This window comes from Bifidobacterium thermacidophilum subsp. thermacidophilum DSM 15837, assembly GCF_000426425.1.
Classification (GTDB): Bacteria; Actinomycetota; Actinomycetes; order Actinomycetales; family Bifidobacteriaceae; genus Bifidobacterium; species Bifidobacterium thermacidophilum.
Genome location: NZ_AUFI01000012.1, coordinates 57,672 through 110,752, shown reverse-complemented (window position 1 = coordinate 110,752; position 53,081 = coordinate 57,672). Strand labels below are relative to the sequence as shown.

Genomic DNA, 53,081 nt, shown 5'->3' with positions numbered 1-53,081 from the left:
CTGTTCGCATTCCTCGATCCCGCACTCGCATCCGCCGGCCCCGTTCCGTGCACCACCAACCGCCTCGAGGGCGGAATCAACGCGCCGATCAAACGCATGCTCGTCAATCACCGCGGCCTTCCCGGACGACACCGCGTCCTCGCGTGCGAATGGGCATGCTACATGAAGAGCGCCAAGCCGGACCCCTACCGCTTCGCCATACCGGATGACACGACACCACCCGCCCACGCCGAAACAGACGAAACCCCCGGCGGAGACGCCCCGGAACCCGGCACCTCAATCGAATGGACAGACCTGCACATGCCCGTCTTCAACACCTGAACGAGAAGTCTAAAGCAATAACTTTGGTTCCTATATGCCAAACTTCCGCGTCTTCGCAAGCCAGTGCAAGAAAGTTGGGATCCGTGACAAAATCCTGGCCACAATCTGCAAGCATCATCAGGGTTAAATGACAAAATGTGTGTTTTATTCTGCCACTTATCCTTACTGCCGTAAGGCGTGTCGCGGGGTGATTTTGTGTCCGGGGCATTATCGGCGTCCCGACTTGACTTTTCCGGAAAACGTGTTCCTGCTGTGCTTGACGGATGGGCAGAAGAAAATCATCCAAGGCGAGACTATGCACGATATGCGGCAAGCCGATGCGCAAGAACGGGACGACATCGTCGGGCAGGCAGCGGTGGCGGTGCCTGCGATGCCGCGCGAGCAGCACGGGCGACGGCGGCAACGCGCGGGGAAAAGCCGAATTCCAAGCGTTCCTTGCCTGGGCTACCGGCCGGACGACGCTCGCCCAGGCCGCCACGATGCTCGGGGTGTCGCCGCGCACGTTCATCCGCCGCATCCAATGGTGCTGGCATGTCAGGCCCGAGATACCGCGACCGGCATCGCCCTGCCACGCCGTCGAGGCAGACGGCACGTACGTGCCGTACGGGTGGTGCCTGCTCGTCGCGATCGACGCCGCGGACGGGACGCCCGCCGCGTTCCAATGGTGCGACACGGAAAGCCGCGCGGCATACACCCGGCTGTTCTCCGGGCTGCCCGCCCCGCGCATGCTCGTCACCGACGGGGGCGCCGGATGCGCCGCGGCCGCCGCCGACACGTGGAAAGACACGAGGATCCAACGGTGCCTCGTGCACGTGCTGCGCAACACCCGCACGGACCTCACCTGCAGGCCACGTACCGACGCGGGCAAGGACCTGCTCAGGCTCGCGCGGAAACTCGTGAAGGTCCGCGACGCCGACGCCGCCGCGGCCTGGCTCAGCCTGCCCGACGACTGGCATACCCGCTACGCGGACGTCATCGGCCAACGCACCACCGCACGCGACGACCCCGGCAACCCCAAAGCCCGGGCCGGATGCACATGGTGGTGGACCCACGCCCGGTTGAGACGCGCTTACTACCGGTTCATCCGCCTGCAACGCGACGGTACGCTGTTCGCGTTCTGCGAGCCCGCCGCCGCGGGCGTCGTCCCGTCCACCACCAACCGTCTCGAGGGCGGCGTCAACGCCGATATCAAACGCGTCCTCGACGCCCACCGCGGTCTGACGGAGGAACACATGAAACGCGTATGCGAATGGGTCCTGTACATGAAGACGCACGACCCCGACCCCGGGACGTTCATCACCACGACACCCGGCGAAACCGGCAAGCCGCCCACCGCGAGCACCGGCCTGCCCGCCGGCAGCATTCAAGAGGCCACACCCGGCGTCGACGCCTACGAGTCAGGATTCGGCATCAGGAAAGGCTGGGCAGGCAGAACCCGATGACACCACCACGACACGCCGGAATAAAACACACATTTTGTCATTTAACCCTGGCATCAGCCTACCATGCGCGCCAGCATCACATAGATTGGGAGCGAGAAACAAAAAACCGCAGCTTTGGCTGCGGTTGAAAGTGCCCCCTCGGGGATTCGAACCCCGGACACGCTGATTAAGAGTCAGCTGCTCTAACCAACTGAGCTAAAGGGGCAAGTTGGTTAATCGATTTCTCGAACCAAGTGATTACTATACTCGTCTCTGTTCCGAACGCAACTCATGCGCCGCTCCGGCGTGTCGTTTTCTGACCGGTCTGCGAAAAATCTCGCATCAGGCAGCCAAGACCATGGTTCCCGCTACACTGGCACTCGCGCCGACGTCCGGCGCATCCATCCGCGAACCCCGCCACGGGCCAATCATGCCCGAAGCCGGCAGCGCGATGACCACCAGCTCCACGCGTTGAGGGCCGTGCGGCCAATGGAGGCACAGGCGCCTTGGCACGCGAATCCATTCGTTTCGTCGCGCAAGCGCAAAAACCAGAGAACACAAGACACAAAAACGAGAGAGAAGCAGAGCAGTGACTTACTCACTTTTCGTCAAACTGGCCGCCGAATTCGTCGGCACCGCCATCCTTATGGTGTTCGGCAACGGCTCCGTCGCCAATGTCGAACTCAAGAACACCAAGGGCCATCATGCCGGCTGGCTGAACATCGCCATGGGCTACGGCTTCGGCGTCATGTTCCCGGTACTCATGTTCGGCGCTGTCTCCGGCGCCCACATCAACCCGGCCATGACCCTCGCCCAGGCCGTCAACGGCATGTTCCCATGGAACGAGGTGCTGCCGTACATCATCGCCCAGCTGCTGGGTGCGATCGTCGGCCAGCTCATCGTCTACGTCACCTACTACCCGCACTACCGCGACACCGAGGACGCTGACGCGATCCTCGGCACCTTCTGCACCACCGACGCCGAGAACGACCGCGTGAACTACTTCCTCAACGAGTTCTTCGGCACCTTCATGCTGGTGATTGGCGCGCTGTGCTGCCTGTCCATGCCGTGGGGCCAGAAGGATCCGGCGGCAGCGTCCATCGTGGTCGGTTTCATCGTGTGGGGTCTGGTCACCTCGATGGGCGGCCCGACCGGCCCCGGCCTCAACCCTGCCCGCGATCTGATGCCGCGCCTGCTGCATCAGCTGCTGCCGATTCCGCACAAGGGCGGCTCCCGTTGGGGTGAAGCCTGGATTCCGGTGGTTGCGCCGATTCTGGGCGCGATTCTGGGCGCGTTCCTGTTCAAGACGATTTTCGCCTGATTCGACTGCCTAGCGCACAGCCCGGCGGCACGGCATCTCAATCCGTTCCGCCGCCGGGCTTTCCTGTATTCGGTATACGATCCGGATTCGGTGAAAACCTCGAAAACCGTTCCGCGAGAATCCGGCGATAGGCATACATGGGACTAGACTGAATCCCAATGGTTCCCGCGCGGGGACGGGAAGCCGCAGATGGCGTCATCTGGGCGCTGGCAGCGGTTCCGAAGAACAGAAAGGTAAATATGGACGCGGATCTGGTAATCGTCGGCGCAGGCTTGTTCGGCCTGACCGTGGCGCAGCAGGCGGTCGAGAAGCACGGCGCGAAAGTGGAAATCATCGACGTGCGCGACCATATCGGCGGAAACGCCTACTCATACATGGACAAGGAGACGGGCGCCGAAATCCACAAATACGGCGCCCACCTGTTCCACACCTCCAACCCGCACGTCTGGGAATACGTGAACCGTTTCACCGAGTTCACCAACTACGTCCACCGCGTGTACACCACGCATAACGGCGAGGTGTTCCCGCTGCCGATCAACCTCGGCACCATCAACCAGTTCTTCCACGCGCACTACACGCCGGCCGAAGCCAAGGCGCTGATCGCCGAGCAGGCGGGCGAACTCGCCGGCACCGACCCGGCCAACCTCAACGACAAGGGCATCTCGCTCATCGGCCGCCCGCTGTATGAGGCGTTCATCAAGAACTACACGGCCAAGCAGTGGCAGACCGATCCGAGCGAGCTGCCGGCAGGCATCATCAAGCGTCTGCCCGTGCGTTTCAACTATGACAACCGCTACTTCCACGACACTTGGGAGGGCCTGCCCAAGGACGGTTACACGGCGTGGATGGAGCGCATGATTGACGATCCGCGTATCCACGTGACCCTGAACACCGATTTCTTCGACGAATCCCAGCCGCTGAACAAGAAGGCGCTCGTCGGCAAAGTGCCGGTCGTCTACACCGGCCCGGTCGACCGGTACTTCGATTACGAGCTCGGCGATCTCAAGTGGCGTACCGTCGACTTCAAGGAAGTCCGCTACGATGAGGGCGACCATTTCGGCTGCCCGGTCATGAACTTCGCGGATTCCGACGTGCCGTACACCCGCGCCATCGAGTTCAAGAACTTCAACCCCGAACGCAAGGATTCCCAGAACCCCGACAAGACGGTGGTTTGGGAGGAGTACAGCCGCTTCGCCACCCGCGAGGATGAGCCGTACTACCCGGTCAACACCGCGGAAGACAAGGCGCTGTACGAGCAGTATGCTGCCAAGGCCGCGCAGGAGCCGAAGGTCGTGTTCGGCGGCCGTCTGGGTACGTACAAGTACTACGACATGCACAACGTGATCGACACCGCGCTCACCGCATACGAGGAACAGGTGGCACCGCTGCTCGGCTGAGACCGAGGCGATGGCGATCGCATCGGATCGCACTGGAACGCCGAAACGCCGGCATGGGATTGCTGATTCCATGCCGGCGTTCGCGTATCATGCCATGCGTCCTCAGCGGACACGTATCGCGTCCCGATGTGACAGGCTGGGCGCATCACAGGTCGATAGGCGGGCGATATGGCCCATACCACACCATCAAACCAACCCAACCGCCCCGCGGTGCGACATGGCAGTCGCACCGCGGGCAGATACCTTGATGGTTGCCCCTTTCGCACCCGCAACCCCCCAGCCATGCAACCAGACAATCACACCACAGCCAGATACCGCCCCGGCCAACCACCACCGCAATGAAAAACCGTCTGCCTGCGCCGAAAAATCTCTCAGCGTCGGCAGACGGTTATCAATAACGGGTAATCACGGCATCTGGCGGCAAATATCAACAATCATCTGTCGCCAGACACGCAACGCCCCAATCAGGCGTGCCACACGTCCTTGCCAGCGGCCTTCGCAGCCGCGACATCGGCGTCAAGCTGGGCCTCATTGGCCTCGGATTCGCCGGTGATGAACTTCTCGACGAGGGCCTTCGCCTCGCTGTCCTCATGCTGAACGGCCGGGGACTTCATGAAATACGCGGAAGCGGACAGCACCGGGCCGGCCAGATGGCGGTCGAGCGCAATCTTGGCGGCGCGCAGCGCGTCGATGACCACACCAGCGGAGTTCGGGGAATCCCACACCTCGAGCTTGTACTCGAGATTCAGCGGAACATCGCCGAAGGTGGTGCCCTCAAGGCGCACGAACGCGAACTTGCGGTCCTCAAGCCACGCGACATAGTCGGACGGGCCGATGTGCACGTTGTGCGGATCCATCTCGTGAGGAACGATGGAGGTGACTGCGCGGGTCTTGGAAATCTTCTTGGATTCCAGACGCTTGCGCTCAAGCATGTTCATGAAGTCCATGTCGCCGCCGACATTGAGCTGGTACGTGCGGTCGAGGCGCACGCCACGGTCCTCGAACAGGCGGGCGAGCACACGGTGCGTAATGGTCGCGCCAACCTGGCTCTTGATATCGTCGCCGACGATCGGCAGACCGGCCTTGCGGAACTTGTCAGCCCACTCCGGGTCGGAGGCGATGAACACCGGCAGGCAGTTCACGAACGCGCAGCCGGCATCGATGGCGGCCTGGGCGTAAGCCTTGTCAGCCTGCTCGGAACCGACCGGCAGGTAGCTGATGAGGATGTCGGCCTTGGTGTCGCGCAGCACCTGGGCAACGTCCACGGGCTCGGCGTCGGATTCGGTGATGACCTGACGGTAGTACTCACCGAGGCCGTCACCGGTCGGGCCGCGCTGCACGGTGACACCGGAGACCGGCATGTCCTTGCAGAACTGGTACGTGTTGTTCATGCTGGCGAAGATTGCCTCGTTGAGGTCTTTGCCGACCTTGGCAGCATCAACGTCGAACGCCGCGACAAACTCGATGTCCTTGATGCGATAGCCACCGAACACATTGTGCATGATGCCGGGGATCTTCTCATCGTCCTTGGCATCCTTGTAATATTCGACGCCTTGAACGAGAGACGAGGCGCAGTTGCCCACGCCAGCGATTGCCACGCGAATGCTCATTTGGACTCCTCTTAACTAAGCGTTGCGTTATTCCAAACTTCAAGCATACCGTTTCGTTTGGAGAATCACACACGAAATCAGGAAGAAACATCGCCAATCGGGGTGGACATGCTCCACCTGCCCACCTTGTACAGACAAATCTGTGCTCATTGATGGTTTTTAGAAGGCCTAGGCGGCATGGACGCGGGCGCGGGTAGCGGCGGCTTGCACACAGCTTTGGTTCCGTCCCGGTTCATCCGTCCGCGCCCCGGCCTGAACCAATAATCGTCGGCAAGACACCAACGCAAGCGATACGCGCTCTTCCCCAACCGGCAAACATCGCCGGCGAGTCTCAAGTTTGTAAGAATTCCGGTCACAAGGAGCGGTTTTTCAGGTGCTCCGGCTACGGTTGCAACCATGGCTTCACAGAAACGTAGTGCTTCATCACGCCCACGCAGCGCGCGCAGCGCATCATCCACGCGCAGCGCCGGGAGCGACGCATACGATTCCAGCAGCTCACAACGGGCGTCAACCTCGGCATCATACAGCTCAAGCGGCACACGCGCCTCCCAACACGGCTCCCATCGCGCACACGGCTCGCACAGCCAGCGCAACAGCCGTTCCTCATCATCGCGCCGAGTCGCGGCAACACGCCACAGCGGGCCGGGAACCCACCGCGCCGAGGGCAAAGGCCCGAAAACACGCGTCAAAGGCCGTCATCTGATACTCAAATGGACGCTTGGCTTGATTCTCACATTCATCGCGGTCGCCGTGGGCGCGTTCGCGTACCTGTATGTGACCACGGAGATCCCGCAGCCAGAAAAAGTCGCCATGGCCGCGAAAACCACCGTCTACTATTCCGACGGCACCACGCCGATCGGCAGCTACGCCGCTCAGAACCGCGAAATCATCGACTGCTCGACGCTGCCGAAATACGTTGGGCAAGCCATCGTCGCCTCGGAGAACCGCACCTTCTATCAAGACAAAGGCATTGATTTGCACGGTATCACCCGAGCTCTGATCACCAATCTGCGCACCGGGTCGCGGCAGGGCGGGTCGACCATCACCCAACAGTACGCGGAACGGTATTATCTGGGCGAAACGACCACATACAAAGGCAAGTTGCGCGAGGCGATCCTCGCCATCAAAATCGCACAGACCCAGTCCAAGGACACCGTGCTGTGCAACTATATGAACACGATTTACCTCGGACGCGGCGCGTACGGCATCCAGGCCGCAGCGAAAGCGTACTTCAACAAGGACGCGAAAGATCTGACCGTGTCTGAAGCCGCGATGCTCGCCGGCATCATCCCCGCGCCGAGCACTTGGGACCCGGCGATCAGCCCCAAACAAGCGACTTCGCGATTCAACCGCGTGATCCGCATCATGAAGGAGGACGGATACATCACCTCGGCGCAGGCCGCGGAGGCCGCTATGCCGCAAACCGTCGCCCAAACCACGGAAAACACCTATCAAGGGTTCAAAGGCTACCTACTGACCATGGTCGAACAGGAGCTGGTCAATTCCAGGGCATTCACCAAGGATGAGCTGGAAACCGGCGGATACAAGATTGTGACAACTTTCGATCAAACTTTGCAGAACGAGATGCAATCCGTAGGAAACAACCGGGCGTCCGGCATGCCCGATGGGATGCAGATCGGCGCACTGGCGGCGGACCCGCGCGACGGCAGCATCAAATCGATTTACGGCGGCGCCGATTATCTGACCCACCAACTCAATAACGCCACGCAGGCCACCTATGAGCCGGGCTCGACGATGAAACCCTTCGCTCTGCTCGGAGCCGCACAGGCCGGCGTCAGTCTCGACACAATGTTCAACGGCAACTCGCCGCAAACCTTCAAAGGTCTGGTCAGTTCGGTGGCCAACTCCGGCAACGTCAGCTACGGATATGTGAACCTGTACAAGGCGACCGCCTACTCCATCAACACGGCGTTCATGAACCTCAATGAGAAACTCACACCGCAGAAAACCGCGGAAATCGCGCATTCCGCGGGTATCACGAGCGATATCGACGAAACATCGCCGTACAACGTGCTCGGCATCAACTCGGTGACCGTCAAGGAACTCACGCAAGCCCACGCGACCATCGCCACCGGCGGGGTCAAGCACACATTGCATTGCGTGTCCAAAGTCCTCAGCTCCGACAACAAGGAGCTGTACTCCACGAAAACCGGCGACGAGCGCGTATTCGAAGAGAACGACTGCGCCCTGGTTATCAAAGCGATGGAAGGCACCGTACAGTACGGCACCGGCAAGGAGGCACGGTCCATCGGACACACCATCGCCGGCAAGACCGGTACCGCAAACGATGCGTACGCGGCCTCCTTCGTCGGGTACACGCCGCAATTGATCAGCACCTGGGCCATGTGGTATCCGGACGCGAACGGAAATCCGCAGGAAATCCCCGATTTCAACGGGTACACGCATTCGGAGTATCCGGTGCATCTGTTCACCGAATTCATGAAGCAGGCGCTTGCCGACACTCCGAACGAAACGTTCCCCGACGCCACCGATAACGGCAAGGTCGGCGGACCGGACGGTACGTGGGGCACCGGCGCGCAGAAGACCTGGACTAGAAAGCAGCAGACCACCGTGACTCCGCGCACCGAGGAGAACACCCAACAGACCACGCCGAATCAGACCGAGGAAACGCAGAATACCGGTCAGGGCGGTGGCGACGGCGGTAATAGTGGCGATAATCCCGCTAACGGCGACGGTAACGACACCAACGGTGGCAATGGCGGAGGAACCAGTGGCGATAATCCCGGTAATAACGTCGCCAATGGCGATACATCGCAGCAATAGCAGTCGCTGACTGCGATTGCCGTCGCGGTCAGCGAACACGCAAAGGGGGCTTCCCGGTTATTCCGGGAAGCCCCCTTGGTTTTGCCGCGTGCACACGCGGGCGCACGGTCGTCAGCGTCGTTCGTCAGAACACATGCACATACCGGGCGAGACGGTCGTATTCGGCGCGCGTCAGCGAGGCGACGCCACCGTGCTTCGTATGCGCGGTGAGGAAGTAATCGTCCGCCTGCAACGGCATCCAGCCCTGATCGAGATCGCGGCTGACCATCGGACGGTATCCGATCGACGGAATCACGTCCACGAACAAGTACCATTCGTCGTCCGGTCCACCGTTGTTGTGGTGGTTGGCGAACACCGCAGGACCTTCCACGCCGCCGGGGTTGCCGTCCGGCACGTAGCCTGCGCCAATCCGGTCCTGCACCTTGGTCCAGACCGTCCCCGGCTCCCACCAGCGCTTCGCGTCGGTGCGGTCCATCCAGATGCCGGTGCCATGCGCATTGTCTTTGGTGATGCGGTACGTGCGTACACTGCCGTCCGGCAACGGACGTTGGATCATCGTGGTGTCGATGGCGTCACCGTGGTTGTCGATGAACACGCCACCATATTCGAATGTGTCCTGCGTGAAATCGGTGGTGGCGCCCCACAGCACGGTGCAGTAGACGTTCTTGTCGTCGTGAGCCTTGTCCGCATCATTGAACACGGTGCTGGACCAGTACATGACGAATGCGCCGCGACCACCGTGATGGCCTTGCGGATAGTAGTCCGGCACCCAGAGGCATTCGCATGCCCAAGCCATACCAAGCTCCAGATGGGAGCCGTCCGGCTTGCGGGACACGTCGAGCATGCGCGGCTCACTCCAATGGAGCAGATCGTCGGATTCCCAGATGATGAGATTCGTGCTGGCGTGGTGGCTCCACTCGTACCAACCGCCGCCGTCGCCTCCGAACACACGCAGATCGGTGGCGATGATATACCACGTGCCGGTGTCGGGATTGCGGATGATATGCGGATCGCGCACGCCTGTGGTACCGAGCGGCGAAGCCAGCACAGGCTTTCCATCGTTGAGCGGCACCCAACAGTGCGGATTGTCACCGTCGGATATATCCATGTAAATCTTCTCGGCGTAGCCGTCCGGATCCTCGATGAAGTGGACGAGCAGGTAACCGTAGTCGTCGGTTGTGTCGGTCATGGTCCCACCTTGTGGTTGTGAATGAATGAATTGGATAAGTGAATTGCGTGTTCGATAACGTACCGCGTCAACATGCGCGGATACGAAGAAAGCCGCCGCCACGAGAGCGACAGCTTTCTTCGGGAAGGAGGATTAGCCCTGATGCGTGCGGGCCCATGTGCGGATCGCATCCTGCTGCGCCGCGATGGCCTTGTTGCGGGCCAGATAGATGACCAAGGTGATGGAATACAGTGCAAGGCCGATGAGGTCCATCGTGCCCAGGGAGAAGACCACCACGATTGCCAGCCAGATGATCACCCACCGGCTGGTGGTGCCGGGAGCGAGACACCGCATGGACATGATGAAGCTGACGATGCCGATAATCAGCACCAGCAGCGCGTAGATGCCCACCACCGTCGAGGCGTTGTCCACCGCGGAATAGTCCGTTTTCAGCAAACCGTTATGTTCCAGCAGATCGTAGGCTTGGCCTTTGAACCAGCTGGTGAACATGAACAGTGTGATGGACGCCATGATCACGTTGTAGGCGGCGGCGATGGTCATCAGCACTCGTTCCGCCTTGCGAGCCAATGGTGCCGGCGGCTGCATGGTGTTGCCTTGCGGATTCATATCGGTCCTTTCCGTGGTGTGGCCTCATCCGATGTGCGATGCGCAGCTCGGGAAAGATAAAATCACAGGCCCGTCCGTTTGGGGACGGACCTGTGCATTATCTCACTCGGCCGGTATCAGCCCTTGAGGCCGGAGGTGATGTTCAGGGACTGCAGGAAGTACTTCTGCGCGAGCAGGAACAGCAGCAGGGTCGGGATGATGGCCATGCAGGTGGCCGCCATCAGGGAGCCCATCTGGTTGTACTGGCCCATCTGGTTGCTCAGCAGCTGCAGACCAGCGGTGACCGGCATCTTGTTGATGTCGTTGAACACCAAGGTCGGCCACAGGAAGTCGTTCCAAGCGCCGGTGAAGCTGAACAGGAAGATGACGATCAGAATCGGGCGGATGGCCGGCAGCATGATGCGGGTGAAGATCTGGAAATCAGTGGCGCCGTCGATTTCGGCCGCCTCGTCCAGTTCCTTCGGGATGCCCTTCATGAAGTTGCGCACCAGGAAGATGTTCGCCACGTTGCCCAGGCCAGGGATGATGCAGGCCCAGTAGGTGTTGACCCAGCCGAGGGAGGCGATGATGCGGTACTGCGGGATCATGTTGACCACGGCAGGGAACATCGAGATGAGCAGCAGGACGAAGAACAGCGTATCGCGGTACTTGAAGTTCAGACGGGAATAGCCGAAGCCTGCGAGCGCGACGATGCACACGGACAGCACTGCGAACACGGTCGAGATAATCAGCGAGTTGCCCAGCCAGTTCAGGACCGGGTAGCTGGCGGATGCCTCGATCAGCGTCATGTAGTTGTCAAGCACCCACTTCGCGGGCAGGAAGTTGAACGCGTTGGAGGTGAATTCGGCCACCGACTTGAACGAAGTCGTCACGGTGTAGATCACCGGAAGCAGCCAGACGACTGCCAGCACGACGAGCACCACATAGACGGCGATCAGCGACGGGGAGACCTTTTTGGTTTTGTTTTCAGGAATTGCCGCGCTTGCGACATTGACTGTGGTTGCAGCGGACATCTTCAGTCCTCCTTATTCATGAAGATCAGCTGGATCGCGGCGATGGCCATCAGGATGATGCCCAGTAGCAATGCCATTGCGGAAGCCATGCCGGCGGCCGCAGGGCCGGCGGGGAACGCGAGGTTCCTGATATCCATCAGCAGCACCTGGGTCTGGTAGTTCGGTCCGCCGTTGGTCAGCATGACCGGCTGGCCCCACACGTTGAAGGCGCCCGTGGTGGTCATGATGGTGGTGTAGAACAACGGCAGCTTGATTTCCGGCAGGGTGATGGAGAAGAAGATCCTGACCGGACCGGCTCCGTCGACCTTCGCGGCTTCGTAGAGGCTCTCGTCCACGCCGGAGAGCGCGGAACGGTAGATGACGAGGTTGCCGCCGATACCGGCCCACAGCACGAGTACGAAGATGGTGATCCATGCGTACGGGTTCTTGCCGAGCCAGTTGATGTCGGTGTGGAAGGTGGTGTTCAGCAAACCGAACTGGGAGTTGAAGACCATACGCCAGACCAGTGCACCGGCGGCGATGGAGATCAGACCTGGGATGTAGAAGATCGCCTGGAACAGACCAGCGCCCTTGAGTCCCTTCTTGCTGAGCGCCACGGCGAGCAGCAGCGGCACGATGATGGTCAGCGGCACGCTGACCATCACGAAGAGCAGAGTGTGGCCGAGATCACGCCAGAAGATCGAGTAGAAATAGGTGCTGGGGTCGAAGATCTTCGCGAAGTTCTGCAGGCCGACGAACTTCGGCGCACCGACCATGTTCCAGCGGGTGAACGCCAGTCCAATGCCGAAGATAATCGGGATGATGCCGAAGACGGCGAAGATGATGAAGTGCGGAGCGATGTACGGCAGCGCGTGCCAGATGGAGTTCTTGCGCTTCATGGATGATTTTGCGGATCCGATCGTAGATGTCTTGCTCATCACGATTCCTCCTGAATCTCGATTTGGCCCTGGGCCATGAGGTCGAGGGTCTTCAGACCTTCTTCAAGACCAACATTGCCGTAGACGATGTCGTTGTATGTGCCCCAACCAGCGGTCGCATAGCCTCCGTAGAGGTAGTTGGAGGTCTTGATGTAGTCGCGTTCCTTCTTGCTGTTGGTGAAGGACGCCTGGATCAGCTTCTGGTACTTCGGGTTGTTCAGATCGCGGTATGCCGGCGAGATGGAACCGACCTCAGACCAATCCATCCAGTGCTCGTACACGTACTTGACGAAGTCGGCGGCGGCTGCGGATTTCGCCGCGGAGCGGTGCGGATCCTTCAACTGCATCCAGTTGCACTGGTAGAAGAAGTTCACCGGATTGTCGGCGCTGTACTGCAGGGTGTTGGCTTCCGCGATCTTGTCGGCGCCCAAGGTGTTGGACATATTGCCCTGCGCCCACGTGCCAAGCTGCGCGAACACGGCCTTGCCGGAACCGAACGCCTGCTCGCCGTCGACGTCCATCGGAGCGATCACACCGGCGTCGTACGCTTCCTTGAGCTTCTCCATGGGCTTGCGCCACACGTCCTTGGTCAGGTCGTCCATATCGTTCTCAAGCGTGCCGCCCGCGCCGTACAGCAGGGACATGAAGGCCCACGGCAGATTGCCGTAAGTCAGCGCATAGGTGCCCTTGGGTAGCTTGCCCTTGAGGTCCTTGATCTCGTCGATGGTGACGAACCCGTCGTCGAGGATGTACTGCAGGTTGTACTTCTTGACCAGGTCCTTGTTGTAGTAGATGGCCATCTGGTACAGATACAGCGGAATGCCGTAGGCCTTGCCATTGACGGTGACGCCCTTCCAAGTGGCGGGCAGGAAGCTGCTCTCCTTGAGGTCCGGGGCGACCTTCTGCCAATCGTCCATGGTGTCGAGCAGACCTTGGGACTGCAGAACGGCGGTCTGGAACTGGTCGCCGATGATGATGTCGGGGATGTTCTTGCCGGTCTGCATCACGGAATAGATCTTCGTGGTCAGATCGCCGCCGTTCATCGGCTGGAAAACGACCTTGTAATCGCTCTGGGCGTTGTATTCCTTGACGATGCGCTGCATTGCAGGACCGTCATCGCCCACCAGATTGTTCCAGAAGTAAATGGTCTTGCTTTCACCCGAAGAGGCACCACAGCCTCCGGCGGCAAGCACAAGTCCAAGTGACGCACACACGGCTACGGCAGCCTTGGCAAAGCGCCGCAACCCGGTAAGATGCCTGGATGTAGACATTGTTTCCTTCCTTTTCCTCAACGGACCATCGCTGGACTGCTCCTCGTTGCAATCCGAATGGGAAGAATCCTTTTCGATTGAGCCTCCCTGCTCATTTGCAACGTTGTAATTTTGATTATACAGCTATTTTCATCGTTGTACAAACGGTAACACGCCGACGACAACAGCCAGCTTTATGGATGGGGTTATAGACGGGGTAACCCCTCCGGCCACGCCCCTCAGTGGCCTACGGCCGGAGTTCCCGCAAGCGGGCCACCATCAGCGGGCAACACGTCCGTGGTAGTGGGGGTCCACAGATTATCAGGTTCCGGCACGCCGAAATCCGGACCGTCGGCGGTCCACTTGACCACACCGACGCGCGCGTGGCGGTTCGGGTCGAACAGCGGATCGCCCTTGATTTCCGTGTAGTTGCGGCAGTGGTAGATCATCAGGTCCTCGGTGCCGTCCTCGGACTTGGTGAACGAATTGTGGCCCGGGCCATACTGGCCGTTCTCGGCGCAGGTCTTGAACACCGGCACCGGGCTCTTGGCCCAGGAGGCCTTGTCCAGCAGATCGCTGCCGCGCTCGGCGGTCAACAACCCCACGGCGTACGGAACTCCGGTGCCGGAGGCGGAATACGTGATGTAGATCTTGTTCTCATGGAACAGGAAGGCCGGTCCTTCGTTGACCAGGAAGTCGATGCATTCCCAGTCGTACTCCGGCTTGGTCAGCATGACGGGCTCGCTGCCCAGCGTCCACGGATTGGCCATCTTGGCGATATACAGATTGGAGTTGCCTTCGATGGCGGGATCCTTCTGCGCCCATACCAAGTACTGCACGCCATCGATCACCTCGGTGGTGGCGTCAAGTGCGAAGGAGTCGATCGGGGTGATGATCTGGCCCTTCTCCACCCAGTTGTCGGAAGTTGGATCGTCGTCGGTGTTCTCCAGCACGAACATGCGGTGCGTCGGCAGGCCGGATGCTTCGAAATCCGTTGCGGCGCCTGCGAAGTAGATATACCACGCGCCATTGATGCGGTGTAGTTCGGGGGCCCAGATGTAGATGCTTGCCGGGCCGGATTCGTGCTTGCGCCACACCACCGTCTCCGGAGCCTTCTGCAGATCGTTGATGCTCGACGCGTGCCGGATGGCGATGCAGTTGTATTCCGGATCGGAGGCGGTGAAATAATACTCGCCGTCAACCTTGAGCACCCAGGGGTCTGCGCGCTGAAGCACGATCGGATTGTTGTAAACAACCATGTTTAGTCCTTCTCAATCCGTTGTTCCAGTATTTACAACGTTGAATATATCATTCTTACATCGTTGTAACAACTTGGGCGCGTCATTGTCGGAAGATGCTTGGATGCGGTGCTGCCGCTGGGCATGGGCGTCCATCGTTTGCGCCATTCATGCCAATGTCGGTGCCGCCGTCGGTCATGGGTGCTCGACACACTCAAGGCCGTTCGGCCAAGCTTACGGCCGAGCGCCCATGCCCGGCGGCGGCACCTTGGGGGAAGAGCCGACTCAATGGGTACGCACGCTGGGAGAAACTTGCCGGAAGGCAAGCGAAAGCTCAGAGGACGAGGGAATCGATGGGGAGTTTGGTGGATTGGCGCACGACCAGCGATGATGCGACCTTGCGGAAGACCTTCTCCCCCGGTTTGTCGGCATTCGGGTCACGGCCGTCGATACGCTCCTTGAGCACCTTAAGCGACAGACGGGCTACCGCCTCAAGTCCCGGCGCGATCGACGTCAGCGCCGGCGACAGGTACTGTGAATCGTCGGAATTGTCGAAACCAACCACGGAGATGTCGTCGGGAATGTGCAAGCCGTGCATCTGAATCGCGTGCATCACGCCGGAAGCCAGCATGTCGTTCAGCGCGACGACGCCATCGACTTCGACGCCGGAATCCAACAACGCGTTCATGGCCCTCACGCCGTCACTACGATGCCACATGCCCGATTCGACGACCAGCCGATCGTCGAATTCGACGCCGGCCTCCTCCAGTGCCTCAAGATACCCTTGGTAGCGCAGCGCGGCGGAACCGACTTTCTCCCCCGGGTGCACACCGACCACGGCCACGCGGCGGCAACCGGTCGTCAGCAGATACTGCGTGGCCCGCTTCGCGCCTTCCACGTTCTCGGTGGCGATGTGATCCACCTGGTCGGTGAAGATGCGTTCGCCAACCAGCACAAGCGGATAATCGACCTTCAGCTGCTCGACGTCATCCTGCCCAAGCTCCAATGGGCTGTAGATCAGGCCGTCGATCATCGTCTGCTGGGACCCGTGCAGCGCTTCCAACTCGCCATCGCGCGAATATTGCGTCGGCTCCACGATCACGCGCAGACCGACTTTCTTCGCTTCTTCGATGACCAGCGATGACAGCTGCGCGAAATACGGCATCTGCAGATCGGGAATGGCCAAGCCGATGATGCCGGTCTGCCCTCGGCGCAGGTTGCGTGCCGACACGTTCACCGTGTATCCCAGTTCCGCGATGGCTTTGTTGACCTTGTCGCGCGTGGCCTGCGAGACGAATTCGTAGTCGTTGATCACGTTGGAGACGGTTTTGATCGACACTCCGGCCGCCTTGGCCACCTCACGCATGGTCACGACATGCTCGCCGTTTCCCCCTGTTCGCTTCGGCATATACACCCCTTTTGTCATTCAGCGGACTCAGTCGGCATCGAAGAAACCAACCTCCATCGTTACACCAGCATAGTCGGGGTCGAGCTCCTCCGCCGTTTGCATATCCAGAATGGGCATGCCCTCCTTGGACCAATGCACGCGGCGCACCTGGGCGTCGCGGCCACCATAGCGGCCGTGCTCGTATTCGGCGTTGTGGAACACGTAGATGAGGTTGCCGTCCTCGTCATGCGACCACATGCCGTGACCGGTGCCAAGCTGCCACCGCCCGTTGTATACGCCGGACTTCTGCAGCGGGTAATCGAGCTTCGTCCATACGCTGGCGTCGGTGAGATCGGCTCCCTGTCCGGCCGGGGCGGTGACCAGGCCGGTCGTGTAGTCGATGCCGACCAGCGAGCCCGAGTAGATCAGGAAAATCGTTCCGTCATGCACGATGGCGTTCGGTCCTTCGGCGATCATGTTGTCCCATGCGAATTCCGGCACGACGATCTGCTTCGGCTTGCTGGTGAGCCTCGCCGGACGAGCCGGGTCAAAGCTGGCGATCCAGATGCTGCCGACCTGCTGCCATGCGTAGTACCAGCGGCCCGAATCGCACAGCACGGTCATGTCAAGCGAAATGCGCTGGATCGGATTGAGCGTCTCGCCATCCGGGTCGAGGATGGGCTCGGGCACCGTCCAGTTCTCCGGCTCGCGCGGATCAAAATCCGTGCCGTCGGAATGCTGCTTGAGCTGCATGATGTGGCAGCTGCCGGTCCACATGTCCGGTTTGCCGGCACGATCGTTGGGGGTGCCGTCGGGATTGACGCGCGGCCCATCGAAGCAGGGCATGAACAGGACCGACAGCTTGCCGCCGATCACATGCAGTTCCGGAGCCCAGAAGCAGCCGGTCATCGGACGATCTTCGCTATTGAGATCGCCGCATGCGAGCAGATCGATCTCCTTGGCCCGTCCACCCGCGGCGTCGGAAAGCGCTTCGATGGAGTCGGCGATGCGCAGCGGCATATGGGTTCTGCCGTCGTTCGGGTCCACGCAATTGCCGTCGGTGTCATCGGTGGCGATGAACATGAACATCGGCTTGCCATTGAGCTTCCACGCGAACACCGACGGGTCGGCGCGCTCCACCGCGAACGGCACCGGATAGACGCTCTGGCGGATCACACCTTCGACGGTACGGGTCTGGCCGGCCTTGAGCGTTCCCTCGGAGGCCTCCTGGGCGATGGCCTCAAGCTGGGCCATGTTCCAATCCACCGCGCGTGCGGCCTGCGAGCCGTCGCTGTAGGCCAGCTCCGCACGGGTCGCGGCCAAGGCCATGACTGCATTCCGGGCATCCTCACCATGCAGGCCCGCATCGATTCGCTGGGCAGGCACGGACGTTCCGGTATTGCGGATGCGGCCGAAGCGCTCCATCAGACGCTCGGCCTCCGGCTCACTGATGGCGATGCTGTTGCCGACGACGGCGTTCGGAATGCCGCAATCCCCGGTCTGACGCAACGGCTGCGACGACGCCGATTCCACGCCACCAAGTGACCTGCCCGAACCGGCGGCGGCTACGATATCGGCCGTCCGCGCGGTGCGTGCCTTGCCATCGTCACCGGTCCAGGAGACGACGTAGCACGCGTCCGCGGCGTCGAAAGAGACGGACGGGCGATTGACCCCGCCGGTGGTGCGCAACAGCACCAGCCCCCGCTGGTCGAACGCCGTCAGATCATCGCTGATGGCGAGCAGGAATGCCGACCGTTCGGAACCGTCCGGTTCACCGCCGCGGGCGGTACGGGTCGCGGCGATGGCGAATCGTCCGTCCGCGAGACGGAACAGGAACGGATTCTTCAGCGATTTCAGCGTGATATCCATACCGGGCATGACCACGCCATGGGCGACGGCGTCGGTGGCGGGGCGAGGCGCGTCGAACGGGTCGGCGGCGAAGCGCGCCGCGGCCGTGCACGCACGGCGGGACTCCGCGGTCGCGGCGGCGATCGGCACCCCGGCCGCGAAGAAGATGCCATAGTTTTCGTTCAGCGGCCGCCACTCGGCGTCATCGCCGGAACGTAGCGCCAAATGCATGCTGTAGGCGATGTCCTCGTTGTTCGCCTCTTCGCGTCCGGTGGCTTCGCGTGTATAGCACAGCAGGGAATAATTGGCCGACATGGAAGATCCTTCAGTAAGCAGATACAGGTTTTACAACGATGTACTATACCGTGTTTTACATCGTTGTACAACTTGGTGTGGCGGCATTGCGACACCCTTCATCCGCGGAGAGGAAGCATCATGGAACGCGCTTGTCGCACTTGTGAGCGGGCGCATCGCATGGCACATGACAACGACGAGGGGCTTCCCGGTTACCCAGGAAGCCCCTCGAATCATATGCGGCACCGTTTGCTCAACGCGTCCGTGCAATCAGTGCAATCAGCGCTCGGAACGGTTGATGGCCGAGATGATGGCCTTCAGCGAGCTGGTGACGATGGAGGTATCGATGCCGACGCCCCACACGATGCTCGTGTTGTCTTCCTCGCCGATCTGGCATTCCACATAGGAAGCGGCCATGGCATCGGTGCCGACGGACATGGTGTGCTCCACGTAATCCATCACCGAAGCCTCGATGCCAAAGTTGCTCACGGCGTTGAGGAAGGCGGCGATCGGACCGTTGCCGATGCCGGAGACCTCACGCTCCACCGGCTCGTCGACACCAACGTTCACGCCGCGGTCGAGAATCCTGGCCTTGAGCACGGTGTCGGAACCATCCTCGCCGGAGGAGACGGACACCTTCAGCAGTTTCAGACGGCCCCACTGCTCGAGGGTCTCGTCCTTGCTGTCGCCGACCACGACCCCAGCCGCGGTGGCGCCGGATTCCTCGACCGGCAGGTACTCGTCCTTGAACAGGCGCCAGATGTCCTCGTCCTTGACTTCGCGCTTGGTTGCGTCCGCGTAGGCCTGCACGACCTTCTCGAACTCGATCTGCAGGCGCTTGGGCAGGTCGAGATTGTGGTTCGTCTTGAGCAGGTAGGCCATGCCGCCCTTGCCGGACTGGGAGTTGACGCGGATAATCGCCTCGTAGCTGCGGCCGATGTCCTTCGGGTCGATCGGCAGGTACGGCACGAGCCACACGAACTTGTCGAGGTCGGCACCGGCACGCTCGGCCGCCACCTGACGAGCTTCCAGGCCCTTCTTGATGGCGTCCTGATGAGATCCGGAGAATGCGGTGAACACAAAGTTGCCCGCGTACGGGTGACGCTCGGAAATCTTCAGCTGGTTGCAGTATTCAACGGTCTTGCGGATTTCCGGCACGTTGGAGTAATCAATCTGCGGATCAATGCCCTGGGTGAGCATGTTGAGCCCGAGCGTGACCAGATCCACATTGCCGGTACGTTCGCCGTTGCCCAGCAGGCAGCCTTCCACGCGGTCGGCGCCGGCCAGCACGGCCAGCTCGGTGGCGGCAACGCCCATGCCCTCGTCGTTGTGCGGGTGCAGGGACAGCACGATGGATTCGCGGTCCTTGAGGTGGTTCGATACGTACTCAACCTCGTCCGCGAACACGTTCGGCGTGGTCATCTCGACCGTCGCCGGCAGGTTGATGATCATGCGATGGTCTGGTGTCGGCTTAATCACGTCGATCACCGCGTTGCACACCTCGACCGCGTAATCCGGTTCGGTGCCGGTGAAGGACTCCGGGGAATACTCATAGTAGAGGTCCGTGCCCTTGGCTTCGCCTTCGAGCTGCTTGCACAGCGTGGCGGCGTCCGTGGCGAGCTTCTTGATGCCTTCCTTGTCTTTGCGGAAGACGACCTCGCGCTGCAGCACGGAGACGGAATTGTAGAAGTGCACGGCCGCGCGCTTGGCGCCGCGCAGGCATTCGTACGTCTTGCGGATCAGGTGCTCGCGCGCCTGGGTGAGCACGATGATGGTCACGTCGTCGGGGATGAGCTCGCGTTCGATCAGCATGCGGATGAAATCGTAGTCGGTTTCCGAAGCGCTCGGGAAGCCGACCTCGATCTCCTTGAAGCCCATGGAAATCAACAGATTCCAGAAGCGCAACTTGCGCTCGGAATCCATCGGGTTGACCAGTGCCTGGTTGCCGTCGCGCAAATCGACGGAGCACCAGCGCGGGGCGCGGCGCAGCTTCTTGTTCGGCCACGTGCGTTCAGGGAACTCGAACGGCACCTGCTTGTCGTAGGCGACGTACTTGTTGTAGGGCATATTGCTCGGCTTCTGCGGACCGCCGATGAATCGCGCCGGAGGCAGCAGCGGGTCGTTGTTCCCTCCGTTGGACGCTGCGGCGACTGCCGCGAGATCAAATACTGATGATTGATCCTGACCCATCACTCCTCCTTATCTTGGTTGTGCCGCAAACCACGGCATCGTTTCGTGCGCGGTGTACCGTGTCGATGGGTGCCGTGCTGCGCGTTTACCTCCGCGTAACACGGATTGGTTTCATCCTACCGGGAGGCATTCATATTCTGCCGCCGGATTTCGGGATATGACCATGGGACCAGTGGAACGGCAACGTTTTGGCGGCGGGTTGACGCGCATCCGACCATTTCATGGCCCAGCCGTGGGAACACCACGTGTATTGCAGGTGAATAATCGGATGCCGCGCGTTGAACCGGCGCCAGCACCGGCGCATACCGCCGTAGAGTGGGATGCATGACGCTTCGATTCCGCGACGACGGCACGTTCCGTATCCTGCAAATCTCCGACATCCAGGACGGTCCGCAAGTCAGCGAAGACACCTTGCAATTGATCGGCGACGCCGTGCGACAGGCCGACCCGGACCTGGTCGTGCTCACCGGCGACCAGATCCGCGGGTACGACCCCGCATACATCGACACCTTCATTTCCCGCCGCGGCGACAGACCCGGCGACAACGTGCGCATCGTCAGCCGTCTGGAAGCCGCGCTCGAACATGTGCCATCACAGCGGGAACAATGCCGGCGCAACAACCTGCCTGCACCGGACGAAACCGAACTCATGAACCGCACACGGCAGAATGTCAGATCGACATTCTCGCAGTTCCTCGGGCCGATCGCCGCCCACGGCGTACCGTTCGCCGCCACCTACGGCAACCATGATTTCCAATGCGGCATCGACGTGGACGAACAGGACGACCTGTACCGCGAGATCGACGGATGCCTCAACCCGGTCGCCGGCAGCGGCCCGCTTGCGTTGGAGCCCGGTACGTTCGCGCTTCCGGTGCTTTCGAGCGCCGGCGAGCGCATCGCCATGGGTGTGATGATGGTCAATTCCGGCGATTATGCGCTTGATGGGGACGCCTCGCGGGCGGTGCCGTCCACTGGCCCGGTCAGTTCCGGGGCGCATCCGGTTGCGCAGGGGCGCGGACTCGATCTTGTGGATTGTGACGGGTATGGCGTACCGTCCGCCGCCGCGATTGACTGGCTGGCCGATGCTGAACACGAATTGAGCGCCCGCAACGGTGATGGTGCGCCCGTTCCCGCCATCGCCTTCCAGCACATTCCGACGCAGGAGTTCTACGATTGCCTGCGCGAAGTGCCGTGGTGGACGATGAACGCCGTCGAGGGAACGCGGGCGTTCTCCGGGCGGTGCTTCCTGCTCGATGAGACGGTGTGCCAACCAGGTTCCGTGCTCGGCGAATCCGTGAACTGCGCGGATATCAATGTCGGCGAAGTCACCGCGATGAGACACGCGGGCGGGTATTTCGCGCTGTTCGCCGGGCACGACCACAAGAACGCGTACGTCGGGCACGCAGGCGGGCTTGACTTGGGTTACGCACCGACCTGCGGATTCGCCAGCTACGGTCCCGATGCTGATTTGCGCGGGGTGCGGCTGCTGACTTTCCGCGAAGATAATCCCTCCGCCTACCACACACGCATGATTACATGGGGTGAACTTGGTGGCGGTGCCGTGCACGACAAGCTGCGGGTGTTCCTTGGTGATTACGGCGCCGCCGATGCCGCGACCGTGCGCAATCAGCTGCGCCGGCCGAAAGTCGCGGGGGCGATTGGGGTTGCAGCAGCGGGCTTGTTGAGTGCCATCGCCGCACACCGGCGGAGGCAGTAGGAGCGACACGCAATCGGGCGGCGGCCAGGGCGACGGGTGCTTGCTGCCTCGGTATCTGTCTGCAATGTACGTGAGCAGTCGCGCCGCAGACGGATACCCAGCAGACGCCCACGCTCAACCACCCAACCCACCTGCCGTGAGACCTGACAGTCACACGGCGGGCAGATACCCGGCAGCGCCGGACAAGCGACGGGCCTGTACGCGACGGCCCTGCTGACGTCGCTGCCATTCCGCGTTCGCTCGCAGCCGCCGCTCCCAGATTCTGCGCTCCCACGTCACCGTCGTTCCCGCTTCTTGGCTGCTTGTCTGATATTCCATAATTGTCACCTCCTGTTGGATATAGCGTCAGTTGCCCTGTTGCTTCACACGAATTCGGGCACATCGAATCACTGCATCTGCCACAAACCGGAGAATCAATAACGACCCGGCCGGTATTATTGCGTGATTTCGCCCGCCGCGATATTTACCGGATGACGAACCCTTCGACCGTCATGGCAATCCGGGGGCCGGCAACATGACACATGCAGCAGATTCCTTCGATGGAACGCATCATCATACGAGACATGTCAAGGCTCCTTTCTTGCTCACCGGTACGTTGGCCAGGTCCAACCGCCCCGCCAAACCGCTTACCGCCGCGGCTTACTCCATGGTAACAACCCACCCACGGCGCATGCAAGACCTGAGATACAACAACGGCTGATACCTGGCCATAACCCGGACGCATCGCCCACGACTCCCCCAAACGCAATGATGGGGGCGGAGGCTCGAAACCTCCGTCCCCATCATCAGGTCTAGGCTATGTGTCGCCACCCGCTATCAGTCAGCGTAGGCAACGTAGCAGCGGGCGACGTGAACACTTGCCATCGCGCACAATCACCATTGACTCACGCGACCGGCGAACGCGTACCGCACATAGCATCAACCGACGTGCACTGGCCGTCAGCCCTCAATCGCGATGCGATGAGCCTGCTCGACCTGCGCCTTGGCCTCCTGCTTCGGCATCTGCAGATGCAGCGTGCCATCCTTGTACGAGGCGTGGATATCGGATTCCTTCATGTCGTCGCCGACATAGAAGGTGCGGCTGCAAGTGCCGGCGTAGCGTTCGCGACGCAACCACTTGCCTTCCTTGTCCTTGTCTTCCTTGGAATCATTGCGATGCGCGGAGACGGTCAGATACCCGTCCTTGAGCTCGACGTTGATGTCGTCCTTGTTGAAGCCCGGCATATCCATCGCGACCTCATAGCCGTGATCGGTCTCGCGCACATCCGTGTTCATCAGGCTGCCCGACTGTGCGGCGGCAAGCTGACGGCCTTCATCAGCCGCGTCACGCCAACCCGCGAAGAACGGGTCGTCGAACAGATTAGAGAACATCGTGTCATTCATCAAAGCCGGAAACATAGCCATAATCGGTACTCCTTCATGTTTAGAGACAGCGCGGCTTGGCAGCCGGTCGCGTCGGCACCCAGATGCCGCCGGCCGGTTTCGTGGACCCGCGCCTGGAACCCTCCCGGGCTCCTGACCTTGACCTTTCACTTCATCCAACTTCCCGCGGCGAGGTTCATTCCGGATTTTCACCGTGGGGAAACATGCGGATTCGGGAGGATTCAAGAGGGATTCAAGTGGGATTTGGAGGCTTGATATGACGTCATATTCAGTCGCTTGCGGGAGAACATCCCCGATTCGTCTCAAGCGCAATAACCTCCCGGGAGAATTCGGCGAGAACGGCGATTCCGGGATATTCTCCCAACGACATCGTTGATATTGCGCGACCCATGAAATCAGCCCGATGGGAGTTTACCGGCGAATTCGCAATAATACGATAAACTCCCACGCGGCACCGGGACGTTTGCAAATCACCGCCGCCGACGGTATAAACTCCCGCCCGGCTCAGTCCACCCAGTCCTCGGCCTTCGCAGCCTTGACCGGGTCATACGTGTCCGGCTCCACTACAATGTCCAGCGTGTAATACGGAATCGCCGCCCGCAGCTGCTCCTCGAGCCGGTTGATTGCGGCGGCATCATCCAGTTCGGTCTCGTTGCGGAACTGCACCTTGAGCAGCACGAGGATGCGCTTCTCGGACAAGTGCATGGCCGCGGGATCGGCAAGCACCCGTTCGACATCGGGATTCTCCGCCAGCACCTGGGTGATCACACGGTACGTGTGGTCGCTCGCGCCTTCGCCAATCAGCAGCGACGACACCTGCGCACCCAACAGCAACGCGCCCACGATCAGCAGGACGCCAATGCTTGTGCCGCCGATGGCATCCCAGATCTCGTCGCCGGTAAGAATCGCGAGCAGCGACCCGAGGAACGCGAAGGCGAGACCGACCACGGCAAGCGTGTCTTCGGCAAGCACAACCGCCAAATCACTGGATTTCGTACCCTTCCAGAACTTGATGAGGCTGAACGGACCCGGGTCATGCGTCTCCTCGAAGCGCTCCTTCGCCTCCTTGATGCCGTTGTGCAGACTCCACCCTTCAATCGCCGCGCAAATCAATGTCACGACCAGCACAATGGCCATATTATGTGCATCCACGGCATGGGCTTGCGGTCCGCCGGAGACGACTTCGCGGATTTTCGCGATGGATTCGCTCGCCGAATACACGCCACCGATGGCGAACAGGGAAACTGCAACGATGAACGAGGCGAGATACCGCGCCCGCGACCAGCCCAGCGGATGCTTGCGGCTCGGCGGCCGGTGCGACAGCTTATTGCCGATGATCAGCGTGAGCTCGTTGCCGGAATCGGCAAGGCTGTGGACGCTTTCGGAGAGCATCGAAGCCGAATGCGTGACCATGAACACCACGAATTTCACGACCGCGACCATTACATTCGCCAATAGCGCCGCGATGACGGCGATGCCGATTTTCGCACTGTGTTTTTCGGTGCCGTCCGGGGCCAAATCGTGGTTCATTGCGGCGTTGCCGTTGGGCTGCGGCCGGTTGCGCGGCACATCATGCGCGATGCCGGCAGCCAAAGCCCGCCGTGTATCGTCCGGGTGGTCTTGTGTGGTCATCTTCGTCCTCCTTGGCCCGGTATCGCAGCACTCCGAAACCGGTTCCTGTTCCAGCATAGCCCGGGAACGGCTGTGGACGCCCGTAGTCTTCATGCGTGTCCGATAAGATGGTGTTGGTATGCCGTCCCGCGACATTCCGGGCGAATTACCGGCAGCGACGGCGCAAAAGGCAAAAGGAGGCAGTTTCGTGAGCGACGTGGGGGCGCAACTGGAACGGCTGCGGCCAGTCTATGAAACGGGCGTGCTTCGGCTGCTGCTGCGCAACCATGCGATGACGTATGTCGCCCTACTGCGCACCTGTTTCAAACCGTTGACCGCCGAACTGCCCAAAGAGACGCTTGAGGTGCGGCTCGCCGGCGCACTTGAGGAACTTGCGCACGACGGCGAATGGCAGTTCAAAGATGGCGAAACCGCGCAGGACAGCGCCCATCAGACGCTTGTCGAACTCACTCGAGAAGGCGAAGGCGATTACGCGTGGCTCGCGAACTCGTATGACCCCGCTTCTCACCATTATCTGTACCGTTTGACTGCTCGCGCCCACCGCGCAATCGACGCGCTGTCCCAGCTTGAGGACACGACCCGCGCACTGTCCGGCGCCCAGGCGAATTCCATCATTATGGAGGTCGAGAACGCCCGCAAACGTCTGACCGTCGACCCAAGCGAGCGCATCGCCCTGCTTGAGTCTGAGGTCAAGGAACGCGAGCAGGAAATCAGCCGGCTCCGCAACGGTGGATCCGTGGAGTCTCTGAGCGACAAGGATGTCGAGGATATCATCGCCGTGGTGCACAACACTTTGCGCGGCGTACCGGTCGACCTGCATGAGCTCGCGCTTGAGGAACGCGACAACGGCGACACGCTGCGCCGACGTATGCAGGAGAACTCAATGAGCGTTGACGAGATTCTTTCTGCATACCATGAGCGCTACCGCCGCTCGATGCGCGAGTCGGACAGCGGGCGGCGTTTTGAGGACGCGTTCCAGGTGATTGTGACCGACGAGGGCCGGCGGCAAATCGATGACGCGGTGCAGGATATCGCAAAAAGCCCGTACCTGCACGGTGAGCCGAATCAGCTGCTCAATCAGGTGCGGGCGGAATTGAAGCGGATTTACGAAGGCATCGAGGACGTCCGCCATCAGGTGCGCGTCTCGGACGAAGCGGTGAGCCGTCTGGTCCGGCAGCGCAGCAACACCCGGTATCGCACAGCGTTGGACACGTTCAACCGGCTGTTCGCAACAATCAGCCAAGAGATCAAGGCCGGCACGTCTTCTCCCAGCCCGTATTCGTTTGATGTGGGCGACGCCACGATGCTTGCACTACCTACACGGCCGGCACGCCCGATGGCTTTCGCAGCGCCGCCGAGCCTGGATGCCGTGTCGTCGGTTCAGGATGATGACAATCCCGGCTTCGCCGACGTGGATTTGCGCGCGATGGTCGAGGCGGGCGGACCGCGGTTGCGGCATATGCTGTCGCTGATCATGCAAGACCCGATCATGCGCGACGGGCGGGTTGACGTCGCAGCGAGTTTCAACCAGTTGAGCGATTCGGAACGCCGCGAAAGCGAACTGGTCGGTTTCCTGGGGGCTTTGCGCGTGGACGATAACGGGCAGTTCTCGACATGGCGATGCGTGTCCGCGGACGGTACGACACGCGCATGGCGTACACGGCCGGTACTTGCAGACGTTGGCGTGTTGCATGAGATTATCGAAGAGGACGCATGACGGACGCCGGCCGGTGACGGGCGGTGACCGCGAGACGGACGAGGAGCATAGGCCGAATCAGCGCGAACGGCATGTACGCGAATCCGGCGACACGGAACTTGTGGAAAGGGCGGGACGATGACCGACGAACTTGATGACATGATGGCCGCCATGGGCACTGCTCACATGGACGGCGACGCCGATGCCATGGTGGATGCCCATGAAGACGGCTCCGGCGAGACCGACGGTGTGTCGAATGCCGGCGGGGACACTGACACCATAGGGGATATCGACCCTGCGGACAATCCACATGCGCTGTTCCCTGGGGACACGAGCACGATGGACGCCGACGCGCGCGCGGTCGCCATCGCGCTGAAACGTGACCGGTTCATCACCGGTGACGCGTATGAGACGGCGTTGGACCATGTGGACGAGGTACGCCGCTCACTCAACGACGACCTGCTTGAACTGGTTGATGTTCCGCGATACCAAGTGATGTACGCCAGACCGGTCACAGCGGACGGATTGGGGCTGCGATCCTTGAAAACCCGGGCATCGCTGACACGCGAGGAGGCGGCGATGCTGGCTCTGCTGCGCATTCGCGTGCTCGGCCATGAGAGCTCGCGCGAATCGTCCAAAGACTGGATCATCAGCACGGACGACATCCGCGCCGCGCTGACCACAGGCGCCGGCTGGCTTGCCGCACGCAATGACGAAGAAGGCGTGATGAAACGCATCGGCATCGCGATTTCACGGTGCGTGACCTACGGATATCTCGCCCCCGTTGAAGACACCGATGACATGTACTGCATCACGCCGCTGGTCCCTGCCGTGCTCACCACCGAGCTTGCCGAACAGTGGCTGGGCGAAAGCGAGAACAGCGCCGCTGGCAGTGCGGATGACCCCGAAGAAGACGTCCAGATAACCGCGAATACCGATACGTCTGATATTGCCGACACGACATACACGAATACCGCTGACGGTTTGAATGCCGGCGCTACTGCCGACCAAACCGTCGAAGAAACGAGGTTGTGATGACCGACGAAGCACTGATGGCCGATCACTGGATGCTTGCCAGCCGCCAACTGGTCAATTGGGGGTCCTACGAGGGCTACCACGTGTTCCGCCCGTCCATGGACCCGGACATGCCGATCACCTTGCTCGCGGGTGCCAGCGAATCCGGCAAATCCACGCTGGTGGACGCGCAGAATTCCCTGCTCTACCCTGCTGGCACGGCGTTCAACAAGGCCTCGAATTCCGGGCGTTCCGAACGCAGCGACTACACGTATCTGCGTGGCATGACCGCCGTGGCGGATGACGCGGAGGGCGGGACGGCTGTCTATCTGCGCGGTTCTGCCGAGGATGGCACGCCGAGTGCGGTGTGGGGCGCGATTGTGGACACCTATGTCAACCGTATGGGCGGCGAGATGCTTTCATGTGCAAAGTTCCTGTACCTGTCCCCCGGCGACGAGCGCGGCAGCGTACGGCGCCAATACGTGTCCTGGAACCATGAAATCGACCCGCGAAAGATGGACGGCTACCGGTCCTCACCGTTCACCGCCGACCAATTGCGCAAGGTGTATCCGGGGTGCGCGGTGTATTCGAACGCGGAAAACTTCCATGAATCCGTGTGGACACGCATGGGATTGAAAGCCGCCGCATGCCGGTTGCTGTACAAAATCCAGTCGGCGGATGCGCCTTCGCGGCTTGACGATATTTTCAAGCAGGGTGTGCTCGATGTCCCGAACGCCCTGACCAAGGCGCGCGAGGCGGTTGAGGATTACGACCGGTATGCCGAGAACTTCCGCAGTATGGAAGAAAACACCCGACAGATGGACGCCTTGCGTGAAATCCGCGACGAACACGCCGAATACGATAAAGCGGCCAGGCAGGCGCGTGATCTGCGGGTCACCGATCCGCAAGATGACACCGGATTGACCACCTTGCGCTCGTGGGTGTTCTCCCGGTTGGCGTCCGCGGTACGCGACCAGCTGCCGCAGGATCGCCGCGAGCTGGAGAGGCAGCAGGAGCAATGTCACAAAGCCGATACGACAGTCGAAAACATGCAACGCGAACTCGGTGAAGTCACCGAGATGATGCACGGCGCCGGCGGCGACACCCTGACCCATCTGGAAAACGAGCATGAGCAGATGTTGCAGGAGCTGGAACGGATGCGTCATACCGTCGGGCGCATCCGACAGGCGTTCGCTCGGGCGGACGAGCCGATGCCCCAATCCGAGGCATCGTGGGAACAGCGCCGGCAGGAAGCCCAGGATTTCATTGAGGACGCGTACGTGCAACGCGATGAGTTCCAGCGACAGCGGGACGCTTGCGTGGTCCGCCGCAAAGGCATCACCGACCGTCTTGACCCGATCAAGCGCGATTTCGAACGGCAAAGCCGCAAGCGCACCCGTATCACGCAAGACATGGAAGACGACCGCGCGGCGATTGCGCAGGCGACCGGGCTGAGCGAGCGCGATCTTCCCTATGTCGCCGAGCTGATGGACGTGCGCAAAGACGAAGAGCGGTGGCGTACCGCGATGAACGTGGCTTATGGTCCTATTGCGCAGATCATTTTGGTCGACCGCCGTTACGAGCGGGGATTCGCCCGAAAAGTCAGCACCATCGACCCGTCAACCATGTTCCGCCGCACTTGGCAGTTCATTGATATCGACGATATCGACTATCAAAGCGGCGCCAAAGAACACGGGGAGGACAGCGAGCGCGACAATCGGCTGTCCGGAAAACTGCGGTTCCGCGAGGATTCTCCATTCTTGGGATGGCTGCGCGAGCAAACCACATCCCGGCGGCTAGACGCGCTGTGTGTAGAACATATCGACGACGCCGACACCGCCCGGCAAATCCAACCGGATGGGCAGATTAAAGCCGGTCAGCGTGGTTCGTATGGCACCAAAGGCATCAACCAAGTCATCGGTTTCGCCGACGAAACGTACCTGCGCGGGCTCAAACAGCAAATCGACCGCCTGTCCGAACAGCTCAGGCAGTGCGAGTTGGATGGGGAGGACATCAAGCGCCAGCAAAGCCATCTGGACGAACTGCGTACCTTGTCATCGCAAATCGCCGATCTTTCTTGGACGGAGGTCGACGAAGCCGGCACCGAAGCGAATGTGGAACGCCTTGAGCGCGACATCGACACGCTACGCAACGACCCGAAACTCGCCCAGCTCGCCGAGCGACGCGACCAACTCCAGCACGCGCTGCGGGACGCGCTGGACTCGCAGGCGAACGCCCGGTTCGCCGCCGCCAACACGCAGCAGGCCGTCGACGCCGCCGAAGCGTGGCTGACTGAACGCGCGGGGCAGATCGCCGACACCGCGGAACAGCCGACGCTACCGGATACCGTCACCGAACTGCTGTCCACCGCGTACAGCGCGGCGACCGGTTCTGTGGCCGGCGAACTGGCCCATATGACTGTTCTGCCAGGGCAACCCGGAATCCGGCGATTCGACGAGCGGGTGCTCGGCATGGTAGGCAATGCGATCACCAAGCGCATCAGCGAGGCGTCCACTCAAGCCAACAAGGCACGGGCATCCGTCGAACGGCGCATGTCCGACTATCTTGCCCGCTGGGCCGCCGACGACACGACCGTCACTCCCACGGTGGACGACTACCGGTATTACGAGGACGAGTTGGAAGACCTGTCCAAAATCGTGGCGAAGGCGGCTACCCCTGAGGAAATCGCCAACAGCGTGGACAAGATGCAACGCGACTTCAATGAGCTGAGTATGAGCCTCGAGAATGACCAGCGCGAGGTGCGTGAACAGCTCGACCGTATCAACTCCATGCTGCGCGACCAGCAGTTCGGGCCACGCCACGGCAGTCTCACCCTCGACGTCACCATCAGGCCACGCAGCGCAGCCTTCAACGGCACGTTACGCCGGACCATCGGGCGACTCAACAGCTGGCAGGCAGAGCAGCCATCCGGCGGCGCTTCCGACAGCCGCACCGAGAAACGGGCGTTCGACAGCTGCAAACCAATGGTCGAGCTGCTGCGTAGCGAGCTGGGCAAAGTGCGTGATACCGCGGGAATTCGCCAGTATGGCGCCCGCGATCTCGATTCTCGCGCCCGCAGCTCCTTCTACGCGGTCGTCCACCATGATGACGGCCCCGATGAACGCATTTCCTCGACCGGCGGCAAATCCGGTGGGGCGTTGCAGGAACTCACGTCCTTCGTGTACGGGGCTGCGCTCATCTACCTGTTGGGCGGCGATATCAGCGGACACCCCACCTACACCACGCTGTTCCTCGACGAAGCGCTCATCAAGGCGGACGGCCGGTACACGCAGCGCGCACTTGCGGTGCTGCCACGGCTGGGATTCCAAGTCATCGTATCCGCACCGGAAAGCAAAACCGGCGAAATCCTTGAGATGGCGACGCGCGGCTATGTGGTGCTGAAAGACGAGCGGCTCCATTCGCATCTGCAGGAACTCGATCTGGTCGGCGGGCATGCGGACGGCGGACCATTCGAGCAGCGCAATCCGTCAGCTGGCAAATCGTCGACATGCACGGTGGCTTCCAGCATTCCGGCTGATGCCGGAAACGCCGACGATACCGTGGAAGCCAGCGATGTCACAAACAGCGGCGATTCCACAGCCTCAAGCAGCGGAAAGCCACAGTCATGACCGGCATACGCGCACGCGGCGTGAACGCCCGAACAGCGCCCATGGAAATCCGCGATGCCGTCACGAGATATCTACAGCGGCGTCGATATGATGCCGAACCGCGATGGCCGTTGGTTTTCTCTGTGAGGTGGCCGGACCAGCGCACGCTGACCGCCCAAGCGCCCGACTGGCATAGGGCCAACAACGCGTTGCGCGAATGGGCGCAACGTCAAGGTTGCCCGGTTACGAACAAGCACCGGCTGATGGTCACGCCGGTGGAGTTGATCGACACGGTTTCGGTTGCGGATGAGCAGACCGCGTTGCGCATCGCGGACCGGGCGAGCGCCCGGCACTACCACAAGGCGCGCCAGCGCATCAACCTGTTGGCCGACGAGTGCTCGATTCCTCGCGACACCGCGGCATCTGTGGCGAAAATGCTGGACGACGAATCGGATGTGGATATCACACTGGTGATTCGCGCCGCGCAGTTCTTCGGCGCACACGATGCAACCGGGTTGACTCCACGGCAAGTCCCGCTCGCCGGGTTCAGCGCGAAATGGCTTGATCAGACGCATCGCCGCAACGTCATCTGCACCTTGTGCGGCAAGGATTCGCTGGGATTGTCTGACCGCCCGCCGGAGCTTCGTATGCGCTGGCTTGACCCGGCCTACTCGGACGAACCAGAAATGATGATCACCAGGCCGTGGCGGCCCGGTGGCGAGCGCGATATCCGATATGTCATCATCGTGGAGAATAAGGATACCTACCAATCCATGCCCGACATTGCGCACGGATTGTGCGTTTGGGGAGCCGGTAAGGCGATTTTGGCATCAATCGCGCTGCTACTGCCGTGGCTTACCACCGCAAGACCGGACGACGGGGATGATTCCAGTCCGCAGGTCGTCTATTGGGGTGATATGGACGCCGACGGCCTGGAAATCCTCGACGCCGTACGACACACCGGGGTACGCTGCAAATCGCTGTTCATGGATTTAGAAGCCTACCAGCGCTACTCATGGTTCGGTACCAATCTCACCTCAACCAGCACACCGCTCACTTCGCGCGAGCCCAAGGCGACGCCTACACTTGACTTTGGCGAGCGTGAGCTCTATCTGCTCACATGCGGCGAGGCCGTCGGGCAATCCGACGAATCCGGTTTGTCCGACGGCCCAACCCATCTGCGCGTCGAGCAGGAGCGAATCCCGCTCATTGACGCGGCCGATGCGCTCCGCTCGCTTGGATGGCCGATCGCCGCCAATAATGACAAGGAGACACAATGACAGACAACGCACACCAGGAGCCCGTACGGCTCGAAGCCGGGCAGACGGCCCCGGATTTCACGCTTCCCGGCGACACGGGCGATACCGTTACCCTGTCCGCACTGCGGGGCAAGAACATCGTCCTGTATTTCTACCCTGCGGCGATGACCCCAGGATGCACGACGGAAGCCTGCGATTTTCGCGACAATCTTGCGCGCCTGTCGGCACTCGGTTTTACCGTGCTCGGCGTGTCGAAGGATCCGCTCGACAAGCTTGCGCGATTCCGGGAGCGCGACCATCTGACGTTCCCGTTGCTGTCAGATCCTGATCTGACTGTGCATCGTCTCTACGGCGCATATGGCGAGAAGAATCTATATGGCAAAGTGCGTCTGGGCGTAATCCGTTCGACCTTCGTGATTGACGGCGATGGCATCATCCGCGTTGCGAAATACAATGTGCGGGCGAAGGGACATGTCGATGCGTTGTTACGGACGCTCGACAAACTCGATGATCAGGAGTGGATGCGACAGTAGAGCGGGCTGGTCGTGAACCAGTCGCGGGCTGATTACGGGCGCGCAATGCCCGGTAATCACGTCCAATGACTACGCCCAGTAGCCATGACTAGTGAGCACGCCCAATAATCACGCCCAGTGGAAGGGCGAAACCCCGCAGCGCGAACGGCAGTAGGCGTTTCCCAACCATGTGTGCCGCGAATTCGGCCACACGGCTCCCAGCCTTGGAGCGTTCTGGCTCATCCAGATGCTGGGCGCGCGGCCGTCGGCACTGCGCGAACCGAGCAGGTTGAACCCGTTTTTCTCCACCAGCCAGTCCGGATGCTGGGTGGCAATGGCGAGCCCCTCCTCAAGTGTGAGCGGCAGGCGCTCATCGGAGTCGATAAGTTTGCGCGCGACATCTGGTTCACGGTTGATATACGCGGTGCCCGTGTGTGGGTCGATGACCAGGTAGAACGGGCCTTCCGGCGGTTCGCAACCGTCTTGTGGCAGAAAACTGGCGATATCGCGCGGCGGCATCGTTGTGAAACCGGCCATGCGGTTGATGCTGGTTCGTGCGATCAGGGATTCCGGCGACACTAACTCGCGCGTAGGCACGAGCAGGATATTCGCGCCGAGGTCGCTGTCTTCGAGCGCGCTGATGAGCGGGCGGGCAAGCGCGCGGAATGCCTCCGCGCTCATATCGGCCACATCAGGGTAGCCGAGCGCGACAATACGGTCGAGCTGCTTAAGTGCTTCCTGTGATGCGATGGACATACCTCCAAGTGTAGGACATCCGCGTGAAGGGCGGTGCATCGCGCGCGACACACCCACGCGGGTTTGCATGTCCGATAGTTCGTGGTACTCTATTCGAGTTGCCCGGTTACGCGCGCAGGCGCGTTTCCACAAGCAATGGAGGATTCGCCTAGTGGTCTATGGCGCACGCTTGGAAAGCGTGTTGGTGTAACAGCCTCACGAGTTCGAATCTCGTATCCTCCGCCAACAGGGTTTTCAGTGAAAGCTGAAAGCCCTTTTTTCATGCCGAAAAACGGCGGAATTTCAACGATTTCCCTTGATTTTCCGCCGTTGTCGCGTTCATGTCGCAAATACGTTTTATGCCCTGTAGGGCCATTGAAATGCGTATGATGTTTGGTGAATTGTTTGGTAGCCCCATCAAGCCGACCATGTTTTACCAAACATCCCACCGGCGGGGGCATGGGAACGGAGGACACCCATGGTCAGGCGATCGTCATTCGGCAGCGTATACCCGAAACCGAGCAAAGCGAAACCGAGATACCTCGAGGCGCAATACCTTGTACCGGTCGGCGCATGGAAGAAATGGCCGAAACAGCTGACAGCAAAGAACGGGGAGCCGAAGAAGAAAATCTACAGGAATTTCAAGCTGACACAGGAAGCCGACGCGTGGAATTGGATACACGCCGCCGAGAAGGCCATCGACATGGGCGTATGGGAACCGCCCGAGCTCGAGGAAGCCAAGACCAAGGCAGACACGACCACGTTCAAGGAATACGCCGACTACTACCTCGAGCATCACAGGAAACGCAACGGTGACCCGATCGCCCCGACAACCAAGGACAAGTACCGGCAATACCTCCGTGACTATCTGCTGCCATTGTTCGCGGACAAGCCAATGACGGCGTTCACGGAACGGGACATACAAGAATGGGCAGATTCCATGCCCGTCGGCAAGGCCGGCGAAGGGCAGTCGATCAAACACCACGTATGGGAGCTGATTCACGCCATGTTCCTCGAAGCGTGCACAAAACCATGGCAGAACACAGGGGAACCACTATTGACCCGGAACCCCGTCGTCATCAGGGTTGACCGGCCCGACAGGGAGATCGCCAACGGGTCGGCCACCCCCGAGGAGATACAGACGATAGCCGACCACATGCCCGACCGCATGGCACTGATCATCTACCTATGCGGCGTGATGTGCATGAGGCCGGGCGAAGCATACGCGTTGCAACGGCAAGACGTCGTACTACCCGACACAGGCACGGACTACGGGGTGATCCACATCACCAAGAGCGCCAAGCAGATCACGCGCGACGGGCATAAGATCATGTCCGCCGGCAGCACCAAGACCAAGGGCAGCGTCCGCGACATGGACATACCACCGTTCATGATCCCGATGATCCGCGCCCACCTCGACCGTTTCGTAGACGACACGCCCGACGCTTGGCTGTTCACCGGCGAGCGCACACGGGAATTGATCCGTGATCAGACCGTGCGAAACGCGTTCTACCGGGCGCGGGCGTATGTCCCCCGTTTGGACGCGTGCAAGTTCCGTCTCTACGATTTCAGGCACACGGGGCTGACGTCCGTCGGCCACAGTACGAACAGCCTGATCGAGGTCATGCGCGCTGGCGGGCATACGCAGGCGAAAACAGCCATGCACTACCAACACTCGACCGATGAAGGACGCCGGGAAATCACCGAGAAAATCCAAGCCGAATGGGATACATCACACGCCGCCGCGCCCGACACGCCGCACGACACGCCGACACGGGAATCTACTACCGGCACTAGTGGCACGACGACGGGCGGCGACAATGTGGCGGCGCTCGCCAATGCGCTCGCCGGTATGCCGGTTGCCGATCGTGTGGCAATGCTCGATGGTGTGGACGCCGGCACGGTGACGCGGGTGTTGGCGGCCATGCCGCCGGCGCAACGGTTGGAGACCATCACGGTGTTGCATGACGGAAAGGAGAATCGTTAATGAATCGGGCAAGTGGGGTAAGCAAGGAAGACGCGGGACGGTTCCGCCGGACGGTGATGAATATCGCGCAATACGGCGTTATCATAACCCTATTCGTATACGCGTATTGGTTGAATGGGCGGAAAGCCGCGCCGTCATTCGTTGAGCACGTGAAACGCTTATATCAGGCGGCGGATATGCGTAGTCATGGTTTAGCGTTGGAAGGCTTTGATTTTCGAGCGGATTACCCGGAACTGTACCGATACGCTTATATTGACGACACGAGTGAAGGCGAAGAGCCTAGAGCGCTTGAACGCAAGGCGGCCGGCATGTTCTATGACGGGTTCCTGTCCCACCCTGAATATCCGGCGGGGGAAGGCTGGGTTTACGTGCGGTTCCTGACACGTTGGGCGTATCTGACGGGCGCGCTGAACCGGTTGGAAGCGTTAACCAATGATCATAAGCTCTTCATAAAAGGGATTGACGGGTTCTGGCCTATCATCACGATGGACTACAAGCCCGACTATTCGACCGTCAGGAAGTGGAGCGCCGGAGCACTCAGGTCACTGAACTTGGAAGTGCTAGATGAAGAAGATTACAAAGTGGTGCAGAGCGTGTACGATCGTGAACGCTTTACGAAATGGTATCCGATGTTTGAACAGGCGGGGGTCCACCCTGACGAGCCAGTGAAGACAACTGACGCCGTACGGCTTGTGCTGCTCATGGCCGAACAAGGTATGAAAGACGGTGTGCGCGTGTTCCGCGACTACCTCGCCGGCCCGGAGATGAAGAGCACGAAACAGGTACGCAACCCGAGATATCGCGAGCTCGAGACGGTGGAATGGGATGCTATTCCGCCCGAGCGGCCCATACCGGGGTTGTCGGCGCGCCGCGTTTCGATGATCAGACACGCTCTGATCAAGGAAAAAGAAATCTTCGGCAGTACTACCCCGCTATTCGTTGCATCATTCTTCACGCCCGTGGATGGCGGCGATCCCGTACAGGCGTACGACGATTACCTGAAACGCAGGCGGGACGGGCAGGCCTAGGAAAGGAACACCACCATGTGCGGGGAATACGTCAGGGAGAACGACACGGTGAAACCCGGCACCACCATTGTCGGGAGGATCACATGCGATACGCTCGGGCTGTCTTGCGAGATATTCCGCGACGACCTCGAAGGGTACGTATGCGGGGAATATGCCGCGGACGGCGACGGGGAAGTGACCGCCGCGTCCATCGACGCGATACCCGAACACGCCGGACAGTTCGCGGCGGCTTGCGACCATTGGATACGCCGGGCGCTCGCCGACGCCGGTCCCGGCTACCGATGGCATGAGATCACGCCGGGCGGCGCGATAGGACGCCCATAGCCCGAACGACTGTTGTAAGGCGGCGGCGTAGGGCATACGCGGGGGACGGTGACGCGCAAAGGTGCACCATCGTCCCCGCGTTTCTTTCCCCCGTTTCTGGTGTCTAATTGTCTAATCCCTTACGGCAGTAGGGCTGACGGTGTCTAATTGTGTGTCTAACCGGTGTCTAATTGTCTATTTGTCTCAGGCAACCCGCTTATACACGACGCATGAAAACGACACGCCGTGGTATCACCGGTCTTCACATGGGTTATATATTGGGGGGTACGGCAGCTTGGAGCCGCGAAAGTTTCCAAGCCTTACGATGACCCGCGTCGGGCAATAGCGGGCGGCACGCGCGACGATACGCCGGGAAAAATATCCAACAATATCAGTGTTTGGCATGAGTGTACCCGTATCTTCGTGTACCCTGTGCCGGAAAGGACAACGCCATGGAAGGCGTCGTATCTCTTATTGATCATGCGGCCAAGACCACTACCGCCCCGAAGCAGCCGAAGCAGGCGAAGCGGACAAGGAAAACCAAGACCGTCGATGACCTCGAACCCATTGCCGTGACCGTGACCGAGGCCATGCGGCTGATGGGGACTCGTGACAACAGGATCATATACGGGATGATCCGGCGGGGGGAAGTCAAGGCGAGGAAGATCGGACGCATGTTCTTCATTTCGTACGCCTCGATGAAGGAACTCATGGGGGAGGCGTGAACGTGGCCACCGCATACAGAAGAGCCCCCCGCGGTAACGCGAGAGGCACGAAGGATACCCCCTATTCTACCGTGCGCCATGGATATGGTTACGGTAGCGTAACCCGTTGGGGGGTGAGCGCGTGAGCGGCATCACCTCGATACGCCGCGTTTTGGATGCGGCCGCCGGCCACGGGTTGAAGGTCCGGCAGAACCACGCGGACGACTACATGATGCAATGCCCGTTGCACACGCCGGATGACGACCCGTCGGTGCATGTGACCTACCGGGACGGGCGGACGCTGATATGCGACATGCACGACCCAAACGACACGGGACTGACCGGGCAGATCGTCGAGGCCATCAGTCTGACCCTGAACGACCTGTACGACGAACCACTCGAAGCGGGCGAACCGGGCGGATACTTCGATAACCGTTACGACAGGTGGATACGCGAATGGGCCGCCAAACAGGCACACAGTCTGGCCGGCGAGCGCCACACCGAAACCATCGCGCCGACCGTGGGCGCCCCGTACGCCATGCCCGCCCCCTACGTGCCGTCGAACACGCTACCGGCATTGCCGAGACAGTTCAAAGACATATGCGCGTCCTTGGGGATCACCGAGCCGTGTTGCGGGCCTGTCTGGGCTGAATGCCCCGTATGTGGTCGTGAAGGTGGGCTACAGGTCCTGTACAGTCCGTACGAGCGGGCGACACTGTTGTGCTGCCGGGAATGCGGCGGCGGACGCGATTACGCCGACAAGCTCATGGACATGCTTCGCGTGCCGGCATCCGACTACCGGAGCAACGGCACCGAGATAATGGCGTACGACACGCCACAGGGCGTAACCTACACGTACCCCGACGGGGCGAAGGTCCACCGGCGACCCGACAAGCGGATCAACAGCACGGGCGCGGCAGGAGCCCACCCGTTGTGGCGTTCCCATGAGGCGGCCGAATACATGCCGGGACACCCGGTGTTCCTCACCGAGGGCGAGAAGGACGCGGCCACCTTGTGGGCGATGGGCTACCCCGCCATGAGCGGTATCGGCGGGGCCGGCGCGTTCGCCCATCGTGTGAGCCTCGACAACATCCGCGGGGCGCTCGCCGGCGCGACCGTGGTGGCCGTCGTGGACAAGGACGAAAGCGGGTTGAAGTGGGCGCGGCAGGTCCGCGACAAGCTCGCCCCCGTCGTGGGGACGCTCACGTTCGTACAGGCGCACGGCAAGGCGCACGACACGACCGATACCGTCATGACGCACGACATGCGAACCGAATGGTTCGACACGCTTCTCATGCCGGCGAGCGCCACCCCGCCCGACACCCCCGGCGATACGGATACGGGCGGCACGCCCGACACGGATACCGTCCACCATGCGGACACGGGCATGGGCAAGGGCATGGATACGGACGCGGGCAGCGTCATGGACGCGGACGACGATGGCATGGACACCCGCGTGGACCCCGATACGGGGTTCTGGGAGGCGGCACGTTGGCTTACCCGTATCAGGGACACGGCGCGCGGTCAACAGCGATCGCCATGGCTGTTGCTATGCGACACGATGTCGCTCGTATCGGCCGCGTTGCCGCCGAACGTGGTCACGACCATGAACCCGTACTCGCGCGGTGGCGGCCCGCTATACGGGTATGGCCCGGTGCTGGGGCATAACCTGTTCGTCGCGGCTGTCGGCAATGCCGGCGAAGGCAAGGGAAGCACATACGGGATCGCCCGACGGCTGTTCCCCGACTTGCATGGCGCCTTGACCATACAACCGGCGTCGGGCGAGGGTGTCGTTTCCTCGTTCGTCAAATGGGAGCAGATCAAAGCGGAGGACGGCAAGACGGCAAACGTGCCCGTGTGCGACCATGGCAGCGTGCTGCTGAGAATCCCCGAAGTCAGGAATCTGGGGGCGGCCATGGGACGGCAGAACTCCACACTGCTGCCCACGCTGACGTCGGCATGGAGCAACGAGGACATAGGCGGCAAGACACGGCATGATGAAACAAGCCTTACCGTGCCGAGTTTCGGATACACGCTGAACGCGATCGTGGACGTGCAGCCAAGTAATGCGGGCATCCTGTTCGACGGCGAGGGTACAGGGCTGCCGCAACGGTTCGTATGGTCCGACGCGCGAGACCCGTACGGGCTCGACCATAAGAGCGGCGAACGTATCACCCCGTTGATCGGCGACACGTCATGGTTCCCCACCATCGACCCGGCCGTGCTTTCACGCCTCTACCAATACGGCAGCATCGGCCGTCTGCTCGAAGAACAGGACGACACCGGCAACCTCCACAGGTGGGCATGGTGGGACATGTACCCGCCCCGTGAGGCGATCGCCTACGTGGAACGAAGGAACGCCGAAACCAACCGGCACGGGCTGGCCGACCCGTTCATGGCGCACACCGATGAGACCCGATTCAAAGTCGCCATGCTGCTACCGTTCTGTGACCCCGACAGGACCGACCGGCACACCATCACGTCACAAGATTGGGAACTGTCCGGCGCGATCATGGAGCATTCCGACAAGGTCCGACGCGAATGCCAAGAACAATGGGAAGCCAAGGCCGTGAACGACGCGGCCCGCAAGGCGCGCTTCAAACGCGCCGGCGAGCGCAAGGCGCGCGAGACCGAGAGCGAGCTCAAGGCCACCGCGGCCGAGAAGGTCCTCACGTTCCTGAACAAACCCAAGAACCAAGGCAGGACGGTGGACGGGAACACCATCAAGAACGGCATCACACAAAAATACCGTGAGTATGTGGCCGATGCGCTCGCCGACCTCGAGACGGCCGGGAAGCTCGAATGCGTCGAACTGCGTGGCAGCCTGACGGCGTCGATATGGAGGTTGGCAGACTGAAAGGTAGACAATTAGACACACACATAGACACGCATATAGACACCGCTAACCCTACTGCCATAAGGGTTTAGACAATTAGACACGATTATCACGTGAAAGGAGAAGCATGGCACAAGCCGACAGGACCGGAAGCGACACGGGTATGGCCGGGGAAAAGACGATCGAGGAGTTCAACCGGATGATGACCATCGAGCTCTTGGCCGCGCAACCATGGTGGAAGTGCCCCATGCGTTGCGGGGTGTGCGGACGCCCGTTCGACCTGACAGGCGATTGGGTGGGCGACCGGAGCAACGGGTATATCACATCCCTCACATGCCCCGATTGTGCCACGCCCGAGGCTATCGAGAGGGCGCGGCATTTCGGCGCGACACATGAATACGTCGAAAAGCCGACCGGCCAACTATGGGCGGTCCCGTGCACGGCCTGAGATGACCCGCACGTAAGCCCGTATGGGCGTGGACGGGAGACGTACAGACGCCGACCGTCCGCGCCCGTTTTATTTTGGTCCGCATGGGCCGCAGGCGGGGCGCATAGGGGCGCCATGCATACCGTCATGCGCTGATACGCAAGGCGTCAACGTGGGCCGCTACAGCATCTACGCCAACCATCGTGAGCCAGGGACCAACCACCCCAGACGACAGCCGGCCGCACACGGGGACACCTCGGCGGACGGCATAAGGATGAGCCCCGTCTCGACGGCGGGGCCCATCCCATGACAGCATCGATACACGGTATCAGTATTGCGACGAATAATCCGAATAGTCCGACAGGTCATTGGAACTGTTGTCATGGGTCATGCTGTCGGCACCCCATATCGCGGCGATCATACCGATGATGATCAGCACGGCACAACCGACACCGAGGAAGACATTCAGGTTACTACGATCCATTTTCGCCTCAGCTTCATCCCGTACCCGCCGTTCAATCTCATGAGAGGGCAGGGGACTGCCGTCACTGTTCCGTTCAGCGGCGTGCCGGGCATACAACTGCTCTAATGACAGGCTTGTACTGCCATGCATTTCATGGTATTTCCGGTATCGTTCTTTCCAATCGACAAGCCCTGATTCCCAGATGCCGTTACGTACGGCGTTCTTAATGACCAAGTAGAAGATGATCATGCCGGCGATACTCGCGCACAATATACCGAACCACAGCCAACCCATGGTATTCGCGTCCTCTCTTCATGCCCGCCCGCTGTTCAGGCGGTACGCATGATGAAGCATACCCCGGCATCCGGGAACAGGCGTCAGAACGCCCGAACGCCTCACACCCGCGCCCGACATCCATGGGATACCTAGACACTGGGAAGCAACCCACATCCTGACCGGGCGAACAGCAGACATAACGCGGTGGCGTAGAGGGAAAACGAAACAGCTTGAACCGTTGGCGTTTCAGGCGTGTCGTGGTGTTGTCACGCTAAGCTCAAAATAGTCCACGGGCGCATTCACCGTCAGCACGGGAACCGCTTGCGGCCATGCGCGGAACTCGGGGGGAGGCTCCCCACCCCGGTCGCGTCACCGGCGTGTCCATGTTCATATCCACGTTCGTATCCATGTTCCTGTTCTTGGTTGTCGTGTCTGAATGCCGTCATCAATGGTTACGGTATGCCCGGCTTGTATGGCAGGTGGTGGGCGGGGAGTGCCGGCCTCAGGCGTGGGGTACTCGGATTGTGCGTACCCTTGTGGCCCACGCTTGCCTCCGATGTGGGAACCATGGTGCCGTCGCCCGTCGGCTACGGTGCTTGCCTGTGGCATCCATGCCATTGCCTACTATGCCCTTACTCTTACCTACTGTCACCTACTATGCCCTCGCCCTTGTGCTGTTTCGGCGGTCTTGCCTGTGGCGCCTGTCTTGCTTATGGGCCGGTCCACATGGTCCACATGGTCCACATCAATATTTCCAAGGGTTCCCGCGGTCCACACCGGCGGCCCACATGGTCCACACCGGCGAGCGCCACCGGCGGCAGGACAGTAGCATGGGCGGCAGGGACACGGATACCCGAGGAGGTGAGCAACATGGGAATCAGAGACCTACGCAAAGCGCAAGGCATGACACAACGCGAAGTAGGTGAACTCACGGGAATCAGCGCACACCGCATAGGCGACTACGAAACCGGGTTCCTACCGCCGAAGAACATGACCTTGGAGACGGCGATACGCATCGGTGACGCATTGCATGTACGCGACCTACGCAAACTGTTGGAACCGGACGTGACACCACCCGGCAGGCAAAAGAAAAGCCGTGGCGTTGATTGAGCAACGCCACGGCAGTGTCCCAGGAAATTGCCGTTGTCACACAAACAAAGCCAAGGAACGTGCTTCATCGTATCACACCCCACGCCACGATGGCACGGCGGACCACACGCGAATATACCCGGTAGGGGTATAATGGGTGGTACGGCACGGGGCGGGCGGTAGCCACAGGACAAGTGCCGGGATGCCATGCCGACGTATACAGCAATGTCAGTTCCAGCTCGGGCATGGCACCGGACGTGCAACACCATGGTGCATGTCAAGCGGACGGGGATGGGTGCATGGGAACCGCCGAAGGCATCCACCCCGCCCGTCCTCTTACCCACACGCTACACACCACACGCGGGCGCTCGCCGACACCCCGCGGATACGACTATCATGGGAGTACAGGCACGTCAATCGGCCGCCCCGGCAGTTCCGGCACATGGCCCGTTCGACGTTGAACACGACACGCCGGTACCGTATTGAACCGTTTGAACCCCTTGAATGTTTGGTGAATTATTTGGTAAGCGGTTTCACAGGTAAGCCAAAACCGTTGCGGCAGTAGGACTGACGGCAGTATTAGTCAGTGGCTCGTATCCTCCGCACAGGTACCCCGGAAGCCAAGCATTGCAAGGCATCCGGGGTTTTGCATAACATGCGAAATGGGCGCTAGATATGGGGCTATCGGCCAATTCGTACACCCACGGCAAGTCTCTCGGCACGGGCATAATCCGCGCGCCGCCGCTCCAACCACTACACTTGGCAATACGACCTCACAGCACGGCCGGTAAGTCCTTGCAATACCTCTTGCTCGGCCGTCGACGGAAAGGAACAACGATGTTCACCCTCTGGCTGCGCCGAGCCGCGGCGTATATCCTTCGCATCGTACTGCCGGCATCGTTGCTCTCGCAGCTCATCGGCACCCTGCTGTTCGGCAAATCCTCACCGGGCGGAGCCGCTGAAACCTGGATCGGCTGCGCCAGTCTGCTTGTTGCCGGCGTCATCTCCGCCTTATCCACACGCAACGGGCAATCATGGGCGCACCAGCTTCTGCGTCTGCAAGTGCTCGACCAGGAATCCGGCGCCCCGATATCAGCCCTGAGAATGGGATTGCGAGAACTGGCGCATCTCGCTGATTTCGCGTCGTTGTGCATCGGCTTCCTTTGGCCGCTGTTGGACAGTCAACGGCAAACCTTCGCCGACAAAATCGTCAGCACCGTTGTCGTCAGCGTTGATCGACCACAATGACGTTCTGCCTTCCCAGCACCCCCGCTGCTGCGGTTTGAGCCGTCACTCAGTTTGAATCTGTTCGGCCTTGCCCGCATTGTCATCTTGCTTGGTGTTCTTTTTGGCGTTGCCTGTTATCATCATGACGATGTTGAGCAGCATCAGCACACAAATGAACGCCATGAGGACCCACTCGCCTCTTGGAATCATCGATACAAGGAGGATCAGCAGGAAGATAATGTTGACAAGCGCAAAATTGATGTCATCAAACGCCTTTTTCGTGTTCTTGTTCTTTGCCATCATCGCCTCTTTCCATCGATTCGTTCGGATTTCACGATTTCGAATGTCCACGAAACCGAGCTGTATCATGCATCAGGCAGCATGACGTAACATCAATCTATCATCATGCAAATGTTTGCAAGAGTAGACACGCCGCTGTAAGAGGAGATTTCAGGCTTCGCTCGCGATCTTGCGTACGACGCATGATAACGATGGCATCCGCGCGCTTACAGCATGGCCACCTGCCGCTGAAAGTCACACCGGCGCACGATTTCTCCGCCAACATCAGCCGCGCACGACGCCGCATCCGAAGCGGTAGAGCGCCCAACCGCGCCCGTATTGGCCCAGATCACGCACTTTGACGAGCGTGCCGTGGCGCTCATATTGTGCAATCAGCCCTTCGTCGTGGAACGGGTCGAACTGCTGGCGGAACGTGAACATTTGCAGGCTCGGCGCCTGAGGCCCCATGGTCAGGAAATATGTGGGTGTGTCGTCGCCACCCAGCGGGCACACGGTATTGAGCAGCCGCGCGTTATCTCCCGAGGCGAAGGACAGCTCGGTCTGCTCGAAAATCGCCCCGTTTTTCTCTTTCATCGGGTTGTAAATCGGGTACAGCATGTTGGCCCCGTACAGGCTTACCGCGTACATCGAGCCGTTCAGCGGATCGGATATGACGACCGCGCGCGTACCGGTCACCTTCACGACCTCGCCGAGCGCTCGATACTTGCTGGATGTCAACTGTTCGTCCGGCCGCTCATCGGTCAGTTGCACGTTGTGATACACCGATTGCGACAACGCCGCCCGTTCCGTATTGCCGAACTGGCAGGTGACGGCGAGCGCCGCCAGCACGACCACAACGATGCTCTGCCGGGCGGTACGCGTTAGTCGGATGTCGCCGCACACACGGCCACCGCTACGCACACGGCCACCACCCTTCCACGGCATCGGGACCGACACCGATCCGTCACCGCCCGCCACCGCACACGCGGCGAAGACCAGCAGCGGAATCACACCGAACGGAATCATGCTCAACGGCCGGGTTTCAGCCCGGTACCAGGCAGCGGCGACGATATTCGGGAACCACCCGGTCAACGAGGTCGAGCAGACGAACAGCAACATGAGCAGCAGCCATGCGACGACCAGCGCAATCGCATCCCTACGGGTGTTGCGGTATCCGCTTTCACCGGGATGAGCAGCGTCGGAATCAGCGCGCTTGAACACCTGATGCGGTTGTGCAATCACGTAGCCGATGACGACCAGCGCGAGCACGGTCACTCCCGCCATCAACCACCCGCCCGGGCCGGAGATGTTGTCCGTGATGAAGGTGCGCAACGCTTGAGGCACCGTGCGCGACGGCACGAAGGTGTGGAACCATGCCGCCGGATTGCCGTACCGGTTGGATTGATAGGAGCCGCGCATATATACGAGCAGCACCGCAGCCCCGCATACGACCGCGCCGGCGAGGGCCGCGATGACCTTCCACGGCATGCGCAGCACGATGAACGGCGCCATGAGCAGCAGCCCAGAGAAGACGATGCGCGGGTGGGCGAATACGCACAGTCCGCCCACTGCGATGAATCCGATCACCCATGGCCATACGCGCGTCCGCGTCTGCGTCTGTATCGTCGCGGGAGTGATTTCGGACGCGCTTTCGGGAGCGGTTTCGGGAGCGGTTGCCTGCATGGCGGCCTGTGCGCCCCGCCCAGTCCTGTCATCCGCCGCGGCCCCCGCCTTGTGCCGCCGCCAGTGGTCGGTCAGGGCGTCGCACAAACGCAACGTGATATACAGCCAATACGGCAGAAGCGAAGTCGCCAGTCCGTAGGCATACAGCGGCCCGCGAGCGAGCATCAGGAACGGGTGGCTCGCCGAGGAGACAGACAACACCGGCACGATAATCGCCATCGCGCAGGAGAACAGCCGCCAACCCTGTGGATCCACCAAACGTGTCCAGTATGTGGACAACAGCAGTACGCCGGCCGGCCACACGATGCCCGAAGTCACTAGCCATACAATGTTCACCGCCGTGTAAATCGGCATCTTCGCGCCGAACACCGACGCCAGGTTCACCAACCCGGCTGCCAGCATGTGGAACAGCGGCGGATAATACGCGTCATTCGGCCACAAGTGAGTCACCGAGCCGAGCCCCTCCCCCAGAATGCGGCGGACGAAATAATAATGCGCCGGAGCGTCAATCTGCTGCAACGGATACTGCCAAATCATCGACGTGTGCGGGAACCACCCCATCACCACGCCAAACGCAATACCCACACCGATTACTGAGCACAAGGGCACCATCCAACGAGCACATCTCACCCGCCCATTCTATCCGAACTTACGTGTGGCACGAATTCACCGCTTATCAACGAGGCAGCCCCGAAATCAGACGAAATCAGCCAAAATCCGCCACGCATGGGACACGTACAGGAATGAAAACGCTGCGCATTTACGATTTTCCCAGCATTTCGCAAGTACAATGCCAGTGTCGTGCAAGACTACACGAACGTAGACTAGCAATAGTGTTGGTATGGGATCATTGCCCCGCCGACCGGAGCGTCCCGGCCAACGCCACCATGTACGCACCCGGCGGTCAGCACCGCCAGAGACTGGAGAAGTACCGCATGTTCGTTCTCAAGAACGCATGGGCAGCGCTCACACGCCATAAGTGGCGTTCGTTGCTCACCATCATCACCGCCCTGATTGTCACTTTCGGAACGATGTTTTCCACTGCGGTCATCCAGGCAAGCGACACCGCGTACGGCTCCGGCTATGACGCCCAAAAGCCCACCTTCGATTTGAAGCTTAAGCAATCCGTACAGTCCAAGTACAACGGCGCCGACTCCAGCTGGACCAAGAACTACCTGTCGTGGACGCAATATTCCACGTACGCCAGCGCCGCGCAAAGTGCCAGCATCAGCTTCACCTACACCTTCACCGAATCCGTGCCGGTCAGGCAGACGTCGAAGTTCAAGGCCGTTGCAGGCACCGCCGACCAGGATGCCAGCAAGACCGGCGGCGAGTTCACGTTGCGCACCTTCTACAGCAAGGAGGCCGCAGCCGCCAATGCACAGGGCGCCTTTACCATCGTCAAGGGCAAGAACCTCTCCTACTCCACATCCAGCACGGATTCGACGTCAGCGCTGATCTCCGAAACCGTCGCCAAGAAGAACAATCTCAAGGTCGGCGACACCTTCACCATCGCCAGCCCCACCGACGCGAAGACCACCGTCAAACTCAAGGTCGCCGGCATCTACCGGTACAAGGACGGGCAGACGGCCGCCTCCACGAAACTGGCAAAAGACAACCGCGACAACGCGATTTTCGTCGGTTATTACGCGTTCGCCATCAACAACTTCGACACGACCACCGGCAAAGGATGGGCGGTTCCGGATCTTCAGGTCACCTTTACGCTTGACAGCGTGAGCGCGTACAAGAAGTTCGTCGCGCTGGTCAAGAAGGCGAAGCTGCCAGCCGGCTACGAAATCGTTTCTACTTCGCTTGAGGCCTACACCGAAAGCATCAAGCCGCTGGGCAAGTTGGCGGAACGCCTGCGTATCGCCCGGATTGTGCTGCTGATTGTCGGCGGGCTGCTGCTCGTTGCGCTGGTTGTGCTCGGTCTGGTGCACCGCCGCGGCGAAATCGCGACCGCCATGCTGGTCGGCGTCACCAAGGCGCGCATTGCATGGCAGTTCATGCTCGAAGTCCTGTTCCCCACGGTATTTGGCTTCGCGATTGGCGCGCTGGCCGGCGGATTCGGCACCAAGCCGCTCACCCATCAGCTTGCCGGTGGCTATGACGTGACAATGTCCGCGAGCCTTGTGTGGCAGACCATCGGCTACGGCCTGCTCGCTTGCCTGGTGCTGTCGTTCATCGCCATGTTCCGTGTGGTCGCCGTGCGCAGGATTTCGCTGTTCGCACCGCGTGACAGCGGCGATTACGCCAGCGTCAGCAATGCCGAAAGCGACGACAGCGCCGGAGATGCGGGAGACACGGGAGACGTCGAAAACGCGCCGACGACACAAGCCGAGCAGACCAAGGAGACCAAGCCGACCAAGGAGGAATCCAAGTGAGCGAAAACAACGAGCCGACCAAGGCCGACCAGATCGAACAGCTGGACGAATCCACGGAATCCGTGCAGTTCAGCGTCGTTATTGACGACACCGCGGATGACGCCGATCTCGATACCGCAGATACCGCCACGGCTGATGAGACCGGCGATGCAGCCGAAAGCGCAGACGAGCAAGCTGCACATGCGGACGCGGATGCGCAAGCCGAAAACGCAAACGCCGACGCCGAAAACGCCAGCAAGGCGACACTCGATGCAACCGCAGCGGCACCAGCATCCGACAAGACGGCCGCCGGCAACACCGCCAAACCCAAGATCTCCGCAGCCGCCCCGCACACCCGCAGCGCCCGGACGGTTGCGCACGCCGACACCGCGACCCGCGCATCATCCCACATCGACAGGGAACTACGCCAACGCCGCCACATCACACTGAAGGCATACCCGTCGTTCGCTTTCAACAACGTCATCCTGAGCAACCGCAAAACCGGCCGTGACGTGCTCGACAACATCAGCATGGACTGCTATATCGGCCGCACGTACGCAATCATGGTCGACCCCGATGACGCCGAGCAGCGCGCCGGATTCATGGCCGTCGCCTCAGGCATGGTGTTCCCAACCAGCGGCAGGGTCAGGCTGAAAAGCAGCGATCTCGCCTCTTTCGACCCGGCTGAAGCGCGCGCACACCGTCTAGGCGTGGTGCCGCAACGCTATGCAATCCGCGACGACTTGGATGCCATCGCCAACCTCGTGTACACGATGGACGCGTCCGGCCGCAACTTCCTGCAGCCCAAGCCCGATATCGCGCGTGACCTGCTGGACCAGACCGGTTTCGGCGATGGCAGCGACCTTGCCGTCGAGAACTACGAAGCGCTCGTGCACACGCCTGCAGGCAAGCTTCGGGAGATTGACCGCAGGCGTCTGGCCATCGCACGTGCCATCTGCTGCGAGGCCGAGGTCCTGCTGCTCGACGAGCCGACGGGCGGTCTCGACAAGGAAGGCGCCACAACCATCCTCGACCTGCTCAACAAGCTCGCCCACCCGAATCGGCGGACCGCGGATTCCGGACGTTGCGTCATCATCGTCACCGACAATGATGACGTGGCCGACGCCTGCGACGAGGCGTTCACGCTGTACGACTGACGGAAATCAGCGCAGCCGAACAAACGCTAGCGCCGATACGCGATAGAACAATGGCCTGCACCTCCGAAAGTGGGGATGCAGGCCATTGTCAAACCGTGCCCAGGTTGTCTAAGCAAGAGCGTAGCAACCCGGACCAAGCTAAGCTCATACCACGCGCTGGTGGAACTGCTCGGCGAGCGCTGGAATGTCCGGCTCGCCGTACTTGTCGACCAAGTCGAGCCATGCTCGGCGGTTCGCCTCGCCGAAACGGGCCGCCTTGTTCGCGTAAGATTGCGCGGTGAGGAACTTCGGAGGCACGGATTTACTGTTGTATTTATCAGCGACCATGACCACCTCTTGCTCGAGGTTCACGGGCACATAGTCTGCCGGCGGCAACGGCAGACCCTGCCGGATTACCTCGTCTTTCGTGAGCCCCACGCCGGTATGGTTGCGAGCGAACTGGGCGATGGACTCGTCCACGCCCTCATCCAGCAGGTACTGGTAGCCAAGCAGGCCGTGCTCGATGTAGTGCGGCCCGTCGAATTTCAGGGGCTTGCCGTCGGACCCGTCGTGTTTGAGCACACGGTACGTGCCGATGTCGTGCAGCAATCCGCCGATCACCACAAGGTTCTCGTCCAGGAGCCTCGGCGGGATTTCGCCGCCGGTGATGCCGTCGGAGGCCGCAGCCTGCGAGGGGTCGGGTCGCCCGGATGAATCTGTTGGCAGCGTGCAGCGCCGCACGAACAGCGCGTTCTGGTGCCTCACGATTTCGCGGGCGATGGTCGCCACGATGACGCAATGCGTGTGTATCAGATCATATGCGGCCTGCGATGGCGCGATTTTCCTGTGCAGCTCATCGACTTGGGCCAGTGTCGGAACATATCCACTCATACCGTCCATTGTAGGGAGCAAGCCGAATCCCTTCCGCCCGTTGAGCCAGGAGCGCCCCTCACCCAAACTGTCTACGCTGACAAGCCTCCCAGCGTAGACAGTTTGGGTGAGGGCGACTCAGATGGTTTCGATGCGGAACTCGCCGGTGCGGTTCGAGGCGACGAGCATCTGGTCGTTGTCAAGCTCCGTCCAGCCGTCGGCCTCGCTCTGCGGGAAGCCGGAGCTGGCGACGACCACGCCCTCCGCCGTGCCGTCAACGCCCAGAATTCGCCGATACCGAATCACGCGATAGTCGATAGCATGCTGCTGCCAGCCGTACCCCGAGTAGACCTCCATGATGCGAGGCGGAACCTCCGTCCGCCCGGACGCGCGCAACACCACCAGCTGGTCGCCGCTTTGAATCATGCAGTTGTAGCTGGATTTCGGGTAGCTCTGCCGCAGCTCGCGCACCGCTTGGGCGACCGCCTCATCCAGCGGGAAGCCGAAACCGATGTACTCCAGAATCACCGCGAAGAACACCGCGGAATCGCTGCGTCCGCCCGTAGACAGGAATACGCTGTGATCCACGGGAAAATCACGGTTTTCAATGATGTTGCGCCCCTGCTCATCCGAAATATCGCCATTATGGATGAAGCTCAGCCCATTGGCGAAGAACGGCTGCTGGTTCTCCAGAATCAGCGGCAGATGCGAGCTGGCGAGGCGGAAATGCCACAGCGCGCCGCGAGCCGGCTGCTGGGCGAGATCTTCAAACACCGGGTCATGCAATGCCGACGTAGTGGTCTTGTACAGGCGAGTGCCGGTTTCAGGCGAAGGCGCGCCGCCATCCCTGCGGTACGGCGGTTCCTCGGGCGTGCGCAACGAAGCGGTGCCCCAGCCGTCATTGTGGACCACGCTCATTGCACGGAAGTCCTTGACAGCCTGACCGCCCAGCACATCCTCCAGACTGCGGTTGAGACCCGCAGTCGCATAACCCAATAACCTGCACATAACCATCCACTCTAACGGGCGGCGGGACACGGCTGGTGCGCGTGGCTATAGGGGTTGGTTATAGCAAAGAGCCGCCCCTGCGGACGGCTCTCAATTGCTGCTGTCATTGCTGCTGTCGCCGGTTCAGCGGCGGCTTCGGTCACTGGCTCTTGCGCTGGCCTGTTGATTGGCGCGACGAACCACCCGATTTTGCTGTGCCGTGATACTGCGAGGCGCGGTCGGACTTGGCCTCGGCGCCCTGCTGCGAGCCTTGTTTCGCAGGCTTAGCGACGGACTGCTTGCCGGCGTTGCTGCCGGGTTTCACGGAGTTATCTGCTTTCGCCGTAGTATCGGGCTTGGCGGCAGTCGCAGTTTTCGCGGGTTTCGACGCTTTCTCGGACTTCACCGCTGGTTTCGCCGCCGGTTTCGTTGACGACTTCGCCGACGATTTCGCTGTGGGCTTTGTCAGCGCGAGCACGTCCTCACTGGACTCAATCTGCCGCAGATTATTCGCTTCACGCTTGAGCCTCGGCGGCCGACGCGTCGACAGGAACAGCGGCTGCACCTCAATCAGCGGATTGTACGGAGCCAGACCGAACCACTTGACCGGCGAACCCGCCGCATGGCGAATCGCGTACTTCATCTGCAAAGACAACGCACCACGCTGCGAAATCGTGGACTCCGGCATCAGCGCCTTGTGAATCAGCACATACTTAATCGTGCCTACTCCAGGATTGGCGTCGAGCTTCGGGTACTGAGACTTCTGCTGCGGCAGCTCGCCCGTATGCTCCAGATCGTGCATGATTTGGTGGATGTATGCAGGAATGGACTGAGAGACCTTGAATCCGAGCCGAATCTTCACGCGGAACAGATAATCGGTCCCGAAATTCTCCACCGAATACTCGCGGGTAAACGGCTCGTCGGTCGTCTGCACGGACACCGCCCACCAGGCGCGCGCACGCTTGGGATGGTCCGCGAAGATCGAGAAGAAGATATCCGTGTCCAGCCGCTTCATTTCGCTGTCGGATGTCAGATACACGATATTGTCTGCGAAATACGGG

The 53,081-nt window shown here is 60.8% G+C and carries 40 protein-coding genes, 2 tRNA genes and 1 pseudogene (1 of these 43 only partly in view); 22 read left to right on the top strand and 21 right to left on the bottom strand.

The features are described 5' to 3' along the window. A pseudogene (locus K315_RS10965) lies at positions 1 to 189 on the top strand (hypothetical protein); the annotation flags it as partial. Between the two features lie 395 nt (positions 190 to 584). After that, positions 585 to 1,763: an IS1249 family transposase gene (locus tag K315_RS10480; RefSeq protein ID WP_152571452.1), complete on the top strand. Its 1,179-nt coding sequence runs from the start codon at positions 585 to 587 to the stop codon at positions 1,761 to 1,763. A gap of 131 nt (positions 1,764 to 1,894) precedes the next feature. Here K315_RS10480 and K315_RS0108200 read toward each other — a convergent pair. Next, a tRNA-Lys gene (locus K315_RS0108200) sits at positions 1,895 to 1,968 on the bottom strand. 363 nt (positions 1,969 to 2,331) lie between these two features. Between K315_RS0108200 and K315_RS0108195 the strand changes: the two genes are divergently transcribed. Continuing rightward, positions 2,332 to 3,063 (top strand): MIP/aquaporin family protein, encoded by a 732-nt coding sequence (locus K315_RS0108195; protein WP_029577013.1) that lies wholly within the window; start codon positions 2,332 to 2,334, stop codon positions 3,061 to 3,063. A gap of 239 nt (positions 3,064 to 3,302) precedes the next feature. Then, entirely contained in the window at positions 3,303 to 4,460 is a 1,158-nt protein-coding gene (gene glf / locus K315_RS0108190; protein WP_029577012.1) for a UDP-galactopyranose mutase, read from the top strand. Between the two features lie 464 nt (positions 4,461 to 4,924). Here the strand turns inward: glf and K315_RS0108185 are convergent, their stop codons facing one another. Beyond that, complete coding sequence (locus K315_RS0108185) at positions 4,925 to 6,070, bottom strand: inositol-3-phosphate synthase (protein ID WP_026503347.1); 1,146 nt, start codon at positions 6,068 to 6,070, stop codon at positions 4,925 to 4,927. Between the two features lie 396 nt (positions 6,071 to 6,466). Here K315_RS0108185 and K315_RS0108180 point away from each other — a divergent pair, with 396 nt between their 5' ends. Next, entirely contained in the window at positions 6,467 to 8,875 is a 2,409-nt protein-coding gene (locus K315_RS0108180; RefSeq protein ID WP_029577011.1) for a transglycosylase domain-containing protein, read from the top strand. Positions 8,876 to 8,999: 124 nt separating this feature from the next. Here the strand turns inward: K315_RS0108180 and K315_RS0108175 are convergent, their stop codons facing one another. The 9 genes from K315_RS0108175 to leuA form a co-directional block, all read right to left on the bottom strand. Next, complete coding sequence (locus K315_RS0108175; protein WP_029577010.1) at positions 9,000 to 10,064, bottom strand: glycoside hydrolase family 43 protein; 1,065 nt, start codon at positions 10,062 to 10,064, stop codon at positions 9,000 to 9,002. Positions 10,065 to 10,196: 132 nt separating this feature from the next. Next, positions 10,197 to 10,670, bottom strand: coding sequence for a hypothetical protein (locus tag K315_RS0108170; RefSeq protein ID WP_029577009.1), 474 nt, complete (start codon positions 10,668 to 10,670; stop codon positions 10,197 to 10,199). 116 nt (positions 10,671 to 10,786) lie between these two features. Continuing rightward, the gene (locus K315_RS0108165; RefSeq protein ID WP_029577008.1) at positions 10,787 to 11,683 is read right to left on the bottom strand and encodes a carbohydrate ABC transporter permease; all 897 of its coding nucleotides are present in this window, start codon (positions 11,681 to 11,683) and stop codon (positions 10,787 to 10,789) included. Between the two features lie 2 nt (positions 11,684 to 11,685). Then, positions 11,686 to 12,600, bottom strand: coding sequence for a carbohydrate ABC transporter permease (locus K315_RS0108160; protein WP_238556373.1), 915 nt, complete (start codon positions 12,598 to 12,600; stop codon positions 11,686 to 11,688). Beyond that, a complete protein-coding gene (locus K315_RS0108155) occupies positions 12,600 to 13,871 on the bottom strand; it encodes an ABC transporter substrate-binding protein (RefSeq protein WP_029577006.1) in 1,272 nt (423 codons plus the stop codon). Before K315_RS0108155 ends, K315_RS0108160 begins: the two co-directional genes overlap by 1 nt. 218 nt (positions 13,872 to 14,089) lie before the next feature. Next, entirely contained in the window at positions 14,090 to 15,109 is a 1,020-nt protein-coding gene (locus K315_RS0108150; RefSeq protein WP_029577005.1) for a glycoside hydrolase family 43 protein, read from the bottom strand. A gap of 313 nt (positions 15,110 to 15,422) precedes the next feature. Further along, positions 15,423 to 16,496: a LacI family DNA-binding transcriptional regulator gene (locus tag K315_RS0108145; RefSeq protein ID WP_029577004.1), complete on the bottom strand. Its 1,074-nt coding sequence runs from the start codon at positions 16,494 to 16,496 to the stop codon at positions 15,423 to 15,425. A gap of 27 nt (positions 16,497 to 16,523) precedes the next feature. Next, positions 16,524 to 18,638 carry a family 43 glycosylhydrolase gene (locus K315_RS0108140; protein WP_029577003.1) on the bottom strand — a complete coding sequence of 705 codons (2,115 nt, stop codon included), beginning with the start codon at positions 18,636 to 18,638 and terminating at the stop codon, positions 16,524 to 16,526. 258 nt (positions 18,639 to 18,896) lie between these two features. Next, positions 18,897 to 20,807: a 2-isopropylmalate synthase gene (gene leuA / locus K315_RS0108135; RefSeq protein WP_029577002.1), complete on the bottom strand. Its 1,911-nt coding sequence runs from the start codon at positions 20,805 to 20,807 to the stop codon at positions 18,897 to 18,899. Between the two features lie 324 nt (positions 20,808 to 21,131). Between leuA and K315_RS0108130 the strand changes: the two genes are divergently transcribed. Continuing rightward, a complete protein-coding gene (locus K315_RS0108130; protein WP_029577001.1) occupies positions 21,132 to 22,523 on the top strand; it encodes a metallophosphoesterase family protein in 1,392 nt (463 codons plus the stop codon). Between the two features lie 150 nt (positions 22,524 to 22,673). Here K315_RS0108130 and K315_RS10475 read toward each other — a convergent pair whose 3' ends face one another. The 3 genes from K315_RS10475 to K315_RS0108110 all read right to left on the bottom strand — a co-directional run bounded on the left by K315_RS10475 (position 22,674) and on the right by K315_RS0108110 (position 25,538). Further along, on the bottom strand, positions 22,674 to 22,841 hold the full coding sequence (locus tag K315_RS10475; RefSeq protein ID WP_155804625.1) for a hypothetical protein: 168 nt from the start codon (positions 22,839 to 22,841) through the stop codon (positions 22,674 to 22,676). Positions 22,842 to 23,462: 621 nt separating this feature from the next. After that, entirely contained in the window at positions 23,463 to 23,927 is a 465-nt protein-coding gene (locus K315_RS0108115; RefSeq protein ID WP_029577000.1) for an Hsp20/alpha crystallin family protein, read from the bottom strand. A 483-nt stretch (positions 23,928 to 24,410) separates the two neighbouring features. After that, a complete protein-coding gene (locus tag K315_RS0108110; RefSeq protein ID WP_029576999.1) occupies positions 24,411 to 25,538 on the bottom strand; it encodes a cation diffusion facilitator family transporter in 1,128 nt (375 codons plus the stop codon). A 187-nt stretch (positions 25,539 to 25,725) separates the two neighbouring features. Here K315_RS0108110 and K315_RS0108105 point away from each other — a divergent pair, with 187 nt between their 5' ends. The 5 genes from K315_RS0108105 to bcp all read left to right on the top strand — a co-directional run bounded on the left by K315_RS0108105 (position 25,726) and on the right by bcp (position 33,648). Further along, a complete protein-coding gene (locus tag K315_RS0108105) occupies positions 25,726 to 27,255 on the top strand; it encodes a DUF3375 family protein (protein ID WP_029576998.1) in 1,530 nt (509 codons plus the stop codon). Between the two features lie 117 nt (positions 27,256 to 27,372). Further along, a complete protein-coding gene (locus K315_RS09770; protein ID WP_029576997.1) occupies positions 27,373 to 28,269 on the top strand; it encodes a DUF4194 domain-containing protein in 897 nt (298 codons plus the stop codon). Beyond that, positions 28,269 to 31,877 carry an ATP-binding protein gene (locus K315_RS0108095; protein WP_029576996.1) on the top strand — a complete coding sequence of 1,203 codons (3,609 nt, stop codon included), beginning with the start codon at positions 28,269 to 28,271 and terminating at the stop codon, positions 31,875 to 31,877. The genes K315_RS09770 and K315_RS0108095 overlap by 1 nt, the downstream gene beginning before the upstream one ends. Further along, positions 31,874 to 33,136 (top strand): DUF3322 and DUF2220 domain-containing protein, encoded by a 1,263-nt coding sequence (locus K315_RS0108090; RefSeq protein WP_029576995.1) that lies wholly within the window; start codon positions 31,874 to 31,876, stop codon positions 33,134 to 33,136. The genes K315_RS0108095 and K315_RS0108090 overlap by 4 nt, the downstream gene beginning before the upstream one ends. Beyond that, entirely contained in the window at positions 33,133 to 33,648 is a 516-nt protein-coding gene (gene bcp, locus K315_RS0108085) for a thioredoxin-dependent thiol peroxidase (protein ID WP_029576994.1), read from the top strand. The genes K315_RS0108090 and bcp overlap by 4 nt, the downstream gene beginning before the upstream one ends. Before the next feature lie 108 nt (positions 33,649 to 33,756). On the opposite strand, the gene K315_RS0108080 is transcribed toward bcp, so the two are convergent. Beyond that, positions 33,757 to 34,383 (bottom strand): DUF5701 family protein, encoded by a 627-nt coding sequence (locus K315_RS0108080; RefSeq protein ID WP_029576993.1) that lies wholly within the window; start codon positions 34,381 to 34,383, stop codon positions 33,757 to 33,759. Between the two features lie 137 nt (positions 34,384 to 34,520). On the opposite strand from K315_RS0108080, the gene K315_RS0108075 reads away from it, so the two are divergent. The 7 genes from K315_RS0108075 to K315_RS0108045 all read left to right on the top strand — a co-directional run bounded on the left by K315_RS0108075 (position 34,521) and on the right by K315_RS0108045 (position 41,668). Then, positions 34,521 to 34,608: transfer RNA gene (locus tag K315_RS0108075), tRNA-Ser, on the top strand. 232 nt (positions 34,609 to 34,840) lie between these two features. Continuing rightward, on the top strand, positions 34,841 to 36,349 hold the full coding sequence (locus tag K315_RS0108070) for a tyrosine-type recombinase/integrase (RefSeq protein ID WP_029576992.1): 1,509 nt from the start codon (positions 34,841 to 34,843) through the stop codon (positions 36,347 to 36,349). Then, positions 36,349 to 37,377: a hypothetical protein gene (locus K315_RS0108065; protein WP_029576991.1), complete on the top strand. Its 1,029-nt coding sequence runs from the start codon at positions 36,349 to 36,351 to the stop codon at positions 37,375 to 37,377. Before K315_RS0108070 ends, K315_RS0108065 begins: the two co-directional genes overlap by 1 nt. 15 nt (positions 37,378 to 37,392) lie before the next feature. After that, a complete protein-coding gene (locus K315_RS0108060; protein ID WP_029576990.1) occupies positions 37,393 to 37,701 on the top strand; it encodes a hypothetical protein in 309 nt (102 codons plus the stop codon). A 431-nt stretch (positions 37,702 to 38,132) separates the two neighbouring features. Continuing rightward, positions 38,133 to 38,405: a MerR family transcriptional regulator gene (locus K315_RS0108055; protein ID WP_029576989.1), complete on the top strand. Its 273-nt coding sequence runs from the start codon at positions 38,133 to 38,135 to the stop codon at positions 38,403 to 38,405. A 121-nt stretch (positions 38,406 to 38,526) separates the two neighbouring features. Continuing rightward, the gene (locus K315_RS10075; protein WP_029576988.1) at positions 38,527 to 41,241 is read left to right on the top strand and encodes a toprim domain-containing protein; all 2,715 of its coding nucleotides are present in this window, start codon (positions 38,527 to 38,529) and stop codon (positions 41,239 to 41,241) included. A gap of 106 nt (positions 41,242 to 41,347) precedes the next feature. Further along, complete coding sequence (locus K315_RS0108045; protein ID WP_029576987.1) at positions 41,348 to 41,668, top strand: hypothetical protein; 321 nt, start codon at positions 41,348 to 41,350, stop codon at positions 41,666 to 41,668. A 307-nt stretch (positions 41,669 to 41,975) separates the two neighbouring features. On the opposite strand, the gene K315_RS0108040 is transcribed toward K315_RS0108045, so the two are convergent. Then, positions 41,976 to 42,359, bottom strand: coding sequence for a hypothetical protein (locus K315_RS0108040; RefSeq protein WP_152571453.1), 384 nt, complete (start codon positions 42,357 to 42,359; stop codon positions 41,976 to 41,978). Positions 42,360 to 43,256: 897 nt separating this feature from the next. Between K315_RS0108040 and K315_RS0108035 the strand changes: the two genes are divergently transcribed. Further along, positions 43,257 to 43,496, top strand: coding sequence for a helix-turn-helix domain-containing protein (locus K315_RS0108035; protein WP_029576985.1), 240 nt, complete (start codon positions 43,257 to 43,259; stop codon positions 43,494 to 43,496). Between the two features lie 816 nt (positions 43,497 to 44,312). Further along, the gene (locus K315_RS0108030; RefSeq protein ID WP_029576984.1) at positions 44,313 to 44,723 is read left to right on the top strand and encodes an RDD family protein; all 411 of its coding nucleotides are present in this window, start codon (positions 44,313 to 44,315) and stop codon (positions 44,721 to 44,723) included. Between the two features lie 42 nt (positions 44,724 to 44,765). On the opposite strand, the gene K315_RS0108025 is transcribed toward K315_RS0108030, so the two are convergent. Together K315_RS0108025 and K315_RS0108020 are read right to left on the bottom strand one after the other, a co-directional pair. Next, entirely contained in the window at positions 44,766 to 45,002 is a 237-nt protein-coding gene (locus K315_RS0108025) for a hypothetical protein (RefSeq protein WP_162142821.1), read from the bottom strand. Between the two features lie 264 nt (positions 45,003 to 45,266). Continuing rightward, complete coding sequence (locus K315_RS0108020) at positions 45,267 to 47,249, bottom strand: DUF6541 family protein (protein ID WP_238556371.1); 1,983 nt, start codon at positions 47,247 to 47,249, stop codon at positions 45,267 to 45,269. A 350-nt stretch (positions 47,250 to 47,599) separates the two neighbouring features. Between K315_RS0108020 and K315_RS0108015 the strand changes: the two genes are divergently transcribed. Together K315_RS0108015 and K315_RS0108010 are read left to right on the top strand one after the other, a co-directional pair. Then, a complete protein-coding gene (locus tag K315_RS0108015; RefSeq protein WP_029576981.1) occupies positions 47,600 to 49,048 on the top strand; it encodes an ABC transporter permease in 1,449 nt (482 codons plus the stop codon). Further along, positions 49,045 to 50,184, top strand: a complete 1,140-nt coding sequence (locus tag K315_RS0108010) for an ATP-binding cassette domain-containing protein (protein ID WP_029576980.1) — start codon at positions 49,045 to 49,047, stop codon at positions 50,182 to 50,184. Before K315_RS0108015 ends, K315_RS0108010 begins: the two co-directional genes overlap by 4 nt. Positions 50,185 to 50,328: 144 nt before the next feature. On the opposite strand, the gene K315_RS0108005 is transcribed toward K315_RS0108010, so the two are convergent. From K315_RS0108005 to K315_RS0107990, 3 genes are all read right to left on the bottom strand, one after another. After that, the gene (locus K315_RS0108005; RefSeq protein ID WP_029576979.1) at positions 50,329 to 51,054 is read right to left on the bottom strand and encodes an HD domain-containing protein; all 726 of its coding nucleotides are present in this window, start codon (positions 51,052 to 51,054) and stop codon (positions 50,329 to 50,331) included. Positions 51,055 to 51,171: 117 nt separating this feature from the next. Next, the gene (locus tag K315_RS0108000) at positions 51,172 to 52,041 is read right to left on the bottom strand and encodes a class II glutamine amidotransferase (protein WP_029576978.1); all 870 of its coding nucleotides are present in this window, start codon (positions 52,039 to 52,041) and stop codon (positions 51,172 to 51,174) included. A gap of 139 nt (positions 52,042 to 52,180) precedes the next feature. Further along, positions 52,181 to 53,081, bottom strand: the end of a protein-coding gene (locus tag K315_RS0107990; protein WP_425304047.1) for a KUP/HAK/KT family potassium transporter. It continues 1,613 nt past the right edge of the window; the window shows 901 of its 2,514 coding nt (coding positions 1,614–2,514); its start codon lies beyond the right edge, outside the window; the stop codon is at positions 52,181 to 52,183.

Coding starts and splice junctions, on each gene's coding strand:
- K315_RS10480 (WP_152571452.1), top strand. CDS start 585: ATGGGCAGAAGAAAATCATCCAAGGCGAGACTATGCACGATATGCGGC.
- glf (WP_029577012.1), top strand. CDS start 3,303: ATGGACGCGGATCTGGTAATCGTCGGCGCAGGCTTGTTCGGCCTGACC.
- K315_RS0108185 (WP_026503347.1), bottom strand. CDS start 6,070: ATGAGCATTCGCGTGGCAATCGCTGGCGTGGGCAACTGCGCCTCGTCT.
- K315_RS0108180 (WP_029577011.1), top strand. CDS start 6,467: ATGGCTTCACAGAAACGTAGTGCTTCATCACGCCCACGCAGCGCGCGC.
- K315_RS0108175 (WP_029577010.1), bottom strand. CDS start 10,064: ATGACCGACACAACCGACGACTACGGTTACCTGCTCGTCCACTTCATC.
- K315_RS0108170 (WP_029577009.1), bottom strand. CDS start 10,670: ATGAATCCGCAAGGCAACACCATGCAGCCGCCGGCACCATTGGCTCGC.
- K315_RS0108165 (WP_029577008.1), bottom strand. CDS start 11,683: ATGTCCGCTGCAACCACAGTCAATGTCGCAAGCGCGGCAATTCCTGAA.
- K315_RS0108160 (WP_238556373.1), bottom strand. CDS start 12,600: ATGAGCAAGACATCTACGATCGGATCCGCAAAATCATCCATGAAGCGC.
- K315_RS0108155 (WP_029577006.1), bottom strand. CDS start 13,871: ATGTCTACATCCAGGCATCTTACCGGGTTGCGGCGCTTTGCCAAGGCT.
- K315_RS0108150 (WP_029577005.1), bottom strand. CDS start 15,109: ATGGTTGTTTACAACAATCCGATCGTGCTTCAGCGCGCAGACCCCTGG.
- K315_RS0108145 (WP_029577004.1), bottom strand. CDS start 16,496: ATGCCGAAGCGAACAGGGGGAAACGGCGAGCATGTCGTGACCATGCGT.
- K315_RS0108140 (WP_029577003.1), bottom strand. CDS start 18,638: ATGTCGGCCAATTATTCCCTGCTGTGCTATACACGCGAAGCCACCGGA.
- leuA (WP_029577002.1), bottom strand. CDS start 20,807: ATGGGTCAGGATCAATCATCAGTATTTGATCTCGCGGCAGTCGCCGCA.
- K315_RS0108130 (WP_029577001.1), top strand. CDS start 21,132: ATGACGCTTCGATTCCGCGACGACGGCACGTTCCGTATCCTGCAAATC.
- K315_RS10475 (WP_155804625.1), bottom strand. CDS start 22,841: ATGGAATATCAGACAAGCAGCCAAGAAGCGGGAACGACGGTGACGTGG.
- K315_RS0108115 (WP_029577000.1), bottom strand. CDS start 23,927: ATGGCTATGTTTCCGGCTTTGATGAATGACACGATGTTCTCTAATCTG.
- K315_RS0108110 (WP_029576999.1), bottom strand. CDS start 25,538: ATGACCACACAAGACCACCCGGACGATACACGGCGGGCTTTGGCTGCC.
- K315_RS09770 (WP_029576997.1), top strand. CDS start 27,373: ATGACCGACGAACTTGATGACATGATGGCCGCCATGGGCACTGCTCAC.
- K315_RS0108095 (WP_029576996.1), top strand. CDS start 28,269: ATGACCGACGAAGCACTGATGGCCGATCACTGGATGCTTGCCAGCCGC.
- K315_RS0108090 (WP_029576995.1), top strand. CDS start 31,874: ATGACCGGCATACGCGCACGCGGCGTGAACGCCCGAACAGCGCCCATG.
- bcp (WP_029576994.1), top strand. CDS start 33,133: ATGACAGACAACGCACACCAGGAGCCCGTACGGCTCGAAGCCGGGCAG.
- K315_RS0108080 (WP_029576993.1), bottom strand. CDS start 34,383: ATGTCCATCGCATCACAGGAAGCACTTAAGCAGCTCGACCGTATTGTC.
- K315_RS0108070 (WP_029576992.1), top strand. CDS start 34,841: ATGGTCAGGCGATCGTCATTCGGCAGCGTATACCCGAAACCGAGCAAA.
- K315_RS0108065 (WP_029576991.1), top strand. CDS start 36,349: ATGAATCGGGCAAGTGGGGTAAGCAAGGAAGACGCGGGACGGTTCCGC.
- K315_RS0108060 (WP_029576990.1), top strand. CDS start 37,393: ATGTGCGGGGAATACGTCAGGGAGAACGACACGGTGAAACCCGGCACC.
- K315_RS0108055 (WP_029576989.1), top strand. CDS start 38,133: ATGGAAGGCGTCGTATCTCTTATTGATCATGCGGCCAAGACCACTACC.
- K315_RS0108045 (WP_029576987.1), top strand. CDS start 41,348: ATGGCACAAGCCGACAGGACCGGAAGCGACACGGGTATGGCCGGGGAA.
- K315_RS0108040 (WP_152571453.1), bottom strand. CDS start 42,359: ATGATCATCTTCTACTTGGTCATTAAGAACGCCGTACGTAACGGCATC.
- K315_RS0108035 (WP_029576985.1), top strand. CDS start 43,257: ATGGGAATCAGAGACCTACGCAAAGCGCAAGGCATGACACAACGCGAA.
- K315_RS0108030 (WP_029576984.1), top strand. CDS start 44,313: ATGTTCACCCTCTGGCTGCGCCGAGCCGCGGCGTATATCCTTCGCATC.
- K315_RS0108025 (WP_162142821.1), bottom strand. CDS start 45,002: ATGGCAAAGAACAAGAACACGAAAAAGGCGTTTGATGACATCAATTTT.
- K315_RS0108015 (WP_029576981.1), top strand. CDS start 47,600: ATGTTCGTTCTCAAGAACGCATGGGCAGCGCTCACACGCCATAAGTGG.
- K315_RS0108005 (WP_029576979.1), bottom strand. CDS start 51,054: ATGAGTGGATATGTTCCGACACTGGCCCAAGTCGATGAGCTGCACAGG.
- K315_RS0108000 (WP_029576978.1), bottom strand. CDS start 52,041: ATGTGCAGGTTATTGGGTTATGCGACTGCGGGTCTCAACCGCAGTCTG.